Source organism: Streptomyces filipinensis, assembly GCF_014649495.1.
GTDB lineage: Bacteria > Actinomycetota > Actinomycetes > Streptomycetales > Streptomycetaceae > Streptomyces > Streptomyces filipinensis.
Genome location: NZ_BMTD01000026.1, coordinates 1 through 57,671, shown reverse-complemented (window position 1 = coordinate 57,671; position 57,671 = coordinate 1). Strand labels below are relative to the sequence as shown.

At 71.9% G+C, this 57,671-nt stretch carries 49 protein-coding genes (1 of these 49 running past the window's edge); 30 read left to right on the top strand and 19 right to left on the bottom strand.

Annotated features, from left to right (window positions below; genetic code table 11):
* The 3 genes in view from IE244_RS43295 to IE244_RS37025 are tightly spaced (at most 14 nt apart) and all read left to right on the top strand, a layout consistent with a single transcriptional unit that may run on beyond the window.
* On the top strand, positions 1 to 3 hold the 3' portion of the coding sequence (locus IE244_RS43295; RefSeq protein WP_373305823.1) for a hypothetical protein. Its footprint begins 1,533 nt before the window's first position; 3 of the gene's 1,536 nt are visible here — the last part of the coding sequence; its start codon lies beyond the left edge, outside the window; the stop codon is at positions 1 to 3.
* Positions 4 to 17: 14 nt separating this feature from the next.
* Positions 18 to 1,088, top strand: coding sequence for a hypothetical protein (locus tag IE244_RS37030; protein ID WP_191878005.1), 1,071 nt, complete (start codon positions 18 to 20; stop codon positions 1,086 to 1,088).
* Positions 1,085 to 2,362: a hypothetical protein gene (locus IE244_RS37025; RefSeq protein ID WP_373305822.1), complete on the top strand. Its 1,278-nt coding sequence runs from the start codon at positions 1,085 to 1,087 to the stop codon at positions 2,360 to 2,362. The genes IE244_RS37030 and IE244_RS37025 overlap by 4 nt, the downstream gene beginning before the upstream one ends.
* A 72-nt stretch (positions 2,363 to 2,434) precedes the next feature.
* Here IE244_RS37025 and IE244_RS37020 read toward each other — a convergent pair whose 3' ends face one another.
* Positions 2,435 to 3,940, bottom strand: a complete 1,506-nt coding sequence (locus tag IE244_RS37020) for a peptide MFS transporter (RefSeq protein WP_191877969.1) — start codon at positions 3,938 to 3,940, stop codon at positions 2,435 to 2,437.
* 495 nt (positions 3,941 to 4,435) lie between these two features.
* On the opposite strand from IE244_RS37020, the gene IE244_RS37015 reads away from it, so the two are divergent.
* A complete protein-coding gene (locus IE244_RS37015; RefSeq protein ID WP_020940464.1) occupies positions 4,436 to 5,113 on the top strand; it encodes a response regulator transcription factor in 678 nt (225 codons plus the stop codon).
* Positions 5,114 to 5,153: 40 nt separating this feature from the next.
* Entirely contained in the window at positions 5,154 to 6,425 is a 1,272-nt protein-coding gene (locus tag IE244_RS37010) for a sensor histidine kinase (RefSeq protein ID WP_191877968.1), read from the top strand.
* A gap of 7 nt (positions 6,426 to 6,432) precedes the next feature.
* Here the strand turns inward: IE244_RS37010 and IE244_RS37005 are convergent, their stop codons facing one another.
* Positions 6,433 to 6,939 carry a GtrA family protein gene (locus tag IE244_RS37005; protein ID WP_191877967.1) on the bottom strand — a complete coding sequence of 169 codons (507 nt, stop codon included), beginning with the start codon at positions 6,937 to 6,939 and terminating at the stop codon, positions 6,433 to 6,435.
* 182 nt (positions 6,940 to 7,121) lie between these two features.
* Here IE244_RS37005 and IE244_RS37000 point away from each other — a divergent pair, with 182 nt between their 5' ends.
* The 3 genes from IE244_RS37000 to IE244_RS36990 are packed head-to-tail and all read left to right on the top strand — an operon-like array spanning position 7,122 to position 9,972.
* On the top strand, positions 7,122 to 8,261 hold the full coding sequence (locus IE244_RS37000) for a 5-(carboxyamino)imidazole ribonucleotide synthase (RefSeq protein WP_191877966.1): 1,140 nt from the start codon (positions 7,122 to 7,124) through the stop codon (positions 8,259 to 8,261).
* Complete coding sequence (gene purE, locus IE244_RS36995) at positions 8,258 to 8,779, top strand: 5-(carboxyamino)imidazole ribonucleotide mutase (RefSeq protein WP_078963983.1); 522 nt, start codon at positions 8,258 to 8,260, stop codon at positions 8,777 to 8,779. Before IE244_RS37000 ends, purE begins: the two co-directional genes overlap by 4 nt.
* A 5-nt stretch (positions 8,780 to 8,784) precedes the next feature.
* Positions 8,785 to 9,972, top strand: a complete 1,188-nt coding sequence (locus tag IE244_RS36990) for a dipeptidase (protein ID WP_191877965.1) — start codon at positions 8,785 to 8,787, stop codon at positions 9,970 to 9,972.
* Here the strand turns inward: IE244_RS36990 and IE244_RS36985 are convergent.
* Entirely contained in the window at positions 9,912 to 11,051 is a 1,140-nt protein-coding gene (locus IE244_RS36985; protein ID WP_191877964.1) for an alkene reductase, read from the bottom strand. The two genes, IE244_RS36990 and IE244_RS36985, sit on opposite strands and share 61 nt — an antisense overlap.
* Before the next feature lie 58 nt (positions 11,052 to 11,109).
* On the opposite strand from IE244_RS36985, the gene IE244_RS36980 reads away from it, so the two are divergent.
* Both IE244_RS36980 and IE244_RS36975 read left to right on the top strand, forming a co-directional pair.
* Positions 11,110 to 11,469 (top strand): MerR family transcriptional regulator, encoded by a 360-nt coding sequence (locus tag IE244_RS36980; RefSeq protein ID WP_191878003.1) that lies wholly within the window; start codon positions 11,110 to 11,112, stop codon positions 11,467 to 11,469.
* 106 nt (positions 11,470 to 11,575) lie between these two features.
* A complete protein-coding gene (locus IE244_RS36975) occupies positions 11,576 to 12,679 on the top strand; it encodes a dipeptidase (RefSeq protein ID WP_191877963.1) in 1,104 nt (367 codons plus the stop codon).
* A 23-nt stretch (positions 12,680 to 12,702) separates the two neighbouring features.
* Here IE244_RS36975 and IE244_RS36970 read toward each other — a convergent pair whose 3' ends face one another.
* Positions 12,703 to 13,071 (bottom strand): VOC family protein, encoded by a 369-nt coding sequence (locus tag IE244_RS36970; RefSeq protein WP_191877962.1) that lies wholly within the window; start codon positions 13,069 to 13,071, stop codon positions 12,703 to 12,705.
* A gap of 106 nt (positions 13,072 to 13,177) precedes the next feature.
* Between IE244_RS36970 and IE244_RS36965 the strand changes: the two genes are divergently transcribed.
* Positions 13,178 to 13,687, top strand: a complete 510-nt coding sequence (locus tag IE244_RS36965; protein WP_031171339.1) for a CGNR zinc finger domain-containing protein — start codon at positions 13,178 to 13,180, stop codon at positions 13,685 to 13,687.
* Between the two features lie 104 nt (positions 13,688 to 13,791).
* Here IE244_RS36965 and IE244_RS36960 read toward each other — a convergent pair whose 3' ends face one another.
* Positions 13,792 to 15,135: a UDP-glucose dehydrogenase family protein gene (locus IE244_RS36960; RefSeq protein WP_191877961.1), complete on the bottom strand. Its 1,344-nt coding sequence runs from the start codon at positions 15,133 to 15,135 to the stop codon at positions 13,792 to 13,794.
* Between the two features lie 181 nt (positions 15,136 to 15,316).
* On the opposite strand from IE244_RS36960, the gene IE244_RS36955 reads away from it, so the two are divergent.
* Positions 15,317 to 16,474, top strand: a complete 1,158-nt coding sequence (locus IE244_RS36955) for an acyl-CoA dehydrogenase family protein (protein ID WP_031171343.1) — start codon at positions 15,317 to 15,319, stop codon at positions 16,472 to 16,474.
* A gap of 161 nt (positions 16,475 to 16,635) precedes the next feature.
* Positions 16,636 to 16,998 (top strand): four-helix bundle copper-binding protein, encoded by a 363-nt coding sequence (locus IE244_RS36950; RefSeq protein WP_031171356.1) that lies wholly within the window; start codon positions 16,636 to 16,638, stop codon positions 16,996 to 16,998.
* Between the two features lie 64 nt (positions 16,999 to 17,062).
* Here IE244_RS36950 and IE244_RS36945 read toward each other — a convergent pair whose 3' ends face one another.
* The gene (locus IE244_RS36945) at positions 17,063 to 18,382 is read right to left on the bottom strand and encodes an LCP family protein (protein WP_191877960.1); all 1,320 of its coding nucleotides are present in this window, start codon (positions 18,380 to 18,382) and stop codon (positions 17,063 to 17,065) included.
* Positions 18,383 to 18,501: 119 nt separating this feature from the next.
* Here IE244_RS36945 and IE244_RS36940 point away from each other — a divergent pair, with 119 nt between their 5' ends.
* Both IE244_RS36940 and IE244_RS36935 read left to right on the top strand, forming a co-directional pair.
* Positions 18,502 to 19,062, top strand: coding sequence for an acyl-CoA thioesterase (locus IE244_RS36940; RefSeq protein WP_191877959.1), 561 nt, complete (start codon positions 18,502 to 18,504; stop codon positions 19,060 to 19,062).
* Positions 19,063 to 19,243: 181 nt separating this feature from the next.
* The gene (locus IE244_RS36935; protein ID WP_229854661.1) at positions 19,244 to 20,962 is read left to right on the top strand and encodes an LCP family protein; all 1,719 of its coding nucleotides are present in this window, start codon (positions 19,244 to 19,246) and stop codon (positions 20,960 to 20,962) included.
* A gap of 27 nt (positions 20,963 to 20,989) precedes the next feature.
* On the opposite strand, the gene IE244_RS36930 is transcribed toward IE244_RS36935, so the two are convergent.
* Complete coding sequence (locus IE244_RS36930) at positions 20,990 to 22,486, bottom strand: LCP family protein (protein ID WP_444545082.1); 1,497 nt, start codon at positions 22,484 to 22,486, stop codon at positions 20,990 to 20,992.
* Positions 22,487 to 22,614: 128 nt separating this feature from the next.
* Between IE244_RS36930 and IE244_RS36925 the strand changes: the two genes are divergently transcribed.
* Entirely contained in the window at positions 22,615 to 23,643 is a 1,029-nt protein-coding gene (locus tag IE244_RS36925) for a glycosyltransferase family 2 protein (RefSeq protein ID WP_191877957.1), read from the top strand.
* A 121-nt stretch (positions 23,644 to 23,764) separates the two neighbouring features.
* Here IE244_RS36925 and IE244_RS36920 read toward each other — a convergent pair whose 3' ends face one another.
* The 4 genes from IE244_RS36920 to IE244_RS36905 all read right to left on the bottom strand — a co-directional run bounded on the left by IE244_RS36920 (position 23,765) and on the right by IE244_RS36905 (position 29,523).
* The gene (locus tag IE244_RS36920; protein WP_191878001.1) at positions 23,765 to 25,363 is read right to left on the bottom strand and encodes an LCP family protein; all 1,599 of its coding nucleotides are present in this window, start codon (positions 25,361 to 25,363) and stop codon (positions 23,765 to 23,767) included.
* A gap of 130 nt (positions 25,364 to 25,493) precedes the next feature.
* Positions 25,494 to 27,254 (bottom strand): LCP family protein, encoded by a 1,761-nt coding sequence (locus IE244_RS36915; RefSeq protein WP_191877956.1) that lies wholly within the window; start codon positions 27,252 to 27,254, stop codon positions 25,494 to 25,496.
* Positions 27,255 to 27,484: 230 nt separating this feature from the next.
* A complete protein-coding gene (locus tag IE244_RS36910; RefSeq protein ID WP_191877955.1) occupies positions 27,485 to 28,672 on the bottom strand; it encodes an LCP family protein in 1,188 nt (395 codons plus the stop codon).
* A gap of 95 nt (positions 28,673 to 28,767) precedes the next feature.
* Positions 28,768 to 29,523: a TIGR03089 family protein gene (locus IE244_RS36905; RefSeq protein WP_191877954.1), complete on the bottom strand. Its 756-nt coding sequence runs from the start codon at positions 29,521 to 29,523 to the stop codon at positions 28,768 to 28,770.
* Positions 29,524 to 29,652: 129 nt separating this feature from the next.
* Between IE244_RS36905 and IE244_RS36900 the strand changes: the two genes are divergently transcribed.
* Positions 29,653 to 31,023 carry a peptidoglycan recognition protein family protein gene (locus IE244_RS36900; protein ID WP_229854656.1) on the top strand — a complete coding sequence of 457 codons (1,371 nt, stop codon included), beginning with the start codon at positions 29,653 to 29,655 and terminating at the stop codon, positions 31,021 to 31,023.
* A gap of 186 nt (positions 31,024 to 31,209) precedes the next feature.
* Positions 31,210 to 32,292, top strand: a complete 1,083-nt coding sequence (gene manB / locus IE244_RS36895; RefSeq protein ID WP_191877952.1) for a mannose-1-phosphate guanylyltransferase — start codon at positions 31,210 to 31,212, stop codon at positions 32,290 to 32,292.
* Positions 32,293 to 32,693: 401 nt separating this feature from the next.
* Here the strand turns inward: manB and IE244_RS36890 are convergent, their stop codons facing one another.
* From IE244_RS36890 to IE244_RS36875, 4 genes are all read right to left on the bottom strand, one after another.
* Complete coding sequence (locus IE244_RS36890) at positions 32,694 to 33,716, bottom strand: DNA-3-methyladenine glycosylase family protein (RefSeq protein WP_191877951.1); 1,023 nt, start codon at positions 33,714 to 33,716, stop codon at positions 32,694 to 32,696.
* A 69-nt stretch (positions 33,717 to 33,785) separates the two neighbouring features.
* Positions 33,786 to 35,093, bottom strand: coding sequence for a coenzyme F420-0:L-glutamate ligase (locus IE244_RS36885; RefSeq protein WP_191877950.1), 1,308 nt, complete (start codon positions 35,091 to 35,093; stop codon positions 33,786 to 33,788).
* Positions 35,090 to 36,049 (bottom strand): 2-phospho-L-lactate transferase, encoded by a 960-nt coding sequence (cofD, locus tag IE244_RS36880; RefSeq protein WP_191877949.1) that lies wholly within the window; start codon positions 36,047 to 36,049, stop codon positions 35,090 to 35,092. The genes IE244_RS36885 and cofD overlap by 4 nt, the downstream gene beginning before the upstream one ends.
* Positions 36,050 to 36,082: 33 nt before the next feature.
* Positions 36,083 to 36,577, bottom strand: coding sequence for a cysteine dioxygenase (locus IE244_RS36875; protein WP_191877948.1), 495 nt, complete (start codon positions 36,575 to 36,577; stop codon positions 36,083 to 36,085).
* Between the two features lie 626 nt (positions 36,578 to 37,203).
* Here IE244_RS36875 and IE244_RS36870 point away from each other — a divergent pair.
* The 3 genes from IE244_RS36870 to IE244_RS36860 all read left to right on the top strand — a co-directional run bounded on the left by IE244_RS36870 (position 37,204) and on the right by IE244_RS36860 (position 42,822).
* Positions 37,204 to 37,467 (top strand): WhiB family transcriptional regulator, encoded by a 264-nt coding sequence (locus tag IE244_RS36870; RefSeq protein ID WP_010986447.1) that lies wholly within the window; start codon positions 37,204 to 37,206, stop codon positions 37,465 to 37,467.
* Positions 37,468 to 37,648: 181 nt separating this feature from the next.
* Complete coding sequence (locus tag IE244_RS36865) at positions 37,649 to 41,311, top strand: glycosyltransferase family 2 protein (protein WP_191877947.1); 3,663 nt, start codon at positions 37,649 to 37,651, stop codon at positions 41,309 to 41,311.
* Positions 41,308 to 42,822, top strand: coding sequence for a DUF5719 family protein (locus tag IE244_RS36860; protein ID WP_191877946.1), 1,515 nt, complete (start codon positions 41,308 to 41,310; stop codon positions 42,820 to 42,822). Before IE244_RS36865 ends, IE244_RS36860 begins: the two co-directional genes overlap by 4 nt.
* Before the next feature lie 214 nt (positions 42,823 to 43,036).
* Here IE244_RS36860 and IE244_RS36855 read toward each other — a convergent pair whose 3' ends face one another.
* Complete coding sequence (locus tag IE244_RS36855) at positions 43,037 to 43,420, bottom strand: metallopeptidase family protein (RefSeq protein WP_191877945.1); 384 nt, start codon at positions 43,418 to 43,420, stop codon at positions 43,037 to 43,039.
* A gap of 446 nt (positions 43,421 to 43,866) precedes the next feature.
* Between IE244_RS36855 and IE244_RS36850 the strand changes: the two genes are divergently transcribed.
* The 6 genes from IE244_RS36850 (at position 43,867) to IE244_RS36825 (ending at position 49,745) form a co-directional block, all read left to right on the top strand.
* Positions 43,867 to 44,292 carry a DUF3499 domain-containing protein gene (locus tag IE244_RS36850; RefSeq protein WP_191877944.1) on the top strand — a complete coding sequence of 142 codons (426 nt, stop codon included), beginning with the start codon at positions 43,867 to 43,869 and terminating at the stop codon, positions 44,290 to 44,292.
* A 79-nt stretch (positions 44,293 to 44,371) separates the two neighbouring features.
* Positions 44,372 to 45,736, top strand: coding sequence for a phosphomannomutase/phosphoglucomutase (locus tag IE244_RS36845; protein ID WP_191877943.1), 1,365 nt, complete (start codon positions 44,372 to 44,374; stop codon positions 45,734 to 45,736).
* A 202-nt stretch (positions 45,737 to 45,938) separates the two neighbouring features.
* A complete protein-coding gene (locus IE244_RS36840; protein ID WP_031171400.1) occupies positions 45,939 to 46,121 on the top strand; it encodes a Trm112 family protein in 183 nt (60 codons plus the stop codon).
* Positions 46,122 to 46,179: 58 nt separating this feature from the next.
* Entirely contained in the window at positions 46,180 to 47,307 is a 1,128-nt protein-coding gene (locus IE244_RS36835) for an SIS domain-containing protein (RefSeq protein ID WP_191877942.1), read from the top strand.
* Between the two features lie 101 nt (positions 47,308 to 47,408).
* Positions 47,409 to 48,560 carry a mannose-6-phosphate isomerase, class I gene (gene manA, locus IE244_RS36830; protein WP_191877941.1) on the top strand — a complete coding sequence of 384 codons (1,152 nt, stop codon included), beginning with the start codon at positions 47,409 to 47,411 and terminating at the stop codon, positions 48,558 to 48,560.
* Between the two features lie 204 nt (positions 48,561 to 48,764).
* A complete protein-coding gene (locus IE244_RS36825; protein ID WP_031171407.1) occupies positions 48,765 to 49,745 on the top strand; it encodes a cation diffusion facilitator family transporter in 981 nt (326 codons plus the stop codon).
* A gap of 346 nt (positions 49,746 to 50,091) precedes the next feature.
* Here IE244_RS36825 and IE244_RS36820 read toward each other — a convergent pair whose 3' ends face one another.
* A complete protein-coding gene (locus tag IE244_RS36820; RefSeq protein ID WP_268252924.1) occupies positions 50,092 to 52,329 on the bottom strand; it encodes a fructose-specific PTS transporter subunit EIIC in 2,238 nt (745 codons plus the stop codon).
* Positions 52,330 to 52,801: 472 nt separating this feature from the next.
* Between IE244_RS36820 and ahcY the strand changes: the two genes are divergently transcribed.
* A complete protein-coding gene (ahcY, locus tag IE244_RS36815; RefSeq protein ID WP_191877940.1) occupies positions 52,802 to 54,259 on the top strand; it encodes an adenosylhomocysteinase in 1,458 nt (485 codons plus the stop codon).
* 280 nt (positions 54,260 to 54,539) lie between these two features.
* Positions 54,540 to 55,154, top strand: coding sequence for a hypothetical protein (locus IE244_RS36810; RefSeq protein WP_191877939.1), 615 nt, complete (start codon positions 54,540 to 54,542; stop codon positions 55,152 to 55,154).
* 29 nt (positions 55,155 to 55,183) lie between these two features.
* Here the strand turns inward: IE244_RS36810 and IE244_RS36805 are convergent, their stop codons facing one another.
* The gene (locus IE244_RS36805) at positions 55,184 to 56,104 is read right to left on the bottom strand and encodes an RDD family protein (RefSeq protein WP_191877999.1); all 921 of its coding nucleotides are present in this window, start codon (positions 56,102 to 56,104) and stop codon (positions 55,184 to 55,186) included.
* A 151-nt stretch (positions 56,105 to 56,255) separates the two neighbouring features.
* Here IE244_RS36805 and IE244_RS36800 point away from each other — a divergent pair, with 151 nt between their 5' ends.
* Complete coding sequence (locus tag IE244_RS36800; RefSeq protein WP_191877938.1) at positions 56,256 to 57,263, top strand: stage II sporulation protein M; 1,008 nt, start codon at positions 56,256 to 56,258, stop codon at positions 57,261 to 57,263.
* Positions 57,264 to 57,372: 109 nt separating this feature from the next.
* Here the strand turns inward: IE244_RS36800 and IE244_RS42505 are convergent.
* Positions 57,373 to 57,671 (bottom strand): hypothetical protein (locus IE244_RS42505; protein ID WP_229854654.1); only part of this gene is annotated, 299 nt, incomplete at its 5' end.

Below are 57,671 nucleotides of genomic sequence, written 5' to 3'. Positions count from 1 at the left end.
TGAGCCGGAAGGTGAGGATGCCGCGGCTGTCGGCGGTGGTGGCGGTGCTCGCGCTGCTTCTGCTGCCGGTGGGCGGCCGGGCGAACGCGGCGGACGGGCCGGTCGTGAAGCTGTCGGCAGCGCAGGCCGGCACCGGCGGGTCGGTCACCGTCACCGGCACCGGCTGGCGGTCGCACACGTTGCTGATGCTGTTGGTCTGCGGGCGGGCCACACCGTCCCGGGGTGTCGTCGGCGGCACCAACTCCTGTGCCAACGGCGACGGCCGGGCCGTGACCACCGACGCCCGGGGCGCCTTCAGCCGGAGACTCCCGGTCGCCGAACCGCCCGTGCCCTGCCCCTGTGTGGTGCACGTGGCCACCGTCACCGGCGCCGGGGCGGAGTCGGACGCCGCCCTGAAGGTCGCCGGGCACCCCGTCGCCCCGCTGCCCGCCGAAACCACCGGCGGCCGGCTGGCGATCCTGTCCGACACCCGGCTGACCGGCTCCAGCGGCCCGCTGACCTGGTTCGGGGCGCCGCCCAGCCGCACCCTGGTCTTCACCGTCGGCAACACCGGCACCAGCGCGGTCAAGGACCCGGTCTTCCAGGTCGGCTCCGCGCACGGCGTCTTCGCCCCGCAGTGGGACGACCGGCAGTGGCAGGGCACCCTGGCGCCCGGCCGGCGCGCCGAGGTCAGGCTGCCGGTCGAGCTGTCCGCCGGAGCGCACGGCGACTACACCGTGTCCCTGAAGTACGACGGCAAGATCCTCGCCGAGCAGCCGTGGGGCGTCGGCCGCCCCTGGGGCGTGACGCTGTTCTGGATCCTGCTCTGCCTGGTGGTCCCCGCCGCGCTGTTCCGCATCGGCATGGCGGTGGTGGACCGGCTACGGCCGCGCCGCCCGGGCGGCGCCCGCCACGACGGCCACCGGCGCCGGCCCCGGCCCATCCCGTGGCTGCCGCGCTCCCGCACCCCCGGACCGCCCCCCACGCGCCCGACCCTGCCGTGGTTCGCCCCGGACTCCGTCCCGGGCGACCCGGCCGGCCGGCTCTCCGCACCGCACACCGACAGCCCGACGAGTCCGACGACTCCCACCACGAAGGGACCCACGTGAGCATCCGAAGGAGAGGGACGGCCGCGGGCGCCGCGCTGGCGCTGAGCGGTGCGGGCGTCCTGCTGGGCCTCGCCGCGAGCCCCGCGCAGGCGGCCGAGGTGGCGTACGCCACCCACTGTGTGCCGCCGGCGGGCATCAGCCCGGTCGACGGCACCACGAAGGTCGAGATCACCGCGCCGGCCACGGCGAAGGTCGGCGACACGGTGGACGTCGTGTGGAAGTTCGTCCAGGCGGCGTCCAAGAACCCCGACATCATCGACCTGCCCGCCAACTCGGTCCAGCCGTCCGGCGTGCTGAAGGCGGCCGGCGCGCAGAGCGCCGACATCGCGATGCAGGGGGCGCGGCAGAACCCGGCGATCCCCAAGGGCGGCGCCATGGTGCTGTCCGACATGAAGGGCAGCGTCAAGCTGACGGCCGCCGGCGAGGTGACGCTGACGCCGGACGCGTACACCGTCAACGCGATGTCGACGGACACCAGGTGCACGCCGAAGGAGACCGTGCAGAAGGCGGCGACGATCCAGGTGACGGGTGGTGGCGGCACGTCCGGTCCGACACCGACGAAGTCGGCCACTCCGACCCGGTCGAGCACCCCCACGGCCTCGGCCACCCCGACCGCGACCGGCGGCAGCGGCCAGACCGACTTCACCGGCAAGGAGGTGCAGATCCCCTACGCCTGCAAGACCCCGATCGGCGACAAGAACGCGACCTCGCCGGTGCAGATCAACGCAAGGAAGAACGGCGGCGAGTTCGGCCTCACCGTCAAGTTCAAGAAGTCGGTGATGAACAGCCCCGCCGACATCCCGAAGGACTCCGTGAAGCCCTCCATGGAGGTGGTGCTGGGCGGGGCCGACAAGGGCACCGTGCACGTGGAGGGGCCGGCCAACCCCAACCCCATCAAGTCCGGCGACCCGATCGCCATCCCGGACCTCACCGGCACCTACAAGCCCGGCGCGAGCGGCAGTTCGACGCTGTCCCCGGGTGTCCTGACGGTCAAGGCGCTCGGCACGACCACGACGTGCACACCGACCAGGACCGAGGTCTCGCTGACCCTGGACACCAGCAGGCAGCAGGGCGGGTCGTCCGGCGGCACGTCCACTTCCGGCGGCTCGACGGGCTCGACCGGCGGAACCAGCGGCGGCAGCGGCTCCGGCGGCCTCGCCGAGACCGGGGCGAGCGACCACGGCGCCCTGAAGGCGCTCGGCCTGGTGGCCGGCACGGCGATCCTGCTGGGCGGGGCGGTGTTCACGTTCCTGCCGGGACGCAGGACACGCTGACCCCCTGACGCGAAGAGGGCCACCGCATCCGCAGATGTGGTGGCCCTCTTCAGCGAGCTGTGTCAGGGGACGTCAGTGGACGTCGCCCATGAGCTTGTTGACCTTCTTGCGGTAGATCCACACCGCGACACCGGCGAGCACGGCGAGCACGGCCTCCAGGCCGACGTAGCCCATCTTGTCGAGGTTGACCCCGCCGACGGCCGGGTTCGACATCAGCGCGGTGAGCGAGTCACCCGCGGTGACCGCGAGGAACCACACGCCCATCATCTGGGAGGCGTACTTCTTCGGCGCCATCTTCGTCGTCACCGACAGACCCACCGGGGACAGCGTCAGCTCACCGATCGTCTGCACGAAGTAGATCGCGACCAGCCACATCGCCGCGGCCTTGTGACCGCCCTCGGCGACCGACAGCGGGGCGAGGAACAGGAAGAACGACGCACCGATCAGGACCAGTCCGGAGGCGAACTTCACGATCGTGCTCGGCTCCTGGCCGCGGCGGTTCAGCCACAGCCACAGCCAGGCGAAGACCGGCGCCAGGGCCATGATCATGACCGGGTTGACCGACTGGTACCAGGAGACCGGGAACTCCCAGCCGAGGATCGAGTTCTTCGCGCTCTTCTCGGCGAACAGCGACAGGGTCGAACCACCCTGGTCGTAGATCATCCAGAAGACGGCGGCGGCGACGAAGAACCAGACGTACGCCGACACCTTCGAGCGCTCGTCGGCGCTCAGGTCCTTGTCCCGGTGGATGCGGGTGATGACCAGGATCGGCACGAGCAGACCGATGAGGGTGAGCGGGATCAGCGCCCAGTTCAGGGTGAAGTGGCCGGTGCCGCCGACGACACCGTAGAAGACCGCGGCGACGGCCAGCCAGATCAGGCCCTTGCGCAGGGTGGCGGACTTCTCGTCGGCCGTTAGCGGGGTCGGGACCTCGCTGCTCTTCGCGCTCAGGTGACGGCCGCCCAGCAGGTACTGGGCCAGACCCAGCGCCATGCCGAGCGCGGCCAGCGCGAAGCCCAGGTGCCAGTTGACGTTCTCACCGACGGTGCCGATGACCAGCGGCGCGACGAAGGCACCGACGTTGATGCCGATGTAGAAGAGCGTGAAGCCACCGTCGCGGCGCGGGTCCTCCGGACCCTTGTAGAGGTGGCCGACCATCGTGGAGATGTTGGCCTTCAGCAGACCCGAACCGATGGCGACGAGGCCCAGGCCGACGAAGAAGCTGGCGGCCACGGGCAGCGCGAGGCACAGATGGCCGAGCATGATGATCAGACCCGCGACGGCGACCGTCTTGCGGGGGCCGAGCACGCGGTCGGCGAACCAGCCGCCGGGGAGGGCGAGCAGGTACACGAGCGACACGTACACCGAGTAGATCGCCGTCGCCGTGCCCGCGTTCAGGTGCAGGCCACCCGGGGCCACCAGGTACAGCGGGAGCAGGGCCCTCATGCCGTAGTAGGAGAAGCGCTCCCACATCTCGGTCATGAAGAGAGTGGCCAGGCCGCGGGGGTGGCCGAAGAAGGTCTTCTCGGAACCGGGGGTGCCCGGGCGGACCGAGTCCTTCGTCAGGCTGGACGCCATGGTCGTTCCTTGCTGGTCGGGACGCGCTGCTGGAGCGTTGCGCGCCCGGTGGGGGTGCGGCCGGCACCGGCAGGGTCGGTCGTCCACCCCCCAACGCCCAGGGGGAGTCCGTTTCCGGGTCTCGGAAGCGGCGGACGGCGACCACCGGGATCCACGCCCCGACGCGACGATGCGTCCGGAGCCCGGCCAGAGGTCATTCCTTTCAAGGCTGATCTTGATCAGCCCGCACACAAAAGAGACCCTCAGCGTCAAGTGAGCGCCAAAGGTCCCCGGTGTACTACAGGCGTTCAGGTCACCATACGGCAGGACACTGCCGGATATGGAAGGACTTGAGACGCGGATCACAGGTGTCGGGGGAACCACGGAAACGCATTCGAAGGTCTCTCCTACGATCGCATCCCCAGAGCAATGGTTCGTACCAGCCGTGTGCGAAGGTAAGAGTTCCTGGGAGCGATCACACCCCGGCGCCGTGCACGGGCGGTCTACCATCACCTCATGACCCGTGTACTGCTCGCCGAGGACGACGCGTCCATCTCGGAGCCGCTGGCCCGCGCCCTGCGCCGGGAAGGTTACGAGGTCGAGGTGCGCGAGGACGGACCCACCGCACTCGACGCCGGAATGCAGGGCGGTGTCGATCTGGTCGTACTGGACCTGGGCCTGCCGGGCATGGACGGCCTGGAGGTCGCCCGCCGGCTGCGGGCCGACGGCCACACCGTGCCGATCCTCATCCTGACCGCGCGGGCCGACGAGGTGGACACCGTCGTCGGCCTGGACGCGGGCGCCGACGACTACGTCACCAAGCCCTTCCGGCTCGCCGAACTGCTCGCCCGGGTGCGGGCGCTGCTGCGGCGCGGTGCCGCCGAGCCGCAGCAGCCGCCGGCCACGCACGGCGTACGGATCGACGTCGAGTCGCACCGGGCGTGGATGGGCGACGAGGAACTGCAGCTCACCGCCAAGGAGTTCGACCTGCTGCGGGTACTGGTGCGGGACGCCGGCCGGGTCGTCACCCGCGACCAGCTGATGCGCGAGGTCTGGGACACCACGTGGTGGTCGTCCACCAAGACCCTGGACATGCACATCTCCTGGCTGCGCAAGAAGCTCGGCGACGACGCGGCGAACCCGCGCTACATCGCCACCGTACGAGGCGTGGGCTTCCGCTTCGAGAAGAGCTGAGCCCCTCCCGGGACCCAGCGAGCACCTCAGGTAACGGAACATGCGCCGACGACTCATCCAGTCCACCCTCGCCGTCGTCCTCGTGGTGATCGCCGTCTTCGGCATCTCCCTGGTGATCGTCGAGAGCCGGACGATCAGCAACAGCGCCCAGGAGCGGGTGGAGTCCGAGGCGGTGCGGCTGGCCAGCATCGTGGACAGCCGGATCCTCGCCGCGGAGAACGTCAACGCGGACGTGCTGCGCAACCCGGTCAGCAAGGACCAGTACGCGGTGATCCGCATGCCCGGCAGGCCGCCGATCGAGATCGGCACCCAGCCGCGGGGCGACGTCATCAGCGCCTCGCAGACGGGCGAGGAGGGCGAGAAGGTCACCGTGCAGGAGCCGCGCTCCGCGGTGACCCGCGAGGTCGGCCGGACCCTGCTGATCATCGCGCTGGTGGCGCTGCTCGCGGTCGTCGCCGCGGTGCTGCTCGCCGTACGGCAGGCCAACCGGCTCGCCTCCCCGCTGACCGACCTCGCCGAGACCGCCGAACGGCTCGGCTCCGGCGACCCGCGCCCACGGCACAAGCGGTACGGCGTTCCCGAGCTGGACCGGGTCGCCGATGTGCTGGACTCCTCCGCCGAGCGGATCGGGCGCATGCTGACCGCCGAGCGGCGCCTCGCGGCGGACGCCTCCCACCAGCTGCGCACCCCGCTGACCGCGCTGTCCATGCGGCTTGAGGAGATCACCCTCACCGACGACCCGGACACCGTGAAGGAAGAGGCGAACGTCGCCCTCACCCAGGTCGAGCGGCTCACCGACGTGGTCGAGCGGTTGCTGACCAACTCCCGCGACCCGCGCACCGGCTCCGCCGTGACCTTCGACCTGGACGAGGTCATCCAGCAGCAGCTCGCCGAGTGGCGGCCCGCCTACCGCAGTGCCAACCGGGCCATCGTCAGCTCCGGCAAGCGGCATCTGCAGGCCGTCGGCACGCCGGGCGCGGTCGCCCAGGTGCTGGCGGCGCTGATCGAGAACTCCCTCATGCACGGCGGCGGCACGGTCGCGCTGCGTACCCGGGTCACCGGCAACCAGGCCGTGGTGGAGGTCACCGACGAGGGCCCCGGCGTCCCGGCCGACCTCGGCGCGCGGATCTTCGAGCGGACGATCAGTGGACGCAACTCCACCGGGATCGGCCTGGCCGTCGCCCGTGACCTCGCGGAGGCCGACGGCGGCCGACTGGAGCTGCTGCAGGCCCAGCCGCCGGTGTTCGGGCTGTTCCTCTCCCGCACGCCCCCGGCCCGCAAGCCGGAGGAGGACCGGCCGACGGTCCGTTGAGGCCCGGCTAGGGAACCCGCTGGGACTTCGGCTCCGGCTCGGGGTGCGGCTTGCGCGACTCGGCCGCCAGGATCGACTCCGCCTCCCGTGCCGGCTGCGCGCGGAACACCCAGGTGCGGTACGACCAGAAGCGGAACAGGGTCGCGATGCCGATGCCGAGGAACTTGAAGACGTTGCTCTGCAGCGGGCTGTCCCAGCCGAAGCCGTAGGTCGCCAGGTACAGCACGCCGTTCTCGATCACCAGGCCGATCGCGCTGAAGAACAGGAACAGCGTGAGTTCCTTGGTGCGGCCGTTCTTGTCACGGTCCCGGTACGTCCAGTAGCGGAAGCCCACGTAGTTGAAGACGATCGCGACCACCGTCGCGATGATGCTGGCGCGCACCACCGGCAGGTCGGAGACGTGCCGGACCAGGTTGAACACACCGAGATTGACAAAGATGCCCGCGCCGCCGACGGCGCCGAACTTGGCCACCTCGCGTACGAGCCGTTGCAGCCCCGAGGAACGAGGTTCCATGGTGGTGCAGCTCCCGTCGGTAGGTTTCGTCAGCCCAGCCATGCTATCCAGGCGGAACCACGGACGCCTCCGCACTGGGCCACAGCTCGGAAACAGGTCGGAAAGAGGGCGGAAAACGGCGGGTAAGAGATCGTGAGAGGGACGCGATCCGGCCGCGCCGGCGTGGCCGATACGCTAGGGGTGTGACGTTCCCGGTAGTCGGCATGGTCGGCGGGGGGCAGCTCGCGCGTATGACGCACGAGGCGGGCATCCCGTTGGGCATCAGGTTCAAGCTTCTCAGTGACACCCCTCAGGATTCCGCGGCGCAGGTCGTCAGCGATGTCGTCATCGGCGACTATCGCGACCTGGACACGCTGCGTGAGTTCGCGCGCGGGTGCGATGTGATCACCTTCGATCACGAACACGTACCCACCGAGCACCTCAGGGCCCTGGAGGCGGACGGTATCCCCGTGCGCCCGGGGCCCGACGCGCTGGTGCACGCCCAGGACAAGGGGGTGATGCGCGCCAGACTCGACGCGATCGGCGTCCCGTGCCCACGGCACCGGATCGTCGCCGACCCGCAGGACGTCGTCCGCTTCGCGGCCGAGGGGGACGGCTTCCCGGTCGTCCTGAAGACCGTGCGCGGCGGCTACGACGGCAAGGGCGTGTGGGTCGTGGAGTCCGCCGAGGAGGCCGCCGAGCCGTTCCGGGCCGGCGTCCCGGTCCTCGCCGAGGAGAAGGTCGACTACGTCCGCGAGCTGGCCGCCAACGTCGTACGCTCCCCGCACGGCCAGGCCGTCGCCTACCCGGTGGTGGAGTCGCAGCAGGTCAACGGCGTGTGCGACACCGTCATAGCGCCGGCCCCGGACCTCGACGAGTCCCTCGCGCTGCAGGCCGAGCGGATGGCGCTGACCATCGCCAAGGAGCTGGACGTCGTCGGGCACCTCGCCGTCGAGCTGTTCCAGACCCGCGACGGCCGCATCCTCGTCAACGAACTGGCGATGCGCCCGCACAACTCCGGCCACTGGACCCAGGACGGCGCGATCACCTCACAGTTCGCCAACCACGTCCGCGCGGTCCTCGACCTCCCGCTCGGCGACCCGCGCCCGCGCGCGAAGTGGACCGTGATGGCCAACGTCCTCGGCGGCGACTACCCGGACATGTACTCCGCGTACTTGCACTGCATGGCCCGCGACCCCAAGCTCAAGATCCACATGTACGGCAAGGACGTGAAGCCCGGCCGCAAGGTCGGACACGTCAACACCTACGGCGACGACCTGGACGACGTGCTGGAGCGCGCCCGTCACGCAGCCGGCTACCTGAGAGGCACGATCACCGAATGAGCCCTGTTGTTGGCATCGTCATGGGGTCGGACTCCGACTGGCCCGTCATGGAGGCCGCCGCCAAGGCCCTGGACGAGTTCGAGATCCCGTACGAGGTCGACGTCGTCTCCGCGCACCGCATGCCCCGCGAGATGATCACGTACGGCGAGCAGGCCGCCGACCGCGGCCTGAAGGTGATCATCGCCGGGGCGGGCGGGGCCGCCCACCTGCCCGGCATGCTCGCCTCCGTGACCCCGCTGCCGGTCATCGGCGTGCCGGTGCCGCTGAAGTACCTCGACGGCATGGACTCGCTGCTGTCCATCGTGCAGATGCCGGCCGGCGTGCCGGTCGCCACCGTCTCCGTCGCCGGCGCCCGCAACGCCGGTCTCCTCGCGGCGCGCATGCTCGCCGCGCACGACGAGGACCTGCTGCACCGGATGCGCGACTTCCAGCAGGACCTGAACGACCAGGCCACCGAGAAGGGCAAGCGGCTGCGCTCCAAGGTCGAGGGCCAGGGCCACTTCGGCTTCGGGAAGTGACGCGGATGACCTCCCTGGACGAGGCCCGCGCGCTGTTGCGCGAGTTCCCGGTCGTCGACGGCCACAACGACCTGCCGTGGGCGCTGCGCAAGAAGGCCGGCTACGACCTCGACGCGCTCGACATCTCCGTCCCCCAGAACGCGCAGCTGCACACCGACCTCCCGCGGCTGCGCGAGGGCGGCGTCGGCGCGCAGTACTGGTCGGTGTTCGTGCCCGCCGAGCAGCCCGCGCCGGTGGCGGCGACGCTGGAGCAGATCGACTGCGTACAGCGGCTGCTGGCCCGCTACCCGGCGGACCTGGCGCCCGCGCTGACCGCCGCCGACATGGAGGCGGCGCGCCGGGACGGCCGTATCGCCTCGCTGATGGGTGCCGAGGGCGGCCACTCCATCGCCAACTCGCTCGGCGCCCTGCGCGGCCTGTACGCGCTCGGCGTGCGCTACATGACGCTCACCCACAACTCCAACGTGGACTGGGCGGACTCCGCGACCGACGAGCCGAAGGCCGGCGGCCTGACCGCGTTCGGCCGCGAGGTCGTCCGTGAGATGAACCGGCTCGGCATGCTGGTCGACCTCTCGCACGTGGCGGCGACGACCATGCGGGACGCGCTGGACGCGACCTCCGCGCCGGTGGTCTTCTCGCACTCCTCCGCCCGCGCGGTGTGCGACCACCCGCGCAACATCCCCGACGACGTCCTGGAGCGGCTGCCCGCCAACGGCGGCGTGGCGATGGTGACGTTCGTGCCGAAGTTCGTGCTCCAGGCCGCCGTCGACTGGACGGCCGCGGCCGACGAGAACCTGCGCGCCCACGGCTTCCACCACCTCGACACCGGCGCCGAGGCGATGAAGCTGCACCGCGAGTTCGAGGAGCGCACCCCGCGTCCGGTCGCCACGGTCACGACGGTGGCGGACCACCTGGACCACATGCGCGAGGTGGCCGGCATCGACCACCTGGGCATCGGCGGCGACTACGACGGCACCGCGTTCACCCCCGACGGGCTGAACGACGTCTCCGGCTACCCGAACCTGCTCGCCGAGCTGCTGGACCGCGGCTGGTCCAGGGCCGACCTGGCCAAGCTGACCTGGCAGAACGCGGTGCGGGTGCTGGGCGCGGCCGAGGACGTGGCCCGCGGCCTTCAGGCGACCCGGGCGCCGTCCCTCGCCACCATCGAGTCACTGGACACCGGCGCCGTCTGACCGTCCAGGGCGGGGTAGTCGTTGTAGCCCTCCGCCCCGCCCACGTACATGAAGTACCGGTCCCGGACCGGGTTGAGGGGTGCGCCACGGCGCAGCCGCTCGACCAGGTCCGGGTTGGCGAGGAACGGCCGGCCCAGCGCCACCAGGTCGGCGCCGGCCGCCAGCATCCCGCGGGCGGCCCGGGCGACGGCCTCGGCGGTCAGGTCGGTCAGGTCCGGGTTGCCGATCAGGACGCCGGGCCAGCCGGCGCGGATCCGCCGGTACCATCCGCTGGCCGGGTCGGAGCGCACCAGGTGCAGATAGGCGAGGTCCAGCCCCTTCAGACGGTCCAGGAGCGCGGCGTAGAGGCCGTCGGTGTCCTCCTCCAGGACGCCGTTGACGGTGGAGGCGGGGGAGACGCGGATGCCCACCCGGTCCGCGCCGATCGCGTCCGCCACCGCCTCGGTCACCTCCGCCGCGAACCGCACCCGCTGCCGCGCGGAGCCGCCGTAGCCGTCTTCCCGGCGGTTGGTGTTGTCCGCGAGGAACTGGTGCAGCAGCATCCCGTTGGCCGAGTGCACCTCCACCCCTTCGAAGCCCGCCGCGACGGCCCGGCGGGCCGCGGCGGCGAAGTCGGCGATCGTGGCGCGGATGTCGTCCGCCGTCATCGCGCGGGGCACGACGGCCGGCCGGTGCCCGCCCGGCGTGAAGATCGTCTCCGGCAGCGGCAGCGGCGAGGGTGCCACCGGGGTCAGTCCCGTGGTCGCCGGATGGCTGACCCGGCCGCCGTGCTGGAGCTGGAGGTACATCCGCCCGCCGGCCGCCCGCACCGCGTCGGTGACCTGGCGCCAGCCGGCCACATGCCGCTCGGTGTGGATCGCGGTGATGTCCGGGTACGTCTGCCCGACGGCGTTCGGCGTCGAGCCCTCGGCGACGATCAGGCCGGCCGAGGCGCGCTGGGCGTAGTGGGCGGCCATGAGCGGGGTCGGGGTGCCGTCGGCCGCCGCACGGTTGCGGGTCAGCGGGGCCATCACCAGGTGGTTGGGCAGGGCGAGCCGGCCGAGCCGGGCCGGTGCCAGGAAGTCCGTTGTCTGCGTCATGCCGGCAAGGTAGAACTTGACACTGATGTCAGATTCAAGCCCTTCCCGGGAGGCGGAGATGCGGATCGGTGAACTGGCCCGGCGCACCGGCGTGAGCGAGCGCTCGCTGCGCTACTACGAGACCCGGCAACTGCTCAGCAGCGAGCGCACCCCCGGCGGCCATCGCGACTACCCCGACGCGGCCGTCGACCGGGTCATCCGCATCCAGGAGCTGTACGCGGCCGGACTGCACAGCGACAAGATCCGGCAGCTGCTGCCCTGCATGCGCGACCGGGACGGCGGCCCCGCCGCGACCGCCACCCCGAAGCTGGTCGCCGACCTCACCGCCGAACGCGACCGCATCGACCGCATGATCGCCGACCTGCGGCGCTCCCGCGAGACCCTGGACGAGGTGATCCGCACGGCCCGCGAGGCCTGAGCGGGCCACCACCCCCCGAACGCCCCACTCACCAGGAAGGCCCCCTCGGCTCCGTGCGACCGTGGCGGTACGCCAGCGACGCAGCCCACGACCTACGGAGCCCGCCATGGCCGACCTGCAGCCCGACAGCGCCACCACGGCCGAGGTCGGTGCGGACGACACCCTGCCGGACACCCCCGGAACCCAGGCGCCCTGCTCCCCGGCCGTCCTGGAGCAGGCCCACGCCCTGCTCGCGGCCCACCCGGTCGCCGACGGCTACAGCGGACTGCCCTCGGCCCTGCGGCGTCTGTCCCGGCACGACCTGGAGCTGGGCGAGCCCGCCGTCGACACCGACATACCGCGGCTGCGCGAGGGCCACGTGGGCGCACTGTTCTGGTCGCTGCACCCGCCCGAGGCCACCGGCGGCGACCACGCCACGACCGCGGCCCTGGAACAGCTGGACTTCGCGCGCTCGGTGATCGACGCCCACCCGGAGGGCCTGCGCCTGGTGCACACCGCCGGGGAGATCATCGACGCCCGCCACTGCGGCCGGGTCGCCGTGGTGCTGGGCCCCGCCCAGGCCACCGCGCTCGACGGTTCCCTCGCCGTGCTGCGCGCCCTGCGCGCCCTCGGCCTGCACGTGCTCACCCTCACGGGCACGGCCTGGGCGGGCGAGCGGGGCCTGAACCGGTTCGGCGAGGAGGTCGTCCGCGAGATGAACCGGCTCGGCGTGCTCGCCGACGTCTCCGGCGCCGCCACGGCCACCGTCGAGAGCACCCTCGCGCTCTCCAGGACCCCGGTGCTGTGCACCCGCTCCGCCGCCCGCGCCCTGCGCCCGCACCCGGCCAACCTGCCCGACGGGCTGCTCGCCGCGCTCGGCACGGCGCGGGGCCTGTGCCTGGTGCCGCTGACCGCCGAACAGACCGGGCCGACGGTCCACGACGTCGCCGACCACCTCGACCACGTCCGCGACGTCGCCGGCCCGGACTGCGTGGGCCTGTCCGGCACCTACGACACCGGAGTCGTGCACCCCCGCGGCCTCGCCGACGCCTCGCGCTACCCCCACCTGATCGCCGAACTTCTCCGGCGCGGCTGGTCCGACACCGAGCTGTCCCTGCTGACATGGGGCAACGTCCAACGGGTGCTGCGCAGCGCGCACTCCACCGCCCGCGCCGCGCAACACCGCCACGAACCGCCCCCGCCGCAACCCGGCCAGCCGGACGGCCCCTAGGGCCTCTCTCCCCCCGGGACGGCTCAGCACGCGCACAGACAGAACGGGTGCCCCGCCGGATCGGCGTACACCCGGAAGGTCCGCTCGCGGTCCTCCACGTCCAGGGGCCGGGCCCCCAGCTCCAGCACCCCCTTCTCCGCCGCGTCCAGGTCCGCCACCCTCAGGTCCAGGTGGAACTGCTGCGACTCCTGCGGCGCCGGCCACTTCGGCGCCACGTACCCCGGCGCCCGCTGGAAGGCCAGCGCCGGTCCGCCGGGCACCTTCAGGTCCACCCACTCGCCGTCCTCCGGGTCCTCCTCCACCGTGCCGCCCAGCACCGAGGCGTAGAAGCCGGCCAGCGCGCGGGGATCGGGACAGTCCAGCACCACGACATCGAGCTTGGCGAGAGCCATCACTACCTCCTGGGGTCACCCGCGGGTCACCTGTCGGGTTACCGGTAAAGGCGAGTAACCGGTAACGGTTACTGCATGCTCCCGCATCGGCGGTAACGTCGCAAGCATGAGTGAGAGATCGGCCGCCCCCGGAGCCCTCGCGCTGGTCGAGTCCCTGGTCAACACGCTGGACCTGGAGACCGGCGCCGACACGCTCGACACGGAGAAGGGGCGCGGCCGCTTCGCGGTCCCCGAAGAGGGACTGGAGGAGACACGGGAACTGCGGGAGTCACTGCGGGCCGTACTGCTCGCCCACGCCGGGCACCCGCCGCACCGCCCGGTGACCCCGCTCGGCGAGCTGCTGTCCCGGGCGCCCCTGTATCTCGCCGTCGACCAGCAGGACGGATCCGCGGGCATCGCCGCCCCCGCCGGCACCGCACCACTGCTCTCCCGCGTCGCCGCCGCCGTCGCCGAGGCACTCGTCGCCGGCACCTGGAGCCGGCTCAAGGCCTGCGAGGCCGAGGACTGCCACTGGGCGTACTACGACCGCAGCCCGGCCGGGCGCGGCCGCTGGTGCTCGATGCAGGTGTGCGGGGCGCGGGCGAAGATGCGCCGTTACCGGGCCAAGGAGAAGTAACACACAGGAAGTTCACCGGCCGCCCATGCGCCCGGTGGTGCAGAATGCCGGAAGACGCCGGTTCGGCCGACTGAGCCTCGGCCGAACCGGCGTCACCCTGCTGCCTACGCCGTCGGGCGCCCCATCGCCCGGTACGTCCAGCCCGCCCGGCGCCACAGCTCCGGGTCGAGCGTGTTGCGGCCGTCCAGGATCACCCGGTCCGCGGCGACCTCGCCGAGCGCCGCCGGGTCCAGCTCACGGAACTCCCGCCACTCGGTGAGGTGCAGGACGACATCGGCGCCCCGCGCCGCCTCCAGCGCCGAGTCGGCGTACCCCAGCGTCGGGAAGACGCGCCGGGCGTTGTCCATGCCCTTCGGGTCGTACACGGTGACCTGACCGCCCTGGAGGTGGATCTGACCGGCCACGTTCAGCGCGGGCGAGTCACGGACGTCGTCCGAGTCGGGCTTGAACGTGGCGCCGAGCACCGCCACCCGCTTGCCGAGGAACGACCCGCCGCCGAGCGCCTCCCGGGTCATCTCCACCATCTGCCCGCGACGGCGCATGTTGATGGAGTCGATCTCGCGCAGGAAGGTCAGCGCCTGGTCCGCGCCCAGCTCACCGGCCCGCGCCATGAACGCCCGGATGTCCTTGGGCAGACAGCCGCCGCCGAAGCCGATCCCGGCGCGCAGGAACTTGGCCCCGATCCGGTCGTCGTGCCCGATGGCCTCCGCCAGCTTCGCCACGTCACCGCCCCCGGCCTCGCACACCTCCGCCATCGCGTTGATGAAGGAGATCTTCGTGGCGAGGAACGAGTTCGCGGCCGTCTTCACCAGCTCGGCGGTCGGGAAGTCCGTCACCACGAACGGAGTGCCCCCGCCGATCGGCGTCGCGTACACCTCACGCAGCAGCTTCTCGGCCCGCTCACTGCGCACGCCCGCCACGATCCGGTCCGGGTGCAGGGTGTCCTGGACGGCGAAGCCCTCGCGCAGGAACTCAGGGTTCCAGGCCAGCTCGGCGTCCGCGCCGGCCGGCGCGTGCTCGGCGAGGTAGCCGGCCAGCCGGTCGGCGGAGCCCACCGGCACGGTCGACTTGCCGACGACCAGCGCCGGGCCGTGCAGATGCGGGGCGAGCGAGGCGATCGCGGCGTCGACGTAACTCATGTCGCAGGCGTACTCGCCGTGCTTCTGCGGGGTGTTCACACAGACGAAGTGCACATCGCCGAAGGCCCCGACCTCCGCCCAGTCCGTGGTGAACCGCAACCGCCCGGTGGAGCCCTCGAAACCCGCCACGTGCTTCCTCAGCAGCTCCTGCAGACCCGGCTCGTACATCGGGGTCTCGCCGCGCTCCAGCATCGCGATCTTCTCGGGCACGACATCGAGCCCCAGCACCTCGAAGCCCAGCTCGGCCATGGCCGCGGCGTGCGTGGCGCCGAGATAGCCGGTGCCGATCACGGTGATCTTCAGGCTCATGGGGATGCGCTCCAGCTAGGGGACTCTCACGTGCGGTGCCTGAGCATAGTCGGGCCGTCCACCGGGCAATTTCCCGCTGTCGCGTAGCTCACGTAGGCGTCCTACCGGCGGCCCTCTAAAATTTGAGTTACTTAACGGTAATTAGCGTCAGTATCACTGCGTCTTTGGAGCGTGAGAGACCGTGGCCGGATCGGCTGACTTCGACCTGTACCGCCCGTCCGAGGAGCACGACATGCTCCGGGACGCCGTCCGATCCCTGGTCGAGGCGAAGATCGCGCCGTTCGCCGCGGCGGTGGACGAGGAGGCCCGCTTCCCGCAGGAGGCCCTCGACGCCCTCGTCGCAGGCGACCTCCACGCGGTGCACGTCCCCGAGGAGTACGGCGGCGCCGGCGCCGACGCGCTCGCCACGGTCATCGTGATCGAGGAAGTGGCCCGCGCCTGCGTCTCCTCCTCCCTGATCCCGGCCGTGAACAAGCTCGGCTCCCTCCCGGTGATCCTCTCCGGCGGCGAGGCGCTGAAGAAGAAGTACCTGACCCCGCTCGCCAAGGGCGACGCGATGTTCTCGTACTGCCTCTCCGAGCCGGAGGCGGGCTCGGACGCGGCCGGCATGAAGACCAAGGCGGTCCGCGACGGCGACCACTGGATCCTCAACGGCGTCAAGCGCTGGATCACCAACGCGGGCGTCTCCGAGTACTACACGGTGATGGCCGTCACCGACCCCTCCAAGCGCTCCAAGGGCATCTCCGCCTTCGTCGTCGAGAAGTCCGACGAGGGCGTCTCCTTCGGCGCCCCGGAGAAGAAGCTCGGCATCAAGGGCTCCCCGACCCGCGAGGTCTACTTCGACAACGTCCGCATCCCCGCCGACCGCATGATCGGCGAGGAGGGCACCGGCTTCGCGACCGCCATGAAGACCCTGGACCACACCCGCATCACCATCGCGGCCCAGGCCCTCGGCGTCGCCCAGGGCGCCCTCGACTACGCCAAGGGCTACGTCCAGGAGCGCAAGCAGTTCGGCAAGGCGATCGCCGACTTCCAGGGCATCCAGTTCATGCTCGCCGACATGTCGATGAAGATCTCGGCGGCCCGCGCCCTCACCTACCAGGCCGCCGCCGCCTCCGAGCGCGGCGACGCCGACCTCACCTACCTGGGCGCCGCCGCCAAGTGTTTCGCCTCGGACGTGGCGATGGAGGTCACCACCGACGCGGTCCAGCTCCTCGGCGGCTACGGCTACACCCGCGACTACCCGGTGGAGCGCATGATGCGCGACGCGAAGATCACCCAGATCTACGAGGGCACCAACCAGGTCCAGCGGATCGTCATGGCCCGCAACCTGCCGTAACGGCACGAGCGGCACGGTTGTCCGGAAAGGCGCCCCGCGGGGCGCCTTTCCGCTGCCCGGGCGCACCTGCCGACCGGTCGGTCACATGCGGGGCGGCCACCGGGGACGTAGGACGGAAGCACACGGGACCCGTCCCGGGTCCCCGCCTCCGAGGAGGAGCCATGACCCAGCCCGGAACGATGACGCCCATGACCCAGCAGATGCAGGACTGCGTCAACGCCTGCATGGCCGCGCACACCATGTGCGAGGAGACCATGAGCTCCTGCATGCAGATGGGTGGCCAGGCCCAGATGCAGATCATGCGCGCGCTCATGGACTGCTCCGAGACGACCCGTATGTGCGCCGACATGATGATGCGCCGCTCGCCCATGTCGGGCGAGATGTGCGCGATGTGCGCCAAGGCGTGCGAGATGTGCGCCGAGGCGTGTATGGCGATGCCGGACGACCCGCAGATGATGCGCTGCGCGGAGGCGTGTCGCCGCGCGGCGGAGATGTGCCGCGCCATGGCGGGCGCCAAGATGTGACGCCCTGCCGAACGCGGTCGAGGGCACCCGTCCGGGTGCCCTCGACCTGTGTACGGCGATACCGTCAGTTGCCGGAGACCGTGACCTTCTGGTCGTTGTTCAGCTCGTCCACCAGCGTCTTGACCTTCGCCTTGTCCCAGACGAGGTTGCCGCCGACGGAACCGGAGATCGGCATGTTCAAGGACGTGCCGTCACCGCCCTGGACGCCCTTCATCGCCCAGAACATCGAGCCCAGGTCCCACAGGCTCATGTCCTTGTCGACGATCAGGGAGTCCAGACCCGCACCCATCACCGGGTAGAACTTGAACGGGTTGAGGATCGTCGACGGGGTGGCCACCTGGTGGGCCAGCGCCGACAGGAACTTCTGCTGGTTCTTGGTGCGCTGCAGGTCGGAGGTGGCGAACGCGTGCCGGGTGCGGACGAAGGCGAGGGCTTGCTGGCCGTTCAGGGTCTGGTTGCCCGCCTTGAAGTCGGCGCCGGACCACTTGTCCTTGAAGCCCTTGTCGATGTTGATCTCGACACCGCCGACCGCGTCCACGATGTTGGCGAAGCCCTGGAAGCCGATCTCCACGTAGTGGTCGATGTGCAGACCGGTGTTGGCCTCGATCGTGCGGACCAGCAGGGTCGGGCCGTCCTCGGCGTAGGTCGCGTTGAGCTTCTCCTGCCGGCCCGTGGCCGGGTAGAGCTTCCCGGACGTCCCCTTGAACGACGGGACGGTCACGTTCGAGTCGCGCGGCAGCGAGACCAGCGTGTCGCCGTTGTCGCCGACGTGCAGGATCATCATCGAGTCCGTGCGCTTGCCCTCGGCGCCGCCGGTGTGCAGCTTCTTCTCGTCCGCCTTGGACATGCCCTCACGGCTGTCCGAGCCGACGATCAGGTAGTTCGTGCCGGAGCCCGCCGACGGCCGGTCGATGACCTGGGCCAGGTCGACCTCGCGGCGCAGCTTGGAGTCGGCCCAGAAGTACGTCGCGACCGACGTGACGACCAGCACGGTCGCCACGGTGATCGTGGTCCACTTGATCCGGCGCCGCCAGTTCGGCGCGGGGCGCGGGGCGCGGGGCGGCGCGTCCGCCGTGCCGCCCGGGCCGCGGCCGCCGGGGGCGCCGTAGACCTGGCCGGTGTTGTAGCCGCTGTCGTAGTCGCCGTAGCCGGCGCCGTCGTCGTAGCCACGGCCGTCCACGTACGACGGCTGCTGCGGGACGCCGGGCCCGTACGGCGGCGCCGCCGGACCGGGGTCGCCGTACGAGCGCTGCCCGGGCGGTACCGCCGGGCCGCGCTGCACCTGACGCATCACGCGGGCGCCTTCCGGCTGCGCGCCGGCGCTGCCGCGTCCGTACCGCGGGCCGCGGTTGTCGTCGGACCATCCCTGGGGCCAGTCATTCATGGGCCCCAGTGTGCAGGGCGCCGCGGTGTGCCTTACAAGGGCTGTCGGAAAATAAGAGCGCCGCTGTTGCGAAGCTGACACAAATCCCGCGAAAGTCACTTCGGCATAAGGTGGAGGGCATGACAGACCAGGCCACGGACGCGATTCCGGACATCGAACCGGACATCCCCGGCAAGCCGACCTCAGCTTCGCGCACCACCCTCAGCCACATCATGACCCACAACGACACCAACCTGCTGGGGACGGTGCACGGCGGGGTGATCATGAAGCTGGTCGACGACGCGGCGGGCGCCGTGGCCGGCCGGCACTCCGGTGGCCCCGCGGTCACCGCGTCCATGGACGAGATGGCCTTTCTGGAGCCGGTCCGCGTCGGTGACCTGGTCCATGTGAAGGCGCAGGTGAACTGGACCGGCCGGACCTCCATGGAGGTCGGCGTGCGCGTCCTCGCCGAGCGCTGGAACGAGTCGGCGCCGGCCACCCAGGTCGGCTCGGCCTACCTGGTCTTCGCGGCCGTCGACGCCGACGGCAAGCCGCGCCGGGTGCCGCCGGTGCTCCCGGAGACCGACCGGGACCGCCGCCGCTACCAGGAGGCCCAGATCCGCCGCACCCACCGGCTGGCCCGCCGCCGCGCGATCCGCGAGCTGCGTGAGAAGAGGGCCGCGGAGGGGTTCGAGGACTGAACAACTTCCTTGAACCGCCGGGGGGTTGTACGGAAGTGGCAAGTATCACTCCGGCCGTCTGTCGATGATCTGTGCGGATAATGTGAGCGATCCGGTGGGTGGCTGTGTGCCCGCCCGCCGTCCGACAGGCGGAGAGTGACGGGGGGCTGGCCGTGGTGGCCCCTGCGGGGGGTGCTGAGGCGTGGACAGGCCGGGCCGTGAGTGGGGCGACGACATCGATCCCGCGGACCAGTGGGTCCGCAACCCGCACACCGGCGAGTACGAGCTGCGGCCGGGCCCGCCCGCCGAGCGGCCCACCGTGCCCGGGCCCCGCTCCGCACCGGACGCCGGGCCGGACCGGGAGGGCCGTGGGCGGTCCACGGGCCGTCCGCAGCGCAGGGCCGCCGGGAAGGGGCCCGCGGGCAGGAAGCGGTCCGCCGGTGAGAGGAAGCCCGCGGGCAGGAAGTCCGCGGGTAAGAAGAGGTCCACCGGAAAAAGGATCCTGCTGTGGACCAGCGGCACCCTGGCCTTCGTGGTCGTCGCCGGTGCCGTCGGTGGCTACCTCTACCTCAAGCACCTCGACGACAACATCAGCACCACCGACACCGCCGGCGCCACCAGCGACTCCTTCAGCAAGGACAAGGCGTTCAGCGTCCTGGTGATCGGCACCGACAAACGGCAGGGCAAGGGCGACGCCGGCTACGGCGACGCGAACAGCGTCGGGCACGCCGACACCAACATCCTGCTGCACGTCTCCCAGGACCGGACGAACGCGACCGCGCTCAGCATCCCCCGCGACCTGATCACCGACATACCGGACTGCCCGACCAAGCAGCCCGACGACTCCATCAAGGTCGTCCCGGGGACGAAGGGCGTCCGCTTCAACCAGAGCCTCGGCCAGCTGGGCCGCGACCCCGGTTGCACGGTCCGTACCGTCGAGCAGCTCGCCGGCGGGATGAAGGTCGACCACTTCATGATGGCCGACTTCAACGCGGTGAAGACGCTGACGACGGCCGTCGGCGGGGTCGACGTCTGCCTGGCGCACCCCGTGAAGGACAAGAAGTCGCACCTGGACCTGCCCGCCGGACCGTCGAAGATCGAGGGCGAGCAGGCCCTGGCCTTCGTCCGCACCCGCTACAGCTGGGGCAACCACGGCGACCTCGACCGCATCAAGGTCCAGCAGAAGTTCCTCGGCTCCCTGTTCCGCAAGATGAAGTCGGACTCCACCCTGACCAGTCCGACCCGGCTGATGGACCTGGCGGAGACGGCGACCAGGGCGCTCACGGTGGACAAGGGCATCGGGCACATCACCACGCTCAAGGACGTGGCCCTGGAGCTGAAGAAGGTACCGCCGAAGAACATCACCTTCCTCACCCTGCCGGTCCGCGACAACCCCGCCGACGGCCCGGTCCACAAGACGGTCCTCGTGCAGCCGGGGCCCGCCGGGCAGATCTTCTCCGCGATCAAGGGCGATGTCTCCTTCACCGAGGTGAAGAAGCGGCAGAAGGCGACCCAGGACGCCAGGCTCAAGGGCCCGCGGTCGGCGCCCGGTGACGTCCGCGTCGACCTCTACAACGCGGGCGCCCCCGACGGCTCCGCCCAGGCGGCCCTGGCCTGGCTGCAGACACAGAAGGGGGTCACCAGGTCCACCCAGCTCGGCAACACGGGGGCGCACCAGCCGAAGACCACCCTGGAGTACGCCCCCGGCCAGGCCGCCCAGGCGCGGGAGCTGGCCGACCTCATGGGGCTGGCCGGCGACGCGCTGAAGCCGGGCAGGAGCGAGACCAACGACCAGGGGCTGCCGGCGATCGTCCTGCGCCTCGGCGCCGACTTCCAGGGCGCGGGCATCCCGGTCGACGGCCCCGCCGAGCCCCCCGCCGTCCAGAAGCAGACGGCCGACGAGGTCAAGTGCGCCTCCTGAGCCGCACAGACCGGGAGCCCCGCGGGACTAGGAGCCCGAGCACACCACCTCGTTGCCGCGCACCACGTTCTGCTGCGGCTGCTGCGGGTCGTCGTAGCGGACCTTGCGCACGTCCTTGAAGTCGGCGCCGACGACCACTTTCAGCAGCGGGCCCTGGCCCGGTAGGGGGCGCAGCTCGGCGCCGGGCAGGGCGGCGGCCAGGGAGCGGGCCGAGCGGTCCCAGCGGGGGTCGTAGGAGATGACGGTGTGCGGGGCGTGGGCGGGCGCGTCCACCGGCTGGTGGGTCGTGGCGAAGCCGGTCGCCGCGAGCGCCTCGTCGACCCGTTTGGCGAGGCCGGCCGTGCCGGTGCCGTTCGCCACCAGGACCCGGACCTGCCGCGGATCCACCTCCACCGGCGTCGCCGGGGCCGTGCCGTGCTCCGGGCGGTCCGCGGTGAGCGGCCTGTCGTCGCGCAGGGCCGAGAACAGCTGGGCCGCCCTGGTCTCGTCCCACTTCAGGGTCGAGCCGATGCCCTTGGCCGGGTAGTTCAGCTGCCCGATGGGCACGGTGGTGAACTCGGAGGAGGACGGGGAGAAGTTCCGCATGGCCCGGCCGAGGTCGAGCAGCTCGTCGGTACCGAAGCCCTCGTCGGCGCGGACCGAGCCGAGCACCGCCCGGGTCACGTCCCGGAACCGCATCGGGTTCAGCAGCACCCCGGAGGAGGTGGCCTTGTCGATCAGCTCGGCCAGGAACTGCTGCTGCCGTTTCATCCGGCCCAGGTCGCTCGCCCCGTCGATGTGCCGGGCCCGCACGTACTGCAGCGCCTGACCGCCCATGAGGGTGTGGGTGCCGGCGGCGAGGTCGAGGCCGGTGTAGGAGTCCTGCAGCGGCGTCGTCGTACACACGGTCACCCCGCCGAGGACGTCCACGGTCTTCATGAAGCTGGCGAAGTCGACCTCCAGATAGTGGTCGATCTTCACATGCGTCATGTTCTCGACCGTGCGGACGGTCAGCTGGGGGCCGCCCTCGGCGTAGGCCGCGTTCAGCCTGATGGGGTGCGGTCCGTGCTGCTGCCCGGAGACCGGGTCGGTGTGCGCGGGCACCTCGGCGTAGGAGTCGCGGGGCAGGCTCACCACGGTGGCCCGGTCCCGGTTCTCCGAGATGTGCACGATCATCATCGTGTCGGTGCAGTGGCAGGGCGCCCCGCCCAGCCGGTACGCCCGCCGGTCCCGCTCGGTGATCCGGTCGCGGCCGTCGGTGCCCACCAGCAACACGTTCGTGCCGTGGCCCGCGCGCGGCCGGTTCTTCATGTCCTTGAAGGCGTCGACCCGGGCGATGCCCGCGTCCAGGCTGCTCATGACCGCGTGCCCGATCCCGGCCGAGGCGAGCACCACGACGGACAGCGTGGTCACCGCCCGCATGGCCCAGCGGGGCCGCCGGGGTGGCCGGACGGACCGCACGGGCCGCTCGGGCGGGCGCGGCACACGGCGGGGCGGCTGCGGTCGACGCTGCGGACGCGCAGGGGACCGGGGCGGGCTGGCCAAAGGGGACACCTCCGGACGAGGCCGTACGTGGGATCCGTGAGCACCGTAGGCCGATACGATCTCCAGCCCGGTCTTACGCCCCTGCGGCGCGCACCGGTGTCCCCCGTTCGCGGTAACGTGAGGCTCCTATGAACGCCAAGTCCGACGTGCGGCTCCCCGCTGTTTCCGTGATCATGCCCGTCCTCAACGAGGAGCGGCATCTGCGCGGGGCCGTCCAAGCGATCCTCGCGCAGGAGTACGCCGGCGAGATGGAGGTCGTCATCGCCCTCGGTCCGTCCACGGACCGCACGGACGAGATCGCCGCCGAGCTGGTCAGCGAAGACCCGCGCGTGCACACCGTCCCGAACCCGACCGGCCGTACGCCCGCGGCGCTGAACGCGGCGATCAAGGCCTCCCGGCACCCGGTCGTGGTGCGCGTCGACGGCCACGGCATGCTCTCGCCGAACTACATCGCCACCGCCGTGCGGCTCCTGGAGGAGACCGGCGCGCGCAACGTCGGCGGCATCATGCACGCCGAGGGCGAGAACGACTGGGAGCACGCGGTCGCCGCCGCGATGACCTCGAAGATCGGTGTCGGCAACGCCGCCTTCCACACCGGTGGCGAGGCCGGCCCCGCCGAGACCGTCTACCTCGGCGTCTTCCGCCGCGAGGCCCTGGAACAGCAGGGCGGATACAACGAGGAGTTCATCCGCGCCCAGGACTGGGAGCTGAACTTCCGCATCCGTGAGGCCGGCGGCCTGATCTGGTTCTCGCCCGAGCTGAAGGTGTCGTACCGGCCGCGGCCGAGCGTGCGCGCCCTCGCCCGGCAGTACAAGGACTACGGCCGCTGGCGGCATGTCGTCGCCCGCTACCACTCCGGCTCCATCAACCTGCGCTACCTCGCCCCGCCGGTGGCGGTGTGCGCGATCGCCGCCGGGATCGTGGCCGGCGCGGTGCTCACCCCGTGGGGCTTCCTCGTCCCCGGCGGCTATCTGGCGGCGATCGTCGCCGGCTCCGTCCCGGCGGGCAGCGGGCTGCCGCTGAAGGCCCGGCTGCAGATCCCGGTGGCCCTGGCCACCATGCACATGTCGTGGGGCTGGGGCTTTCTGACCAGCCCGAAGTCGCTGGCCAAGAAGGTCATCGCGTCCCGGCGCCCGGCGGTGCTCGTCTCGCGCTGAACACGGCGGTGCACCACGAGGCCGGCTGGATCCCGGCCCGGTGCGCGGATGTGAGGGGCCCGCTGCTCAGGCAGCGGGCCCCCTCACCTGTGTCCGGTCCGTCCGGTCGCGGGCCGGCCGATCACCACTGATAGGGCTTGTACACGGGCATGCACGGGGTGGAGTCCGAGCCGTTGATGGCGTCGGAGCCACCGGGCAGGTCGCCGGCCTTCGGCTTGGACTGCTTGGGGTAGCCCGTGCCGGTGCGCCAGTCCGCGCCGACGACGACCGTGACCCCCGAGACGTCGGTCGACTGCTTCACCGCGGTCGTCGGGATGCCGAGTGCCCTCGCCACCGCCTGCGCGTCACCCTGCAGGTCCGCGCTCGGATACTGCACGACCGTACTGTCCTCGGACAGCGTCGCCGAGGTGTCGGTGGTCGCCCGGGTGTAGCCCTTCTGCGCCAGCACCTCGCTGATGTCGTTCGCCCGGCCGCCGACCGCGGCCGCCGTGGCGGTCCGGGTGGCGTTGCGCACCAGCACACCCAGCCGGCCCGGGTCCGTGGAGGGCGTCTTGGTCGCCGGGGTCGTGTTCGCGACCTGCTGGGCGGCCGACGGCTTGCCGTTCTTGTCGAAGGGCACGTCGTCGCGGAGCATCTGCCACATCTTGTCGGCGTTGGCCTGGTCCGGCACGACGTGCTCGCCGTTCTGCGGGTCGTCGACGTGGGGCATCGTCATCGACGTGATGCGGTTCGTCGGCACCGACTTGAGCTCCATGGCCAGGTCGTACAGCTTCTTGACCGTGCCGATCTCCTCGGAGACCTGGAGCGACTTGGTGGCCGCCTCGGCCAGGTCCATCAGCCGCCCGCTGTCGGTGAACACGTTCTGCTTCTTGAGCGTACGGATCATCGAGTTCAGGTACATGTGCTGGGCGCGGGCCCGCATCAGGTCACTGCCCCAGGCGTGCCGGGTGCGCAGCCACTGCAGGGCCTGCTCGCGGTAGATCTTCTGCGTCCCGGCCTTCAGCTTCAGCCCCGAGCCGCCGGGCTGGGCCGGCGTCGGGTGGTCCCAGACGTTCTGCTTCACACAGACCTCGACGCCCCCGATGGCGTCCGCCATGTTCACCACACCCGCGAAGTCGATCATCATCCAGTGGTCGATGTAGACCCCGGTGAGGTCCTCCCAGGTGGCCAGCGTGCAGCCGGCGCCGCCCCGGGCCAGGGTCGTGTTGATGATGTCGTCGGTCTCCGGATACTTCTTGCCGGTCTTGGGGTCGGTGCACTCGGGGATGTGTACGCGGGTGTCCCGGGGGATGCTCACCATGGCGGCGCTCTTGCGGTCCGCGGACAGGTGGATGAGCATCTGCACGTCGGCCAGCGGAGGGGCGCCGACGCTCTGCCGGTGCCCGCCGAGCTTCAGGTCCTCCGGGGTGTTACGGCTGTCCGAGCCGATCAGCAGGATGTTCAGCGGCGTCTGCCCGGCCGCGTTCGCCGGCGTCCTGACCGCCTTGGAGTCGTCGCCGCTGCTGCGCTGACCCTTGCGGATGTTGGAGTTCAGGTGCTGGTAGTACAGGTAACCGGCGCCCGCGGTACCCAGTATCACCACCGCCAGCACCGTCGCCGACCAGCGCAGGGCGCGCCGTCTGCGCCGTGGCCGCTCGGCCCGTGAATCGCCTCTGCGCCGTCCCCCGCCGTGCCGGCCGGACCCCTCGGTCGCCTCCCGGGACCGCGGTTCGAGCGACATGCCGTCGTCGACCGCAGGGTCCTGCCCGCGCACATCGCTCTGCGCCAAACTTCCTGCCCTCCCCACCCTTGCGCCGTACAACGGGCCCGTCCCGCGCCCAGTTAGACGCACGACGGACCCGTTGGGTTACCTACGACGCGCACTTCACCTTGTCTGCCGTGGACTTGTCGACGTCCGGTGCCTTCGCCGAAGCGGTGAGCGAGACACCCGCACCCTTGAAGTCCTTGCCCAGGGTCAGCGTCATCGCCGGCAGCCCCTGGGAGTTGGTCACGCTCTTGCCGGGCTTGAGCGCGGAGCCGGGCAGGCCCATGAGGTGCGCCAGCTCCCGGGCCTGTGCGGCCTGGTCGGGCGCGTACTCCAGTGTCGTCTTGTCCAGCGGCGCCGGCGCGTTGCCCGCGTTCTCGGACTTGAGCACGCCCTCCTGGGTCTGCATCCACCGGAGGGTGTCCTGCGCGCTGCCGGGGTCGGCACCGCCGTTGAGGACCCGCACCCGTACGTCGGAGGGCGCGGACCGGCTGCCCTTCAGGCGCGCGGCTTCCGCGTCCTTCTCCGCCTTCTGCCTCTTCTTCACCTCGGTGAAGGAGACGTCGTTCTTGATCGCGTCGAAGACCTGTGGGGCGGTGCTCTGGTTGACGACGACCGTCTTGTGGACGACGCCGTCGGCCGGGTTGTCGATCACGGGTACCGTCACGAACGAGATGTTCTTCGGCGGTACCTTCTTCAGCTCCAGCGCGATGTCCTTGAGCGTGCCCACGGAGCCGATGCCCTTGTCGACGGTCAGCGCCTTCGTGGCGGCCTCGGCGAGTTCGACCAGCTTGGTCGGGTTGGTCAGCGTGTCGCTGGAGGACATCTTGCGCATCAGCGAGGCCATGAACTGCTGCTGCACCTTGATGCGGTCCAGGTCGCCCTGGTTGCCCCAGCTGTGCCGCGTCCGGACGAAGGCCAGGGCCTGCTCGCCCTCGACCTTGGACGGGCCGGCGGGCAGCTTCAGGTGGGAATCCTTGTCGTTCACCGCGTGCGCGAGGCACACGTCCACCCCGCCGACCGCCGTCGTCAGCGTCTTCACCGCGTTGAAGTCGACCATCATGAAGTGGTCCGGCACGATCCCGGTGACCTCCTGCACGGTGCGCATGGTGCAGCCGGGGTCGCGGTCGTCCTGGCCCAGGCTGGTGTTGAAGCGCACGTTGTCCGTGCCCGGGATGACCTTCTCGCTGCCGTCCGGCTGCTTCGTCGGGCAGTCCGGCACGTTCACGATCAGGTCGCGCGGGATGCTGAGCGCGGTGGCGTTCGTCCGGTCCTTGGCGACGTGCAGCAGGATGTTGGTGTCGGCGTGCCCGACGCTGCCCTTGTCGCCGTAGCCCTCGTTGCCCTTGCCGGTGCGCTTGTCGGTGCCGATGATCAGGATGTTGAAGGCGTCGTCCTTGCTGAAGCCGTCCTTGGCGGCGCTGCCGACGTCCGTCGTGGTGACGTTGCCTTCGAGGTGCTTGAGATACAGGTAGCCGGCGGTGCCGATGGCGACCAGCACGAACGCCGTGCTGCCGGCGGTCCACACCAGAACCTTCTTCGCCTTCGACTTCTTCTTCACGGGCCGCCGGGCCGCCCGCCGGCCCTGCGGCGTCTCCGGCTCGCCGCCCCGGCGCCGGGCCGAGCGCGGCGGCGGTACGTCACCGCCGCGCCCCTGGCGCGTCCCACGGGCGGCGCCGGACGCCGGGCCGTCGCGGCGGCGCGGCGCCCGGGCGTTGTCCGGGGGAGCGGGTCTGCGGGGGCTGGGGACCGACGACTGCGGTGCGGAAGGACCCAGTCGCAGTTCGTATTCGCCGGTGTTCGGATTGAGCACCCACTGGTCTGCGGGGTCGATGTTGTCCGCCCGCCCACGGCCTTGCGCGTCCACGGTTGTCCGAATCCTCCGTCGGGGCCACGCGGCGCCTTCCCCCCAAAGGCGCTCGGGTCTCGGTGAAACAGTGCACGACCCCAGGACGGACCTCGCGGCCAGGTGCACCGGATCGCTCACCCTATCCGCCCAGTTCAGCCTGGAGCGACGCCGGTGACAAATTCCCTCCGCCTACAACTGGGCAATCCGTCGCATTTCCTGGACGGAGATTCGGTGTCTTGATGTGCGCATTACTCGCAGGTGTGTTCGGCGGCGGTGTTCCCCTGGAAGGTGGGCGCGGGGGAGGGGTCGCTCCGGCCGTCCGCCTCCGGGGCGCCCTGCGGCGCCTTCCGGGCCACCGCCACGGGCTGATCGGCCCGCAGCCGGGCGAACAGCTTCTCGGCCTCCGGTTCCACGAGTTGGTCACGATTGGCGTCGTAGACGTACGACTCCCTCGGTACGGTCAGGAACTGCACCCGTTCGGTGGGGATGTCGCGCAGCCCGCGTACCAACTGGTACAAGCCGCGCAGACTGGCCAGGTCCGGGTCGGTGGTCAGCGAGGAGGTCGCCGCGTCCAGCACCGGATACAGCTTCACCGGGTTCAGCAGCACGTCGTTGCTCTGCACCTTGTCGACGAGCGCGCCCAGGAACCGCTGCTGGCGTTCCATCCGTTCGGTGTCGCTGCCGTCGCCGAGCGACTTGCGGGCCCGCACGTACCCGAGGGCCTGTTCCCCGTCGAGCAGCACCTTGCCCGCGGGCAGCTTCAGCCGGGCGGCCTTGTCGTCGATGGGTTCCTTCAGGCAGACCTGCACCCCGTCGACGGCGTCCACCATGTCCTTGAAGCCGCTGAAGTCCACGACCATGTGGTGGTCGACCCGAATGTCCGTCAGCTTCTCGACCGTCCGGATCGTGCACGCGGAACCGCCCACCTGGAAGGCGCGGTTGAACATCGCGAACACCGGCAGGCTGCGGGTGCCGTCCGACTGCCGGCAGCCGGGGATGTCCACCATCAGGTCCCTCGGCAGCGACACGGCGGTCGCGCTGCGCCGGTCGGCGGCCAGATGCAGCAGGATCGTGGTGTCGGAACGCTCGCTGCCCAGGTCCCGCCCGTAGGCGGAGTTGCCGTCCCCGGCGCGGGTGTCGGAGCCGATCAGCAGGATGTTCTGCGCGCCCCGCACCAGCGTGGTGGGCCGCTCCCGCTCGTACCGGGCCAGTTCGCGGGCGGCCGCCTCGTCCGGTGTGATGTTCGCGCTGAGCTTGGCGTAGAGGGCCCAGCCGGTCCCCGCGGCGGCCGCGACCAGCACGGCCAGCCCGAGCGCCGTCCCCTTCGCCCACCGCCGCCGACGCCGCCGCCGCAGCCCGCCCCCGGTGGCCGCGGCCCCGGGGCCGCGGCCGGGGACCTTGCGGGCGGAGTCGGTCACGGGCGGGTACCCCCTCATGGCGTACGAGCGTCACGTCCTGCTCCTACGACCATGGCGGGGGAGGGGGTCCCGCAGCGCCCTTTGCTACTCCGACCGGGCGAAGCGCGGCCCCGTCACCGCCGGACCGTGGTCACCCGCTCACTCTCGATCCGCTGGGCGAGGGCTTCCTCGTCCAGCTGTTCCAGATGCCGGCACAGCACCACCGACCCGCCGACGGCCAGCGGCGCGTACAACCCCGCGCTGACACCCTCCCACGTGTCGTACGAGAGCCCGGACAGCAGCCTCGAACCCGGCCCGGTCAGCTCCAGCGCGGGCGCCTGGGCCACGGCCCGCTCCACGACCTCCGCCCCGCTGAACTCCCGTCCGGCGACGATCAGCGCGGCGTCCTCCGGGTCCACCGCGGCGAACGGCGCGAAGCGGTCCCCCTGCCCCGGCACTTCCACGGCGTAGTCGACGAACCCCTCCGGGGCCTGCGGGAACCTCCCGCCCAGCGGCCGCAGCGCGAGAGCGATCCGCTCTCCCCGGCAGGCCCGCGCCGCGTCCAGCGCGTCCGGCCCGCTGACGACCACGTCGGCGGCGGCGGGATCCCCGCCGAGGTCCGCGACCGCGCCCACCGACGCGCACGCCAGCAGCCACACCGCCGTCTGCCAGTGCGCGGGCAGCAGCAGCGCGACCCGGTCACCGGGCCCGGCGGAGAGCTCGCCCTGGAGGAGGTTCGCGGTCTTGGCCACCCAATTGGCGAAGGTGGCCACGGACAGTTCGACACGTTCGCCCGTGGCGTCGTCGTAGAAGGTCACCAGCGGGCGGCCGGGGTCCGCGGCGAGCGCGGAAGCCAGCAGGTCGGCAGGGGTGCGATCGGTGGCGTTCACCCGGAAAAGGGTACGCGCGGGCGCTCGCGCCCGGCGTGCGGCGGGGGCACCGGTTCGGCGGAACGGTTGCCGACGGTCCGTCAGTTCACCGATGGACAAATTTGTCTGACTATGTCCAAGATCGTAAGCATGCGTGGATTCCTGACCTCGTCCCTGGGCACCCCGTGGATCGCCGTCTGCTCGATCGGCGTGACCTGCGCCGCGGCCCTCGCAGTCCCGCTGACCCCGCCCGCGTCCGCCGCGCCCGCACGCGCCGCCGCCCGGAACGCCGCCGATCCCGTGATCCCCGGAAGCACCCGCTCACTGCCCCTCGGCCCGCTGTCCGCCGAGCGGGTTCGCGGCACCGCCCCGGAGCAGGGCCTGTACCGGCCCGACGGCGAGGACTTCTCGCTGGTCGGGGTCGTCTGGCGCGACCCGGGCAGCGCACTGCGCGGCCGGGTCCAGGTGCGGGCCCGGTCGGCAGCGACGGGGGAGTGGTCCGGGTGGCAGGACCTGGACACGCACAACGCCGACCACGGCGCCGACCCGGGCACGGCGGAACGGGACGCCCGGCGGGTGCGCGGGGCGACCGCACCGCTGTGGGTGGGCGCTTCGGACGGCGTGGACGTACGGGTCCGCGCCGACCGCGCCCTGCGCGGCGGCCGTACGGGCGGGCAGCGGCCACCGCTGCCGTCAGGACTGCGCGTGGAACTCGTCGACCCCGGCGACGAGGGGCCGCCCGCGGGCGCGCCGGCCGGCCCGCCCCACACCAGCCTGCACACGGCCGCGGCACGGGAGGCCTCGGCCGCCAACACCGACGTCGCCCGCTTCGGCGCCATGGCGATCCCGGCGCTGAACAAGCGGGCCACCGAACGCGAACTCGTCCGCCTCCAGGGCCCACTGCGGGGCAAGCCGCACATCGGACCGCGCCCGCGGATCGTCACCCGCCGCGGCTGGGGCGCGGACGAGTCGCTGCGCCTGAGCGGGTTCACCTACATGAAGAAGGTCAAGGCGGCCTTCGTGCACCACACGGCCTCGGGCAACAAGTACGCCTGCTCCCAGGCCTCCTCAGTCATCCGCGGTATCTACCGCTACCACGTCCAGAGCATGGGCTGGCGGGACATGGGCTACAACTTCCTCGTCGACAAGTGCGGAACCATCTACGAAGGCCGGGCCGGCGGCGTGGCGAAGGCTGTCCTCGGCGCGCACACCGCCGGCTTCAACGCCGACAGCATGGGCATCGCCGTGATCGGCACGTACGGCTCGGCGAAGCCGCCCGGCGCCGCGGTGCGGGCCGTCGCCCGGCTCACCGCGTGGAAACTCGGGCTCTACGGGGCCAATCCGCGTGGCAGGACATATCTCACGTCCGGCGGTGGCAACCTGTACCCCAAAGGTAAGAAGGTACGACTGAACGTGATCTCCGGCCATCGGGACGGATACGCCACCGAGTGCCCCGGCAAGCGGCTTTACGCCAAGCTCGGCACGGCCCGTTCCAGCGCGGCGCACTACCAGGGGCGCTGACGCGGCCGGGGAGCGCGGGCAGCACCGTCTCGGGGGGCCCTGCCGGTCTCACACCGTTCTCATACCGATCTCGGGGGAAAACGCGTGGTCGTCAAGGGCGCCGCCGCTACGGTCTGCATACACTGACCGGCCGAAACGAGTAGAACGAGCAGTTCGGCCGATCCCGGCAGGAAGCAGAGACGACAGGTGACAGAAGCGATCCTCCTGGTCGGTGGCAAAGGCACCCGGCTGCGTCCGCTCACGGTGCACACGCCCAAGCCCATGGTCCCGGCCGCCGGGGTGCCGTTCCTCACGCACCAGCTGGCGCGCGCCAAGGCGGCGGGCGTGGACCACATCGTCCTCGCCACCAGCTATCTGGCCGAGGTCTTCGAGCCGTACTTCGGCGACGGTTCCGGACTCGGCCTGCACATCGAGTACGTGACCGAGGAGGAGCCCCTCGGCACGGGCGGTGCCATCCGCAACGTCGCCTCCCGCCTGCACTCCGGCCCCGACGACCCGGTGCTGATCTTCAACGGCGACATCCTGACGGGCCTGGACATCAGGGCCCTGGTCGACACCCACGCGTCGACGGGCGCGGACGTCTCCCTGCACCTGACGAAGGTGACGGACCCGAGGGCCTACGGCCTGGTCCCCACGGACCCCTCCGGCCGCGTGCTGGCCTTCCTGGAGAAGCCGCAGACGCCCGAGGAGATCGTCACCGACCAGATCAACGCGGGGGCGTACGTCTTCCGCCGCTCGGTCATCGACACGATCCCGGTGGGCCGCCCGGTGTCGGTCGAACGCGAGACGTTCCCCGAGCTGCTCGCCGCCGGAGCCCATCTCCAGGGCATGGTCGACTCCACGTACTGGCTGGACCTCGGCACCCCGGCGGCCTTCGTCCGCGGTTCGGCCGACCTGGTCCTGGGCCATGCGCCCTCCCCGGCCGTCCCCGGCCGCTGCGGAGACCGCCTCATCCTCCCCACGGCCACGGTGGCGCCGGACGCGAAGCTGACCGGCGGCACGGTGGTCGGCGAGGGCGCGTTCGTCGCCGAGGGCGCCCGGGTCTTCGGCTCCACCATCCTCCCCGGCGCCGTCATCGAACCCGGCGCGGTCATCACCGACTCCCTCATCGGCACGCGGGCCCGCGTGGGCGAACGCACGGTCCTGACCGGCACGGTCATCGGCGACGGCGCGGTCATCGGCCCCGACAACGAGCTGCGCGAGGGTGTGCGGGTGTGGTGCGACGCCCGCATCCCAGCGGGAGCGCTCCGCTTCTCCTCCGACCAGTAGGCCCACCCCCCCCACCGGGGGGCGGCCCGGTGGGGGGTGCTCGCGCAGTTCCCCGCGCCCCTGGGGAACTGCAGTACCGCCGGCGCGAACCCACCCAGCCGCGGGTCCCTGCCCGCCCAGCCCCGCGCGGCCGCGCCACTGGACCGCCAGCGGTCCGCGGCCGCCTAGCCGCGGGTCCGTGCCCGCCTGGCTGCGGGCAGTCGTGCCGCTGGGGCGGCACGGGTGGGCGCAGCGGCACCCCGCAAGCGCGGGTAAGCGAAACCCCCCGTTGTCCCGCGGCAGCACCGTGCACCTCGCCGGCGCGGGCAAGCAGAGCACCCCGTAGCCCGGCGACAGCACCGCGCACCCCGCAAGCGCGGGCAAGCGAAGCCGACCCCCGCCCCCGAAGCGCGCAGGGCGCCTCAGAGCAACCCGATGTCCACCCGAGGCATCTTCGGCGCCCGCCGAGCCGGCCCCTGCCCGCTCAACAAGATCAGCCGCACCGCCCGATGCCGCTGCCCGGCATACGGCTCCAGCAAGCGCAGCATCCCCGCGTCATCGGCGTGCCGGTCCCCCGCCAACGCCCACCCCACGATCCCCGGCAGATGCAGATCCCCCACGGTCACCGCATCCGCCGCCCCGTGACTGCGCTGCACGACCTCCGCCGACGTCCACGGCCCGACCCCCGGCACGACCTCCAGCCGCGCCTGCGCCGCGGCCGCCGGCATCCCGACCGCCTGCTCCAGCCGCGCAGCGACCCGCACGGCCCGCAGGATCGTGGACGCCCGCTTGTCGTCGACCCCGGCCCGATGCCACTCCCAGGAGGGAATCAGCGCCCACCCCCGCGGTGCCGGCATCACGAACATCGGCCGCTCCCCGGCCCCCGCCGGTCCCGGCGCCCGCTCCCCGAACCGCCGTACGAGCAACCGCCACGCCCGGTACGCCTCGTCCGTCGTGACCTTCTGCTCCAGCACCGACGGGATGAGGGACTCCAGCACCAGTCCCGTCCGCGTCAGCCGCAGCCCCGGCCGCCGATGCCGCGCCAGCGCCACCACCCGGTGCCGGGGCACGAACGCCTCCGGCTCGTCGGACGCGCCGAGCCACTCGGGCAACCGGTCCAGCAGCCACTCCGCTCCCGGTCCCCACGCCTCCCCGAGCACCTCACCGCCGTACCCGCGCACCCGTAGCGTGCCCGGCCCGGCGGGCGTACGGCAGGCGCGCCACACGGATCCGTCCGCGGTGGCCCGGAAGGTGGGGTCGGCGGGCCCACGCCGCAGTGGTCCGAGCACCAGTCCCAGATCGAGCGGCCCCTCGGGCACCCACCGGCGCACCCGGACCGGCGCCGCCGCCTGCCGCGGTATTCCGGCACCGGCACCCGCGGGTACGCCGACATGGCCTCCGCGCACGGTCGTACGCGTGGGCCGCTGAGGGAAACGTCCTGCCACGAATGAGGTCCTAGGGGAGCCGGTGCCGTCCTCTGAGCCTAGGCGCTGCCCAGGCCTTCTCACCGCACTTCACCGCACTTCGACGAACCCGCTCGCGTCCCGCTCCGGCCGCGGTCTCGGCTCCTCGGCCGGATGCCCGACCGCCACCGCGCCCATCGGCTCCCAGTCCGCGGGCAGCGCGAGCGCCTCGCGCACCACGTCCCGGCAGAACATCGTGGACGACACCCACGCCGAGCCCAGCCGCTCCCCGGCGAGCGCGACCAGCAGGTTCTGCACGCCCGCGCCCATCGCGACGACGAACATCTCCCGCTCGGCGCCGTCCCGCCGCGCGTCCCCGTAGTGGTGCGCGCCGTCCATGACGAGGCACGGCACGACCAGACAGGGAGCGTGACGGAGGACGTCGCCGCGGCGGATCCGCTTCGCGACGGACTCCTCGCTCTTGCCGTCCCGGCGCAGATCGGCGATCCACGCGTCCCGCATGGCGTCCAGCAGCCGGGTCCGGGACTCCGCCGACTCCAGCAGGACGAACCGCCACGGCGTGGTGTGGTGCGGGGCCGGCGCGGTCACGGCCGCCGCCACCGCGCGCCGTACCGCGCCGGGGTCCACCGGTTCGTCCGTGAAGGCCCGGACCGTACGCCGCTGGGTCACCGCCTCCCGGACCGCCTCGGACGTGCCGAGCCGGAACATGTCGTCCCGCGCGGTCCGCACCAGTGCCCGCGCGCCCTCGCCGTCCTCGCGGTCCACCACGTGCGCCAGCCCGCGCACCACGGCCACCGGCCGGCCGGTGGCCTTGCCCTTGACCAGGTCGCCGGCGGCGGCCAGCTCGTCCGCGCTGGCGACGACCGTCGCGCTGAGCGCATTGCCGTGCCCGTCCGTGCCCCCGCGCAGGTCGTCCAGCACACGCACCCCGGCCGCGCCGATCGCCACGTCCGTCAGTCCCGCGCGCCAGGGGCGCCCGGAGGTGTCGGTGATGACGACACCGACGTCGACGCCGAGGGCCGCGCGCAGGCCCGCGCGGATCGCCCGCGCGGACGCGTCCGGGTCCTCGGGCAGCAAGAGCACCGTGCCGGCGGGGGTGTTGGAGGCGTCGACCCCCGCGGCGGCCATGACCAGGCCCTGCCGGTTCTCCACGATGCGCAGCGCGCCGCGCCGGGCCACCACGCGGACGGTCTCGGCGTCGATGGCCGCCTCCCGGTCGGCGGCCTGTACGACCCGGCCCTCCGCCTTGGAGACGATCTTGGACGTGACGAGCAGCACGTCCCCGTCGGCCAGGCCGGGCTCGGCGGCGGCGATCAGCTTGGTGAGGTCGTCGCCCTGCTGCACCTCGGGGATGCCGGGCAGGGCCCACACCCGGTACCCGGAGCGTTCCTCGCTCACGCTCCCCGCACCTCCTCGGCCAGCGCCAGCGCCTCCCGCGCCATCTGCGCGGCCGCGTCGACGTCGGTCATCATCAGCGGCACGGCCCGGCAGCGGATCCCGTCCGCCTCGACCCGCTCGACCGCGGCCGCGTCCACGGTGTCGACCAGCCAGCCGTCCAGCAGCCCGGAGCCGTAGTGCTCGGCGACCGCGGCGGCCGTGGACTCCACACCGACCGCCGCGAGGACCTTGTCGGCCATGCCGCGCACGGGTGCGTCCCCGACGATGGGGGACAGGCCGATCACGGGCACGCCCGCGTCCGCGATCGCCTCCCGGACCCCGGGCACGGCGAGGATGGTGCCGATGGACACGACGGGGTTGGACGGCGGGAAGAGGATGACGTCCGCCTGGGCGATGGCCTCCAGCACACCGGGTGCCGGCTTGGCCTGCTCGGCGCCCACGGGCACCACCGCCTGCGCCGGGACCGAGGCGCGCAGCCGTACCCAGTACTCCTGGAAGTGGACCGCCCGGCGCTCGCCCTCGACCTCGACGGCGACATGGGTCTCCACGCGGTCGTCGGTCATCGGGATCAGCTTCACGCCCGGCTTCCAGCGCTCGCACAGCGCTTCGGTGACGGCGCTGAGCGGATATCCCGCGCCGAGCATCTGCGTGCGGACGATGTGCGTGGCGAAGTCCCGGTCGCCGAGGCCGAACCACTCGGGTCCGACGCCGTAGGCCGCCAGTTCCTCCTTGAGGTGGAAGGTCTCGTCGGTCCGCCCCCAGCCCTGCTCCTCGTTGATGCCCCCGCCCAGCGTGTACATCACCGTGTCCAGGTCGGGGCAGACCTTCAGCCCGAAGAGATGGATGTCGTCGCCGGTGTTGCCGATCACGGTGACGTCCGCGTCCGGCACGGCCCGCTTCAGACCACGCAGGAAACGGGCACCGCCGATGCCGCCTGCCAGAACCACAATGCGCATGCGCCAAGTCTCGCAGGCGGGTACGACAACGCGTCAGGCAGTCACCGGACGAGCCTCGCAGTGCGGTGCGCTGTGCATGGGCATCTCGGTCAGGCCCGGATAGTAGACGTGCAGGCTGACCGCCGGCTCCAGCGCGTCGTTGACGACCTCGTGGACGTAGCCCGGCGCGAACACCCGCTCCGCTCCCGGCGTCAACGCGCGCGTGCTCCGTTCGGTGCGCTCGGTCAGCGTTCCCTCCAGGACGGTGAGGACGCCCGAGGAGCGGCCGTGGTCGTGCAGCCCGCTGGCCTGCCCGGGCACCCAGGACAGCAGCCACACCTCGTAGCCGGGACCGGTGCGCAGCCGGTGGTACCAGCGGGTGGTCGCGTCGTAGCGGACGAGGTGGGCCCACTGGGAGCGGTCGGCGGCGATCGAGCGGGCGAGGCCCGCGAACTCGGCAACGGTGGCCGGGTGCTCGCGCGGCGGCTGGAGCAGGTGCGGGACTTCGAGGATGTCGCCGGCGATCTGGAGGTCGTTGTCGCTGTTCATGGGGTGCGGTGTTCCTCAGCGGAAGAAGTGGGGTCCTGGCGGAGGGTCCTGCGGAGGACGGAGCGGCCGGGTCGGCTGGGAGGACTCGGCGACAGCTGGAGCGACGGACGGGCTCAACAGCTGCAACAGCGACAACAGCTACAGCGAGACCGGGCAGCACCGTGGGACCCGGCGGTGCGGGTCGAGGTGGGTGCCAAGTTCGCGAGCATGCCCACTAGGACACCGGCTCACACCTGAGCTGTCAACTCGACGCCCGGTATGTGGGACAGGTTTCACCTCATCCGGTTCATCTGTCAGGTGAAAGGTTTGTTCACCCGGACCCGGGGACACATGGGGCACATCCGAGCGCTCAAGCCTCGTGCAACGCGATCGAACACAGAGGCGTCCTTCTCCGTACAGAGGGTTGTGCGGGGTTCGACCGCCTCCTCGGCCCTCGCCCGCGTGTCGAGGTTTATGCCGATTTGAACACTTTCCGCATGGCCTTGGTTCCGCAGAGTGAATAACGGGCTCAATAGCAGATCTCGGCTTGACTCGCCCGGAGCAGCACACTTGTAATTTCACTCGTGTCGTTCAGCCGAAATCGGCAGCGGCAACACGGGGACGCGAAAGACAGACGAGGGGCGCACATGACCGAGCTGGTGCAGCAACTGCTGGTCGACGACGCGGACGAGGAACTCGGCTGGCAGGAGCGCGCGCTGTGCGCCCAGACCGACCCCGAGTCCTTCTTCCCCGAGAAGGGCGGTTCCACCAGAGAGGCGAAGAAGGTCTGCCTCGCCTGCGAGGTCCGCTCCGAGTGCCTTGAGTACGCCCTCGCCAACGACGAACGCTTCGGTATCTGGGGCGGCCTGTCCGAGCGGGAACGCCGCCGGCTGAAGAAGGCCGCCATCTGACCGGACATTCAGCCCAAAACATAATGAACGGCCCGTAGCCGGTGGGTTATCCACAGGCGGCGGGCCGTCGTCATGGCCAGCCGATAGTGTGGGCGCTCGTCCGAGACGCCTCGCTGTCCCCTCGGCACCCGAGAGGGCGCGGGCGTCCACCGCAGTCCATCGAACCGGGGCCCGCACCTCGATGTCCGTGCACAGCCATACGGCAGCCCAAGACTCGGCTGCCACACCTGAGTTCCCGCGCCACGTGGTGACCGCGGTCCTCGTCTCCCACGACGGCGCCCGCTGGCTGCCCGACGCCCTCGCCGGGCTGCTCGGCCAGGAGCGCCCCGTGCAGTACGCGGTGGCCGCCGACACCGGCAGCGCGGACGACTCCGCCCGGCTGCTCACCGACGCCCTCGGTGACGCGGGCGTCCTGCACCTCGCCCGGCGCACCGGCTTCGGCCAGGCCGTCGAGGAGGCGAGCCGTACGGCCCCGGCCCTCACCGCGGAAGAGCTGCCGTACCTCAAGCGCCCCAGCGGCTGGGACCCGGTCACCCGCTCCTGGCGCGACGACGCCTACGACCTGCCCGACCTGCCGTACGGCGAGCCCATCCAGTGGCTCTGGCTGCTGCACGACGACTGCGCCCCCGAACCCGACGCCCTCGCCCAGCTGCTGCGGGTCGTCGACACCGAACTGGAGCTGGGCCGCGACGACGTGGCGATCGTCGGCCCCAAGCTGCGCGGCTGGTACGACCGTCGGCAGCTGCTGGAGGTCGGCGTCTCCATCGCCCACTCCGGCCGCCGCTGGACCGGCCTGGACCGCCGCGAACAGGACCAGGGCCAGCACGACCACGTCCGCACCGTGCTGTCCGTCTCCACCGCCGGCATGCTCATCCGCCGCGACGTCTTCGAACAGCTCGGCGGCTTCGACCGCCGACTGCCCCTGATGCGCGACGACGTCGACCTGTGCTGGCGCGCCCATGCCGCCGGCCACCGCGTCCTGATCGCCCCCGAAGCGGTCGTCCGGCACGCCGAGGCCGCCTCCCGCGAGCGCCGCACCGTCGACTGCGTCGGCCGCACCGCCGCCTCCCCGCACAAGGTCGACAAGGCCGGCGCCGTCTACACCCTGCTCGTCAACACCCGCGGCGCCGCGCTGCCCTGGGTGCTGCTGCGGCTGGTGTTCGGCACCGTCCTGCGCACCCTCGCCTACCTCGTCGGCAAGGTGCCCGGCCAGGCCGTCGACGAGATCAGGGGCCTGCTCAGCACCCTGCTGCGCCCCGAGCGGATCATCGCCGCACGGCGCCGCCGCGGACGCCCGCAGACCGACAAGGGCGAACTGCGCCCGCTCTTCCCGCCCCCCGGCGCGACCGTCCGCGCGACCGTGGAACAGCTCGCCGCCAACTTCAGCAGCGGCTCCGACGACACCGCCCGGGCCGGCCGACACGGCGGCGCCGTCGAGTCCGGACCCGGCGGCGACGACGCCGACTTCCTGGAGGTCGAGCAGTTCGCCCGGCTCAAGCGGATCGCCCGCAGGCCCGGCCCGGTGCTCTTCCTCGCCCTGCTGCTCATCTCCCTGACCGCCTGCCGCGCCCTGCTCTCCGGCGGCGCGCTCGCGGGCGGCGCCCTGCTGCCCGCCCCCGCCGGCACCGGCGAGCTGTGGTCCCGCTTCGCCGACGCCTGGCACCCGGTCGGCGCGGGCGGCACCCCGCCCGCCCCGCCCTACCTCGCCGTCGTCGCGACCCTCGCCACGATTCTGTTCGGGTCCACCGGACTCGCCGTCACCGTCCTGCTGGTCGCCTCCGTACCGCTCGCCGGATGCACCGCCTACTTCGCCTCCCGGCCGCTCGTCACCTCCCGGCTGCTGCGCGCCTGGGCGGCCGTCGCCTACGCCTTCCTGCCCGCCACCACCGGCGCCCTGGCCGGCGGCCGCATCGGCACCGCCGTCCTCGCCGTGCTGCTGCCGCTCATCGCGCGCGCCGGCATCGCCGCGAGCGGCCTCGCGAACCGTTCCGGTGCGCGCGGCAGTTGGCGAGCGACCTGGGCGTACGCGCTGCTGCTGAGCATCACCACCGCCTTCACGCCGATCGTCTGGCCCCTCGCGCTGCTCCTCGGCGTCGGCGTGCTCGTCCTGCGCCGCGGCGACCTCGGCGCCCACGTCCTGCGCTTCCTCGCCCAGCTCGGCACCCCGCTGCTGATCCTGGCCCCCTGGTCGCTGACCCTGCTCCCGACCGGCTTCTTCAAGGAAGCCGGCCTGGCCTACGGCACCTCGGCCGCCTCCGCGCTCGACCTGCTCGGCGCGAGCCCCGGCGGCCCCGGCACCGTGAACGGCCTGATGCTCATCGGCATCGTCCTCGCCGCACTCGCCGCGCTGCTGCGCTCCGAACGGCAGCGGGCCGTCCGCACCGCCTGGGTCGTCGCCCTGGCGGCCCTCGTCCTCGCCGTCCTGTCCAACAAGACCGCCTGGGCCGGCCCGGCCACCCTCGTCTACGGTCTCGCCCTGCTGGCCGCCGCCGCCCTCGGCGCCGACGGGGCCCGCGCGCGCGTGGCCGAGCAGAGCTTCGGCTGGCGCCAGCCCGTCGCCGCCCTGATCGCCTTCGCCAGCGCCGCGGGCCCGCTGCTCGTCGCCGCCGGCTGGATGCTCCGCGGCGCCGACGGCCCCCTGGAGCGCCGCGACCCCACCCAGGTGCCCGCGTTCGTCGCCGAGGACTCCACCACCGGCGACCGCGCCCGCACCCTGATCCTGGACAGCGACTCCACCGCGCGCGTGCGCTACACCCTGGTCCGTGGCTCCGGTGCCCGCATGGGCGACGCCGAGGTCAGCACCGCCGACGGCCGGAACACCCGGCTCGACAAGGTCGTCGCCAACCTCGTCGCCGGCTCCGGCGCCGACCAGGCCGACGAACTCGGCGGCTTCGCGGTGCGGTACGTCCTGGTTCACAAGGGCGCGCCCCGCGACATCACCCGCGTCCTCGACACCACCCCCGGCCTGAGCCGGCTCAGCCAGCAGAACGGCAGCGCCCTGTGGCGTGTCGACCAGGAGGTCTCCCGCGCCACCATCGTCCCGGCGGGCGGCTCGGGCACCGCCCGGTCGGTCACCGCAGGGCCGGTGGAGATCCACACCACCGTCCCCGCCGGCCAGGCCGGCCGCGTCCTGCGCCTCGCCGACACCGCCTCCGACGGCTGGACGGCCACCCTGAACGGCAGGCCGCTCACCCGCACCACGGTGGACGGCTGGGCCCAGGGCTTCCAACTGCCCGCCGACGGCGGCAGGCTGGACGTCACCTACAGCGATCCGATCACCCACACCGCGTGGCTGTGGGCCCAGGGAGCCCTCGCCGTCGTCCTGGTCGTCCTCGCCCTGCCCGGCCGCCGCCGCGACGTCGACGACGACCTGCCCGAGGAGGAGCCGGTGCCCGCCCAGGCCACCGCGGGCGAGGGCCGCCGCGCCCGCCGCCTGCGCGCCCAGGCCGAGGAACAGGCCGCCGCCGCCGACGAGCAGCCGGCCGCACCCACACCCCCTGCCGAGCCCCCGGCCGCCGTGCCGCACCAGCAGTCCTACGAGGACTGGGACCAGGCCTCCTACCCGAACACCGGATACCCCGGCTACGGCGCCGACCAGTACCAGACCGGCGACCCGTACCAGCCCTCCGGCTACGACCAGCAGGCGTACCCGGCCGCCGACCCGTACCAGGCGGGCCAGTACGACCCGTACGCCTACGGCGGCACGAACGGCCAGATGCCCTACGACCCGACGGCCTACCAGCAGGGCTACGACCCGGCGTACGACCCCGCCCAGCAGGGCTACGACCCGGCCCAGCACCCCCATGGCACCGGCAGCGAGCGCCCCGACGGGAGCCAGCAGTGAACCGCACCACCCTCTCCCTGATCGCCGGCACCACCGCGCTGGCCGCCGTCACCGCGTTCGCCGCGTTCGACGGCCCGTCCGCGTCCGGGGCCGCCGCCAAGCCGGCCGCGAACCTTCCGGTGCAGCGCACGAGCCTGCTGTGCCCGGCGCCGAGCATCTCGGACATCGCCGACACGGCGTACACGTCGTTCACGCCCGTCACCCAGGGCGCGGAAAGCGGCGGCAAGGCCCAACTCCAGGCGGCCGACGAGCAGTCGACGGACGACACGGGAGCCAAGGACCCCAAGGGGTCCAAGGGGGCGAAGAAGACCGCGGACGAGCCGGTGCTCACCCCCAAGGCCCCGGGCACCCCGGCCACCGGTGACACCTCCGGCGCCGACACGCCCGCGCTCATCGGCACCGCCGACGGAAGGTTCGCGCCGGGCTGGACCGTCCAGGAGACCACCGAGGTCGCCGCCGGCACCGGCCGCGGCCTCCAGGGCGTCAACTGCACCGCCGCCGACACCGATTTCTGGTTCCCGGGCGCGGGCACGGCCGCCGGCCGCACCGACTACGTGCACCTGACCAACCCCGACGACTCCGCCGCGGTCGTCGACATCGAGCTGTACGGCAAGGACGGCGCGATCAAGTCCCCGCTCGGCGAGAACCTCACCGTCCCGCCGCACGCGAGCAAGCCGATCCTGCTCTCCACGCTCACCGACGAACGCCAGGCCGACCTGACCGTGCACGTCAGCGTGCGCAGCGGCCGGGTCGGCGCGTCCGTGCAGGCCCTGGACGACAAGGCGGGCGGCGACTGGCTGGCCGCGGCCTCCGACCCGGCCGGCAGCCTGGTGCTGCCCGGCATCCCGAAGGACGCCACCGACGTCCGTCTGATCGCCTTCACGCCCGGCGGCGACGACGCCGACCTGAAGGTCCGCCTGGCCTCGCCGGACGGCCTGATCACCCCGGCGGGCAACGAGACCCTCCATGTGAAGTCGGGCATGACGACCACGGCCGACCTCGGCGAGGTGACCCGCGGCGAGGCGGGCTCCCTGGTCCTGACGCCCACGGACCAGTCGGTCCCGGTCGTCGCGGCCCTCCGCGTCGTGCGCGGCAAGGGCGACAGGCAGGAGACGGCCTTCATCCCGGCCACCGCCCCCGTCGGCTCGCGCGCCACCTCGGCGGACAACAGCGCCAAGGGCACGACACTCGCCCTGGCGGCGCCCACCGCCGCCGCCACGGTCAAGGTCACCGCCTCGGCGGGCAGCGAGGGCGGCACGGCGACGTCGAAGACGTACACGATCAAGGCCGGCACCACGCAGAACGTCACCGTTCCCGCCCCCGCCGGCCTCAAGGGCACGTACGCCCTCACGGTCGAGCCCCTCTCCGGCGGCCCGGTCTACGCCTCCCGCACCCTGACGGCCACCGAGGAGGGAGTCCCCGGCTTCACCATCCAAACCCTCCCGAACGACCGGGGCATGGTGGCGGTACCGACGGCGACAGAAGACCTCTCGGTCCTGCAAAAGCCCTAGCTGCGCCCGTCCGCCCCGTTCGGATCGCCCCCGGTACTCGCCCCCCTGCTGCGGGCGGTCGTGCCGCTGGGGCGGCACGGGTGGGCGCAGCGGCGCCCCGCAGGCGCGGGCAGGCCTAGCCCCCGTTGTCCCGCGGCAGCACCGCCCACCCCGTCGGCGCGGGCAACGGAAACACCCCGAAGCCCACCACAAGCCGCCCCCGAGCCCCGCCGGACTAATCCTCCCCGTACCGCGGATCCACCGTCTCCGGAGTCAGCCCCAGCAACTCGGCGACCTGCTCCACCACCACCTCGTGCACCAGCGCGGCCCGCTCGTCCCGCCCCTTCGTCCGGATCTCCACCGGCCGCCGGTACACCACGACCCGCGCCCGCCGTCCGTCCCGCGCCGCAACGACCCCGCCCAACGGCACGGCCTCATCGCTCCACGCCTGCTCGCCCCGCCCCTCCAGCCGGGGCACCTCCAACACGAGGAAATCGATGTCGGCCAGCTGCGGCCACCGCCGCTCAAGGCGCTCCACGGAGTCCTGCACCAGGTCCGCGAACACATCGGCACGGCTGGCGGCGAGCGGCACCTGCGGCGGTGCGATCGGCCCCCTCATACCCCGCCCATGACGATCGCGGCGACGGGGCCCGGGGCCGGCGGCACGGGGCGGTACACGGTTGTCCATCACTGGGGAAGCGTAGTCCCCGCACGCTCCGCACGCCCGGTCCCACACGGCAACCCGCCCCTCCCTCCACGGCAACCGGCCACCACCCCGGACCGGCCGGCGCCCGCCGCCGATCGGCCCGCCGCCGATCGGCCCATTCCCCTCCGACCGGCGGCATCCACCCCCATGTCGCCAGATGACCGTTCCAGCCAACGAATGGCTCGTTTCCGTAACCCTCCAAGACCGCCGAGCACAAGGCAATTGACGGTGTTTGTGCCGACTCGTGACCGTATCGAGTCGGGCCCCAAACCCGACGGGAGCCCGTCCGTGCAGGTCAACAAGGTGCCCCCGAAGGGGTGTGTGGGACGTTTCACAGCACGACACGGTGGAGTGACCTGGTGGAGAGTCGTCGCGGCCCGCTCAAGAGTGCGGTACCGTCCAACCTCGTGAGCCCTGTACGTCGCTGTTCGCGCACCGCCTGCGGTCGACCCGCCGTCGCGACGCTGACGTACGTCTACGCCGACTCGACCGCGGTCCTCGGCCCCCTCGCCACCTACGCCGAGCCGCACTGCTACGACCTGTGCGCCGAGCACTCCGAGCGCCTCACCGCCCCCCGCGGCTGGGAGGTCGTACGCCTCCTCGACGGCTCCGCTCCCGCACGCCCCACCGGGGACGATCTGGAAGCGCTTGCCAACGCCGTCCGCGAGGCCGCCCGCCCCCAGGAGCGCGCTGCCGAGGCGGGCGGCGGCGGAGCCCGCACGGCGGATCCCATGGAGGTCGCCCGCCGCGGACACCTGCGCGTCCTGCGCTCACCGGACAACTGAGCCCACCGCGCCGCACACCTCCCCCTTACCCCCAACGGGTAGTTTGTGGGCACCCATAGAACTTTCAGGAGGGTTGGCCGTGGCTGCTGATCTGTCGCAGATCGTGAAGGCGTACGACGTACGCGGAGTGGTCCCGGACCAGTGGGACGAGTCACTGGCCGGACTGTTCGGCGCGGCCTTCGCCGAGGTGACAGGAGCGTCGGCGATCGTCGTCGGCCACGACATGCGGCCCTCGTCCCCGGCGCTGAGCCGCGCCTTCGGGCGCGGCGCGGCGGACCGCGGTGTGGACGTCACCGAGATCGGCCTGTGCTCCACGGACCAGCTGTACTACGCCTCGGGCGCGCTGGACCTGCCCGGCGCCATGTTCACCGCCTCGCACAACCCGGCCCAGTACAACGGCATCAAGATGTGCCGCGCCGGCGCCGCCCCGGTCGGCCAGGACACCGGCCTCGCGCAGATCCGCGAACTGGCCGAGCAGTGGCTGGACTCGGGCGCCCCCGAGCCGGTCGCCCAGCCGGGAACCCTCTCCTCCCGCGAGACGTTGGAGGATTACGCGGCGCACCTGCGCTCCCTGGTCGACCTGACCTCCATCCGCCCCCTGAAGGTCGTGGTCGACGCCGGCAACGGCATGGGCGGCCACACGGTCCCCACGGTCTTCGCCGGCCTCCCCCTGACCCTCGTCCCGATGTACTTCGAACTGGACGGCACCTTCCCCAACCACGAGGCCAACCCCCTCGACCCCGCCAACCTCGTGGACCTGCAGAAGCGCGTCCCGGCGGAGGGCGCCGACCTGGGCATCGCCTTCGACGGCGACGCCGACCGCTGCTTCGTCGTGGACGAGAACGGCGACCCGGTCTCCCCGTCCGCCATCACCGCCCTGGTCGCCAGGCGCGAGCTCGCCCGCAACGGCGGCAAGGGCGTGATCATCCACAACCTGATCACCTCCCGCACGGTCCCGGAGGTCGTGAAGGAACACGGCGGCAGCCCGGCCCGCACCCGTGTCGGCCACTCCTTCATCAAGGCCGAGATGGCCCGCACCGGCGCCATCTTCGGCGGCGAGCACTCCGCGCACTACTACTTCAAGGACTTCTGGAACGCCGACACCGGCATGCTGGCCGCCCTGCACGTCCTCGCCGCCCTCGGCGGCCAGCAGGGCCCACTGTCCTCCCTCGTCTCCCAGTACGACCGCTACACCGGCTCCGGCGAGATCAACTCCACGGTCGCCGACCAGGCCGCCCGCCTCGCCGCGATCCGCTCCGCCTACGAGGGCCGCGCCGGCATCACCCTCGACGACCTGGACGGCCTCACGGTCGCCGCCGCCGACTGGTGGTTCAACGTCCGCCCCTCCAACACCGAGCCCCTCCTGCGGTTGAACGCGGAGGCGAAGGACGAGGCGACCATGACGAAGATCCGCGACGAGGCCCTGGCGATCATCAGGGCCTGACCCGCGGACGGCACTTTCCCGGCGGCCTGAGCCGACACCGCCGGGACCCGACGTCACAGCCGAACCAGCGGGTGGCCGGACGGGCAGACGGCGGTCCAGGGGGCGCAGCCCCCTGGGCGGCACGTGAGCCCAGCTCAGCCCGCCCGCCAGCGGTACGCTGACCACCGGCCAAAGAAATACCCCGCCCTCGAAGGGAACGCTCATGCCGCTCGAAGCCGGCCTCCTGGAGATCCTCGCCTGCCCGGCCTGCCACGCCCCTCTCAAGGAGCAGCACAACGACCAGGACACCGAGCTGATCTGCACGAGCCAGGACTGTGGCCTCGCCTACCCGGTCCGCGACGGCATCCCGGTCCTCCTCGTGGACGAGGCCCGCCGCCCCGAGTGACGACGCCCGTCTCGTAGACAACCCACACAGGACCCTCGGCGATCGGAGGCTTCCGCCCATGCTGGACGAATCGCTGCTCGACACCCCGGAAGGGCTGGCCGAGGCCGACCGCCGGGGCCTGCTGCGCGGCGCCGCCGAGGCCGGCGCCCGTGTCCGCACCGCCGCCCGGCACGCCACCGAGGCCGGCGTCGGCGATCTCAAGCCCGACGGCCGCCCGCGCTCCGTGCTGATCGCCGGCCCCGGCGCCGCCGCCACCCACACCGCCGACCTCCTCGGCACTCTGGCGGGCGTCGGCAGCCCCGTGGTCCGTCTGGCCCCGACCGGCGTCGCCTCGGCCGCGGGCGCCCTGCGCTGGGAACTGCCGGGGTGGACCGGCTCCGTCGACCTGCTGCTGATCGCCACCCCGGACGGCACCGAACCCAGCCTCTCCCTCCTCGCCGACCAGGCCTACCGCCGCGGCTGCTCGGTCGCCGCCGTGGCCCCGCCCCGCACCCCGCTCGCGGAGGCGGTCGCCGGCGCCCACGGCCTGTTCGTACCGATGGCGACAGCGCCGTACGACCAGGAGGAACCGCTCGCCGCCTCCTCCTCGGGCGTCTTCTGGGCGCTGCTCACCCCGCTGCTCGCGCTGCTGGACCGCATCGGACTGCTCACCGCCCCGCCGGAGACGCTGGAGAAGGTCGCCGACCGCCTGGACCACATCGCCGAGCGCTGCGGCCCCGCCATCGCCACCTACAGCAACCCGGCCAAGACCCTGGCCGCCGAACTCGCCGACGCGCTGCCCGTGGTGTGGACGGAAGGGCCCTCGGCGGGCCCCGCCGGGCGCCGTTTCGCCGCCGCTCTCGCCGAACTCGCCGGCCGCCCCGGACTCGTCTCCGAACTCCCCGAGGCGCTCGCCGCGCACAGCGCCCTGCTGGCCGGACCGCTGGCCGCCAGCGCCGACCCCGACGACTTCTTCCGCGACCGCGTCGAGGAACAGCCCGCGCTGCACGCGCGCGTAGTGCTGCTGCGCGACCGCCCGATCGGCGGCTTCACCGCCGCCCCGGCCGCCCGCGACCTGGCCCTCACCCACGACACGCCGATCAGCGAGCTCGAACCGGAGGAGGGCGGTGAACTGGAGACCCTCGCGGAACTGATCGCCGTCACGGATTTCGCCGCTGTTTACCTGGCGCTCGCTTCGGGGGCCTGATCTTTGCTCCGGGTCCACCGACCCGCGCCCACCACCAGCACGGCAACCGGCTCAGCCGCCGGTCCGGCTGAGCCGCGTACGTACGGAGACAGAGAAGACACATGGACCGCCTCGACAACACCGTCCGCCCTTACGCCTGGGGTTCCCCCACCGCCATCCCGCACCTGCTCGGCGTCGAGCCGACCGGCGAACCGCAGGCGGAGATGTGGATGGGCGCGCACCCGGGAGCCCCCTCGCGCACCGCGCGCGGGACCCTCGTCGACGTCATCGACGCCGACCCGAAGGGCGAGCTGGGCGCGGAGACGGTCGCGAAGTTCGGCCCTCGCCTGCCCTTCCTCCTGAAGATCCTCGCTGCCGGCGCCCCCCTCTCCCTCCAGGTACACCCCAACCTGGAGCAGGCCAAGGAGGGTTACGCCGACGAGGAGCGCCGCGGCATCCCGGTCGACGCACCGCACCGCAACTACAAGGATGCCAACCACAAGCCCGAACTGATCTGCGCGCTGTCCGAGTTCGACGGCCTCTGCGGCTTCCGCGACCCCGTCCAGGCCGCCGACCTGCTCGACGGACTCGGCGTCCCCTCCCTCAAGCCCTACGTCGACCTGCTGCACGCCCACCCCGAGGACGCGGCCCTGCGCGAGGTCCTCACCGCGATCCTCACCGCCGACCCGGAGGAAATGGCCCGGACGGTCACCGAGACCGCCGCCGCCTGCACCCGCCTCGGCGGCGACTACGCCCCCTACGCCGTCCTCGCCCACCACTTCCCGGGCGACCCCGGCGTCATCGCGGGCATGCTCCTCAACCGCGTCCGCCTGCAGCCGGGCGAGGCCCTGTTCCTCGGCGCCGGCATCCCGCACGCCTACATCAGCGGCCTCGGCGTCGAGATCATGGCCAACTCCGACAACGTCCTGCGCTGCGGCCTGACCCCGAAGCACGTCGACGTCCCCGAGCTGCTGCGGGTGGTCCGCTTCGAAGCGGGTGACCCGGGCGTGCTCCGCCCCGAGGCCTCCCCGGAGGGCGAGGAGGTCTACGAGACGCCGATCGACGAGTTCCGGCTCTCCCGGTACGTCCTCTCCGAGGGCGGCACCGCCCGCGACCTCACCCTCGCCACCCCGCAGATCCTGCTCTGCACGGCCGGTTCGGTCCACGCGGGCGAACACGAGCTGAAGCCGGGGCAGTCGGTCTTCGTCCCCGCCGCGCAGACGGCGGAGATCTCCGGCGCGGGGACGGTCTTCCGCGCCACGGTGGTGGTGTGACGGGGCTGTGGAAAACCGGCGCTGTGATCGTATGACCGGGGTTGTGGACACCTGACGCGCCGGCGCCCGGCCGGGCTGCAAGAATGGCCCACCGGCAAAGGCCGGGCAAAGCCGGGGCACGCCCGGACACGGTGGCCGTACGAAGGCGCCGTGAGAAGGCGCCGTACGAAGGCGACGACGAGTTCGAAGGGACAACGCGGACACATGAGCGCGTCAGGCGGTACGAAGGCGATCGTGGCGGCACTCGGCGCCAACCTCGCGATCGCGGCGTCGAAGTTCGTGGCGTTCGCGTTCAGCGGCTCCTCGTCCATGCTCGCCGAAGGCGTCCACTCGCTCGCCGACTCCGGCAACCAGTTCCTGCTGCTCATCGGCGGCAAGAAGGCCCAGCGCGAGGCGACCCCGCAGCACCCCTTCGGCTACGGCCGCGAGCGGTTCATCTACGCCTTCCTGGTCTCGATCGTCCTGTTCTCCATCGGCGGCATGTTCGCCGTCTACGAGGGCTACGAGAAGATCGTCCACCCGCACGAACTGGAGAACTGGTACTGGCCGGTGGGCGTCCTGCTCTTCGCGGTCGTCGCCGAAGGCTTCTCCTTCCGCACGGCCATAAAGGAGTCCAACGAGCTGCGCGGCAGACTGTCCTGGGCGCAGTTCATCCGCCGCGCCAAGGCGCCCGAGCTGCCCGTCGTCCTGCTGGAGGACTTCGGGGCGCTCATCGGTCTGGTCCTCGCCCTCCTCGGTGTCGGCCTGGCCGTGCTCACCGGCGACGGCGTCTGGGACGGCATCGGCACCGTCTGCATCGGCGTCCTGCTCGTCCTGATCGCCCTGGTGCTGGCCGCCGAGACCAAGTCACTGCTGCTCGGCGAGGCGGCGGGCCTCGACGTGATCAAGGAGATCGAGGAGGCGACCGTCGACGGCGACACCGTCACCGGCGTCATCCACATGCGCACGCTGCACCTCGGCCCCGAGGAGCTGCTGGTTGCCGCCAAGATCGCCGTCCAGCACGACGACACGGCCGCCGAGGTCGCCAACGCCATCAACGCCGCCGAGGCCCGCATCCGCGCCGCCGTCCCCATCGCCCGCGTCATCTACCTCGAACCGGACATCTACAGCGAGGCCGAGGCCGCCAAGGGCCCCGACCCGGCGGCGACCCCGGGCGGCCCGACCCCCCACGCCACCGACCACTGAGCCCCGGGCCCCGTCCCGCGGACAATCCCCAGGAACCGCGTGAGCCGGCCAGAGCCGCGGGGCCCGGGGCAGAGTTACGGGCCCTGCCACCAAGGGGTGCGGAGGGGGCCCCACCCTCTCTTCGGGGGCCAGGCCCTGGCTGCCGGCACACCCGCCCGAACGCGCGCCCCCTGAGCGGCGGGCCCGCATGGCCCGGACAGCCTGCCGCGCGAGCCGCTCAGCCTGCCCGCGAACCGGACCGGCGGAGGGTGCGAACGGGCCGGCGGCGTGCGGGCCCGGACCGCCGGCCGGGACCGCCGGCCCGACACCCGCACCCGTCCGCTCACCTCACCCGGCTCACCCGAACTCACCCGACTTCGCCCAGCACGTCGAGCACCGCCCGCTCGTCCGGCGCGGCCAGCAGCCGCTCCCGGAAGCCGGGATCCGTCAGCCTGCGCGAGAGCAGCGCGAGGATCCGCAGATGCTCGTCGCCCGCGGCCGCCTCCGGTACGGCGATCATGAACACCAGCCGGGCCTTCGTGCCGTCCAGCGAACCCCACTCGACCCCCTCGGCCGACCGCGCGAAACCGACGACCGGCGCCGTCACCGCATCGGTCTTCGCATGGGGGATCGCGATCTCCTCACCGAGCCCGGTCGTCCCCTGCGCCTCGCGCCGCAACGCGGTCGCCACCAGCTCGTCCACATCGGCGACCCGCCCGCTCCGCGCCAGCAGTTCCGCCATCTCCCGGATCGCGGCGTCCTTCCCCACCGCTTCGAGCGCGCCCCGCACGGTCCGCTCATCGAGATACCCGGACAACACCTCGGCCGGGCTGCCGGCAGCCGCGCTCTCCCCCCGAGCCGAGACGGGCACCGGGCTCTCCGGAGCCCCCGCACCAGCCCCGCCCGCCGAAGTCTCTCCCCGCTGCCCGGGCACGACTGCCCCGGAACCCGCACCGACACCAGTCGCGCGCACACCGGCACCCGCAGACGGAGCACCGGCACCTACCACCGCGGCACCCGTGCCCACCACCGGAGCACCCGCACCCGCTGCGCCCCCATCCACCGACGACTCACCCGCACCCGCCGTCGACGAGGGATTCGCACCAGGGACACCCGCACCCGCAGTCCCACTGTCAGGCACCTCCCGCCGCCGGCGCCCACTCACATCCACCATCGCCACGGTCGCCAGCGCGGTGACCCCCGCCCCGATGCCGACGGCCACGAAGAACATGGGCACTCCACTCACCGCGCCCAGCACCGCCACGATCGGCCCTCCGTGCGGCACCGCGTCCTTCACCCCGGCCAGCCCCGCGACCGCACCGGCCACCGCGCCGCCGAGCATGTTCGCCGGAATGACCTGCGCAGGCCGCGCCGCCGCGAACGGGATCGCACCCTCCGAGATGCCGAAACACCCCATGAACAGCGCCGCCAGCCCCGTCTCCCGCTCCTGCTGGGTGTACAGCCCCCGACGGATCAGCGTGGCCAGACCCTGCCCGAGCGGCATCACCGGAATCGCCGCGGCACACATGCCCATCACCGTCTGGTTGCCGCTCGCGATGAGTCCCGCACCGAACAGGAACGCCGTCTTGTTGACCGGCCCACCCATGTCGAACGCGATCATCAGCCCCAGGATCGCGCCGAGCAGGACCGCACTCGTCCCCGTCATCCCGGCGAGCCAGCTCGTCAGGTGCTCGAACACCCACGAGATCGGCTTGCCGATGACATAGACGAAGAACAGCCCGAGCGCGCTCGTGGCCACGATCGGGATCACGATGATCGGCATGATCGGCTGCACGAACCTCGGCACCCTGACCTTCTTGATCCACAGCACCAGACAGCCGGCGAGGAACCCGGTCACGATCGCCCCGATGAAGCCCGCGCCCGCCTTGGAGTCGTACAACGCCCCCGTGTTGGCGATCCACCCGCCGATCATGCCCGGCACCAGCGCGGGCCGGTCGGCAATGGCATAGGCGATGTAGCCCGACAGGACCGGGATCATCAGCTGGAACCCGATCCCGCCGATCGCGTTGACGTGCGCCCAGAACGTGCCGTCCGGGATCACATAGCCCTTCGCCGTCGCATGCCCGCCGAGGGCCAGTGAGACCGCGATCAGCAGACCGCCGACGACCACGAACGGGATCATGTACGACACGCCGTTCATCAGTGCCTTGTACACCGGACCCCGCTCCTTGCCGCCCCCGGCGGTCCCGGCGGCCGAACCACCCGGGGCCCCGCCCGGCGCGTACACGGGCGCCGACCGCACCCGGTCGATCAACCGCTCGGGATGGTGGATGCCCTCGGCGACCCCGACCGTCAGCACCCGCTTGCCCGCGAAGCGGCTGAGGTCGACGTCCTTGTCCGCGGCGACGATGATCCCGTCCGCATGTCTGACATCGTTGTCATCAAGGACGTTCTCGGCCCCGATGGACCCCTGTGTCTCCACCTTCATCTCGATGCCACGGCTCGCCGCGGCCTGCGCGAGCTTCTCCGCCGCCATATAGGTGTGCGCGATGCCCGTCGGGCAGGCGGTCACCGCCAGCAGCTTCAGCTGCCGCCGCTCGTCGTCGAGGCCTTCCGCGGAGGGAGGGCCGGCCGGACTGGTCACGTCGATCTCCTAACGCCTTCGTCGCGCGAGGCGCCGTCCCGGACACCCCGCGAGCGGAACCGGACGGCCCCGGTTCCCCTGCATCCTGCACCACCCCGCCCACGGCCCGAATGCGCCGAAGTCCCTGTTCGTGCCGGTTTATGGGACTCCCGTCCTCCGGATTCCGCAGCCCCGCCCGGCCCCGCTCCTGCCCCCGCCCCGCACCCCGTAACCGCCGCCCGAGCTCTTCGAACCGACCGGAGGCGGACTGGGGCCGACCGGGCCGTCCGGTGTAGCTTGGGACGGAGCCAGACGTCGCTGCTGATGGCGGTCGGGCGGTCCCCACGCGGGCCGGCCGAGGGAGAGAGGGCCTCCGACGGACTGCGCTGCGCGTACGTGGGCATCCCTGTGTCCTCTTCTCGGGCACTCCTGTGTCCGCCGCCGCGCAGACCAGCCGTACCCACCTCGACCCGATACCGAGGAGCAGCTCGCAATGACGACTGTCGACAACCGACAGGACTACAAGGTCGCCGACCTCTCGCTGGCCGAGTTCGGCCGCAAGGAGATCACCCTCGCCGAGCACGAGATGCCGGGCCTGATGGCGATCCGCAAGGAATACGCCGAGGCCCAGCCCCTCGCCGGCGCCCGCGTCACCGGCTCCCTGCACATGACCGTGCAGACCGCCGTGCTCATCGAGACCCTGGTCGCCCTCGGCGCCCGGGTCCGCTGGGCCTCGTGCAACATCTTCTCCACCCAGGACCACGCGGCCGCCGCCATCGCCGTCGGCCCGAACGGCACGCCCGACAACCCGCAGGGCGTCCCGGTCTTCGCCTGGAAGGGCGAGACCCTGGAGGAGTACTGGTGGTGCACCGAGCAGGCGCTGACCTGGCCGGACAGCCCCACCGGCGGCCCGAACATGATCCTGGACGACGGCGGTGACGCCACCCTCCTCGTCCACAAGGGCGTCGAGTACGAGAAGGACGGCAAGGTCCCCGGCCTGGAGACCGCCGAGTCCGACGAACACCGCGTCATCCTCCAGCTGCTGCACCGCACCCTGGGTGAGAACCCCCAGAAGTGGACCCAGCTGGCCTCCGAGATCCGCGGCGTCACCGAGGAGACCACCACCGGCGTCCACCGCCTGTACGAGATGCAGCGTGACGGCGTCCTCCTCTTCCCGGCGATCAACGTCAACGACGCCGTGACCAAGTCGAAGTTCGACAACAAGTACGGCTGCCGCCACTCCCTGGTCGACGGCATCAACCGCGCCACCGACGTCCTGATCGGCGGCAAGACCGCCGTCGTGTGCGGTTACGGCGACGTGGGCAAGGGCTGCGCGGAGTCCCTGCGCGGCCAGGGCGCCCGAGTGATCATCACCGAGATCGACCCCATCTGCGCCCTCCAGGCGGCGATGGACGGCTACCAGGTCACGACCCTCGACGAGGTCGTCGAGACCGCCGACATCTTCATCACCACGACCGGCAACAAGGACATCATCCTCGCGTCGGACATGGCGAAGATGAAGCACCAGGCGATCGTCGGCAACATCGGCCACTTCGACAACGAGATCGACATGGCCGGCCTCGCCAAGATCCCCGGCATCGTCAAGGACGAGGTCAAGCCGCAGGTCCACACCTGGAAGTTCCCGGACGGCAAGGTCATCATCGTGCTGTCCGAGGGCCGCCTGCTCAACCTGGGCAACGCCACCGGCCACCCGTCGTTCGTGATGTCCAACTCCTTCGCGGACCAGACGCTGGCCCAGATCGAGCTGTTCACCAAGCCCGACGAGTACCCCACCGGCGTGTACGTGCTGCCCAAGCACCTCGACGAGAAGGTCGCCCGCCTCCACCTGGACGCGCTCGGCGTCAAGCTCACCAAGCTGCGCCCGGAGCAGGCCGCGTACATCGGCGTGGAGGTCGACGGCCCGTACAAGTCGGACCACTACCGCTACTGAGCCGGCGAATCCCCGGACCCGCCCGCCGGGGAGCACGCCGGTGCACCGCCGCGCTCCCCGGCAGCAGGTCCTCAGAGGCAGGCCCCCGCACCCCCGTGCCGGGGGCCTGCCCCTTTGGCGGTCCCGCCCGTCTCCGGCCGCCCATGCCCCAGCCGAAACGGCCCCGCCCCTACCGGAACGCCTCGCCCCTACCGGAACGGCCCGCCCCGAACGGGACGGCCCGCATCGGCCGGAGTGACCCGGGCGCCGGACCGCCAGCCCGTCAAGACCCAGGACCCCCATGCCCCGCGGCCGCTATTCGCTCCACGATCCGCACGATCGCACCCCCCTCGCCGAGGAACACTTCCAGTGCGCCCCCGGCCCGTCCGGCTGGCGCTATGTATCCCGGGTGACCAGCCCCGCCGGCGATCACCGCGGCTCGGTCGACCTCGCCCTGGACGACCTGGGCCGCCCCATCCGCCTTGAACTCCACGCGGGTGAGTGGCAGGTGCGCGGCGCCGCCCTCGACGGCGTCACCTGGGTCCGCACCGACCCCACCGGAACCCACGCCACCGAAGGCCATGTGCGCGCCCACGCCTTCACCGGCACGTCCCCCGCGTTCCTCGTCGCCACGGCCCGTCTCCTGCGCCTCACCCCCTCGTCCGACGCGACCCGCGTGCGCCTGGTCGCCTTTACGGACCCCGTCCTCGCCCCCCGCACCGTGGACCAGTCCTGGGCCCTGCTGAAAAGCGAAGCACACGCCACTGACAACGGGCCCCTGATCGTGGACGAGTACCAGGTCACGGACCTGGACACAGGCGAACGCCACACCGTCCACATCGCCGGAGACGTCGTCCTGGCCGCGCCCGGCATCGAGCTGGAGGACCTGCAGTCACCGCCGTCGACGTTCGACTGAAAGTCGCCGAGCGGACCTCTTCCTCCGTCCTACGCCGGCGGTGCGAAACCGGTGGCCGGGCGGTCGGCCGACGGCTCGTCCCGCGGCGGTACGGCCGGCGGCGCAAGCGGAGCCGGCGGCTGGGCCGTCGAAGAAGTCGGGGAAGCGGGCGGCTGATATCCGGCCGGCGCGCCGGCCGCGCCCACCGGCGGAGCGAACCCCCCGGCACCGAACGCCTGCCGGGCCTCACGCGACTGCCGCTCGTGCACCACCGCCGCCAGGAAGGCGGCCGCCGGCAGATCCTGCGGCACCGACGCGCCCGTCCGCGCCGCGAGGTCGACCGCGAGCCGCTGGGCCATCCCCAGCGAGACCTGAGAATCGAGCTGCCCCATCCGGGTCAGATACTGCCGGACCGCAAGCCACAGCCCGTCCGGTACCGCCGAGAGATCCAACCCGGCGAACCGCCCCGCCAGCCACGGAGGCGGCGGCGGAACGAAGGCGGCGCGACCGGCGGGTATCCGCTCACGCACCACCAGCGTGCCTGCGAACACGTCCCCGAGTCGCCGGCCGCGCGCCGACACCAGTGAGGCGATGCAGGCGATCACACCGAACGTCAGCAGGATCTCGACCACACCGACAGCACCCCGCACCAACGCGTGCCGGAACCGGATCGGCCCACCGTCGTCCCGCACCACCCGCAGCCCCAACGCCAGCTTCCCCAGCGAGCGCCCGTGGCTGAGCGTCTCCACCGCGATCGGCCCGCCGACCAGCACCAGCAGAAACGTCGCGATCGACAGTGCCACCTGCGCGGCCTCGTCCAGAGAGGCCGTCGCCATGAGCACCGCGATGCTGACGACGACGTACGCGACCACGGCCACCCCGAGGTCGAGCAGCACGGCCAGCGCCCTGCTCGGCAGCTTGGCAGGCCGCAATTCGAGGGCCACCGCCTCGCCCGTCACCAGCTCACTCACGCCCGTCGTCCTTCCCTGATCTGCCCCCGGAAGCGCAAGTCTGCCAAGCTGTGGGCGCATCGCGCCCCAGTACGACAAGCTGATCGCGATCGAAAGCATCCGCGACGCCACCACGAGCAGTCGACGACCAGCCGAGGAGCAGGCAGACCCCATGGACCTGGACGTCTTCGTCTCCGTACACCGAGCCGAATGGGACCGCCTGGACGCCCTGCTCAGCCGTCGGCGCCGCCTCAACGGCGCAGAGGCCGACGAACTCGTCGCCCTCTACCAGCGCACCGCCACCCATCTCTCCCTCATCCAGTCCAGTGCCCCGGACCCGCAGCTCACGGGACGGCTCAGCCAACTGGTGGCACGCGCGCGCAGTGCCGTCGCCGGCACCCGCCGCGCCTCCTGGAGTGACATCACACGCTTCCTGGGCCAAGGCTTCCCGGCCGCCGTCTACCGCGCCCGCCACTGGTGGGTACCCACAGCACTGGTCTCCACGGCCGTCGCGATCCTCCTGGGCTGGTGGATCGGCGCCCACCCGGACGTACAGTCCTCCATCGCGGCACCCAGCCAACTGCGCGAGCTGACTCGCCCCGGCGGCGAGTACGAGACGTACTACTCCAGCCATCCCGCGGCGGCCTTCGCCGCCCAGGTGTGGACGAACAACGCCCAGGCAGCGGCGATGTGCCTCGTCCTCGGCGTCTTCCTGGGCCTGCCTGTGCTGTGGATCCTCTTCGAGAACATGCTCAACCTCGGCGTCGGATTCGGTCTGATGTCCTCCGCCGGCCGCCTGGACACGTTCCTGGGCCTGGTCCTTCCCCACGGCCTGCTCGAACTGACCGCCGTCTTCGTCGCCGCCGGAACGGGACTGCGCCTGGGCTGGACGCTCATAGACCCAGGCCCGCGGACCCGCCGCGCGGCTCTCGCGGAGGAAGGACGCGCCGCGATCGGCATGGCGATAGGCCTCGCCCTGGTCCTCTTCGTCTCCGGCGCCATCGAAGGCTTCGTCACCCCCTCCGGCCTGCCCACCTGGGCACGCATCGGAATCGGTGTCCTGGCCGAGCTGGCATTCCTGGCGTACGTCTACGTCCTGGGCGGCCGGGCGGTACGCGCAGGTGAGACCGGCGATCTCGAAGAGGCGGACCGCAGCGCCTCGGTCCCCACCGCGGCCTGATGTGCGTCTCACCCCCGTGAGCTGCTAGTCTCCTCTTCGCCCCGCAAAAACCGTTGACACGGATGGCGTGGGGAGGTAGATTCAAACAGTTGCCCGGAACTGGACAAGTTCACGGGTCGCCGTTAGACTCTACAAGCTCCCTGAGAATGTCGAGAACGACTTCTCGGTGAAGCGCCTCCCGATTACTCAGAAATGAGCGGCCGGTCAGACCGGCCAAGAACTTCTGATAAAGTCGGAACCGCCGGAAAGGGAAACGCGAGAGCGGGAACCTGGAAAGCACCGAGGAAATCGGATCGAGAAAAGGTCTGATAGAGTCGGAAACACCGAAGGGAAGCCCGGAGGAAAGCCCGAGAGGGTGAGTACAAAGGAAGCGACCGTTCCTTGAGAACTCAACAGCGTGCCAAAAAT

Excerpts from the sequence above, each read along its gene's own strand:
- IE244_RS37030 (WP_191878005.1), top strand. The coding sequence starts at position 18 with ATGCCGCGGCTGTCGGCGGTGGTGGCGGTGCTCGCGCTGCTTCTGCTG.
- IE244_RS37020 (WP_191877969.1), bottom strand. The coding sequence starts at position 3,940 with ATGGCGTCCAGCCTGACGAAGGACTCGGTCCGCCCGGGCACCCCCGGT.
- IE244_RS37015 (WP_020940464.1), top strand. The coding sequence starts at position 4,436 with ATGACCCGTGTACTGCTCGCCGAGGACGACGCGTCCATCTCGGAGCCG.
- IE244_RS37010 (WP_191877968.1), top strand. The coding sequence starts at position 5,154 with ATGCGCCGACGACTCATCCAGTCCACCCTCGCCGTCGTCCTCGTGGTG.
- IE244_RS37005 (WP_191877967.1), bottom strand. The coding sequence starts at position 6,939 with ATGGAACCTCGTTCCTCGGGGCTGCAACGGCTCGTACGCGAGGTGGCC.
- purE (WP_078963983.1), top strand. The coding sequence starts at position 8,258 with ATGAGCCCTGTTGTTGGCATCGTCATGGGGTCGGACTCCGACTGGCCC.
- IE244_RS36990 (WP_191877965.1), top strand. The coding sequence starts at position 8,785 with ATGACCTCCCTGGACGAGGCCCGCGCGCTGTTGCGCGAGTTCCCGGTC.
- IE244_RS36985 (WP_191877964.1), bottom strand. The coding sequence starts at position 11,051 with ATGACGCAGACAACGGACTTCCTGGCACCGGCCCGGCTCGGCCGGCTC.
- IE244_RS36980 (WP_191878003.1), top strand. The coding sequence starts at position 11,110 with ATGCGGATCGGTGAACTGGCCCGGCGCACCGGCGTGAGCGAGCGCTCG.
- IE244_RS36975 (WP_191877963.1), top strand. The coding sequence starts at position 11,576 with ATGGCCGACCTGCAGCCCGACAGCGCCACCACGGCCGAGGTCGGTGCG.
- IE244_RS36970 (WP_191877962.1), bottom strand. The coding sequence starts at position 13,071 with ATGGCTCTCGCCAAGCTCGATGTCGTGGTGCTGGACTGTCCCGATCCC.
- IE244_RS36965 (WP_031171339.1), top strand. The coding sequence starts at position 13,178 with ATGAGTGAGAGATCGGCCGCCCCCGGAGCCCTCGCGCTGGTCGAGTCC.
- IE244_RS36960 (WP_191877961.1), bottom strand. The coding sequence starts at position 15,135 with ATGAGCCTGAAGATCACCGTGATCGGCACCGGCTATCTCGGCGCCACG.
- IE244_RS36950 (WP_031171356.1), top strand. The coding sequence starts at position 16,636 with ATGACCCAGCCCGGAACGATGACGCCCATGACCCAGCAGATGCAGGAC.
- IE244_RS36945 (WP_191877960.1), bottom strand. The coding sequence starts at position 18,382 with ATGAATGACTGGCCCCAGGGATGGTCCGACGACAACCGCGGCCCGCGG.
- IE244_RS36940 (WP_191877959.1), top strand. The coding sequence starts at position 18,502 with ATGACAGACCAGGCCACGGACGCGATTCCGGACATCGAACCGGACATC.
- IE244_RS36925 (WP_191877957.1), top strand. The coding sequence starts at position 22,615 with ATGAACGCCAAGTCCGACGTGCGGCTCCCCGCTGTTTCCGTGATCATG.
- IE244_RS36920 (WP_191878001.1), bottom strand. The coding sequence starts at position 25,363 with ATGTCGCTCGAACCGCGGTCCCGGGAGGCGACCGAGGGGTCCGGCCGG.
- IE244_RS36910 (WP_191877955.1), bottom strand. The coding sequence starts at position 28,672 with ATGAGGGGGTACCCGCCCGTGACCGACTCCGCCCGCAAGGTCCCCGGC.
- IE244_RS36900 (WP_229854656.1), top strand. The coding sequence starts at position 29,653 with ATGCGTGGATTCCTGACCTCGTCCCTGGGCACCCCGTGGATCGCCGTC.
- cofD (WP_191877949.1), bottom strand. The coding sequence starts at position 36,049 with ATGCGCATTGTGGTTCTGGCAGGCGGCATCGGCGGTGCCCGTTTCCTG.
- IE244_RS36875 (WP_191877948.1), bottom strand. The coding sequence starts at position 36,577 with ATGAACAGCGACAACGACCTCCAGATCGCCGGCGACATCCTCGAAGTC.
- IE244_RS36870 (WP_010986447.1), top strand. The coding sequence starts at position 37,204 with ATGACCGAGCTGGTGCAGCAACTGCTGGTCGACGACGCGGACGAGGAA.
- IE244_RS36865 (WP_191877947.1), top strand. The coding sequence starts at position 37,649 with ATGTCCGTGCACAGCCATACGGCAGCCCAAGACTCGGCTGCCACACCT.
- IE244_RS36855 (WP_191877945.1), bottom strand. The coding sequence starts at position 43,420 with ATGAGGGGGCCGATCGCACCGCCGCAGGTGCCGCTCGCCGCCAGCCGT.
- IE244_RS36840 (WP_031171400.1), top strand. The coding sequence starts at position 45,939 with ATGCCGCTCGAAGCCGGCCTCCTGGAGATCCTCGCCTGCCCGGCCTGC.
- IE244_RS36835 (WP_191877942.1), top strand. The coding sequence starts at position 46,180 with ATGCTGGACGAATCGCTGCTCGACACCCCGGAAGGGCTGGCCGAGGCC.
- manA (WP_191877941.1), top strand. The coding sequence starts at position 47,409 with ATGGACCGCCTCGACAACACCGTCCGCCCTTACGCCTGGGGTTCCCCC.
- IE244_RS36825 (WP_031171407.1), top strand. The coding sequence starts at position 48,765 with ATGAGCGCGTCAGGCGGTACGAAGGCGATCGTGGCGGCACTCGGCGCC.
- ahcY (WP_191877940.1), top strand. The coding sequence starts at position 52,802 with ATGACGACTGTCGACAACCGACAGGACTACAAGGTCGCCGACCTCTCG.
- IE244_RS36810 (WP_191877939.1), top strand. The coding sequence starts at position 54,540 with ATGCCCCGCGGCCGCTATTCGCTCCACGATCCGCACGATCGCACCCCC.
- IE244_RS36800 (WP_191877938.1), top strand. The coding sequence starts at position 56,256 with ATGGACCTGGACGTCTTCGTCTCCGTACACCGAGCCGAATGGGACCGC.